Origin of the sequence: Pseudomonas sp. NY15356 (assembly GCF_048068175.1) — a bacterium.
Lineage (GTDB): Bacteria > Pseudomonadota > Gammaproteobacteria > Pseudomonadales > Pseudomonadaceae > Aquipseudomonas > Aquipseudomonas putida_K.
The window spans coordinates 1-56,636 of record NZ_JBLUPW010000026.1 but is presented as its reverse complement, the minus strand read 5'-3'; the positions used below and the strand labels follow the sequence as shown (position 1 = coordinate 56,636).

Below are 56,636 nucleotides of genomic sequence, written 5' to 3'. Positions count from 1 at the left end.
GCCACAAACCCAAAAAGCCGAAAGCCGCGTAGTACGCGGCTTCAAGGTTGGTGGGCCCACACGGACTCGAACCGTGGACCAAAGGATTATGAGTCCTCTGCTCTAACCAACTGAGCTATAGGCCCCAGAGGTGGCGGGGATTATAACGAGGGTTTGAGGTGGGTGCCATCTGAAAGATCTGATAGTGCTATACGAAGAAAGGTTGCTGCGAACTCCTCCGGGGGCAGGGGCGGGCTGACGATGTAGCCCTGGATCTGCTCACAGCCTTCGATGGCCAGGAAGTGCTGCTGATCCTGGTTCTCCACACCTTCGGCAATGATGGTCAGCTGCATGCTGCGGCCCAGGGCGATGATTGCGCGGGTAATGGCAGCGTCGTGGGGGTCGTCCGGCAGGCCGCGGATGAAGGACTGGTCGATTTTGAGGATGTCCAGTGGCAGGCGCTTGAGGTAGCTCAGCGATGAATAGCCTGTACCGAAGTCGTCGATGGCCAGTTGCACGCCCAGGTCCTTGAGCTGGTGAAGGATGGCCAGGGCTTCTTCGGCCTGGCTCATGATGAAGTTCTCGGTGATTTCCAGCTGCAGGTCGCCGGCCTTGAGCTGGTACACCTTGAGCAGGCGTTCGATGCGCCTGGCCAGGCTCGGTTGGCGCAGCTGGGCGCCGGCGAGGTTGATCGACAGGGGGCCGAACGGCTTGTAGAGGGCCTTCCAGGCGAACATCTGGCGGCAGGCCTGTTCCATCACCCAATCGCCCAGTTGGAGAATGGTGCCGTTCTCCTCGGCCAGGTGGATGAACTGTTCCGGCGGTACCTCGCCGAAGGTCGGGTGCCGCCAGCGAACCAGGGCTTCGGCGCCGACCAGGCTTTGGCTCTTGAGGCTGAACTTAGGCTGGAAGCACAGGCTCATTTCGTGACGCTCGATGGCGCGGCGCAGTTCGTGCTCCAGGGCAATGCGCTCGCTGGCCTGGGCGGTGAGGTCGCGGGTGTAGGCTTCGACGCGGTTGCGACCCTTGGCCTTGGAGCGATACATGGCGGCGTCGGCATTGCGGATGAGGCTGGCGACGTCGCTGCCGTCCTGGGGATAGAGGCTGATGCCGATGCTCGCGCTGGTGAAGAACTCATGTTCGCCGGCCTGGAAGGGCGCATGGAAGCAGGCCAGCAATTTGTTGGCGATGGCGTTGGCATCGCTGGGGCGATGCAGGCCGGGCAGGAGGATGATGAATTCGTCACCGCCCAGGCGGGCTACGGTGTCGAGGTCGCGTACTTGTTCCTTCAGGCGGTGGGCGATACTTTTTAGCAACAGGTCGCCCACGGGGTGGCCTAGGCTGTCATTGATGTGCTTGAAGCGGTCCAGGTCGAGGAACAGGACCGCGCCCTGGCGATTGGCCTCCTGGGCGCCGCTGAGGGCAGCCTGCAGGCGGTTTTCGAACAGGGCGCGGTTGGGCAGACCGGTGAGCGGGTCGTGGTGGGCCTGGTAGTCGAGCTTGGCCTGGGCAAGCTTGAGGCTGGAGATATCGGCGAACACAGCGACGAAGTGGGTGATCTCATGCTCGCGGTTGCGCACGGCGCTGATGGTCAGCCAGCCGGGGTAGAGCTCGCCATTCTTGCGCTTGTTGTAGATTTCTCCCTGCCAGTGGCCTTCGGCGGTGAGCTGGTGCCACATGGCGGCATAGAACGCGCTGTCGTGCTGGCCGGAGGCAAGCAGGCGCGGGGTCTGCCCGAGGGCTTCTATTTCGCTGTAGCCGGTGATTTCGCTGAAGGCGCGGTTCACCGCGCTGATGCGTTGCTCCGGGTCGGTGATCAAGACGCCTTCTGCGGTATTCTCGAATACGGTGGCCGCCAGCTGCAGTTTTTCCTGCATCAGGTTGCGCTCGGTGATGTCGCGCACGATGGTCAGCATGCAGTCGGTACCGGCGATCGGCAGCGGTCGGGCTGACAGCTCGCACAGGCGAATCTGCCCGTCGCTGCGGCGTATGTGGCAACTGAAGTCACGTACGAAGCCGTCACGCTGGAGCTGATCGACCAGGCGCTTGCGTTCGTTGAGGTCGACCCAGATGCCCAGGTCGAGGGAGGTCTGGTCGCTGGCAGGATTGATGTCGTAGCCGGTCAGGCGGCAGAAGCCTTCGTTCGCCTCCAGCAACAGGCCGTCACTCTGACGTGACAGCAGCAGGCCGTCGGGGGAGGCGTGGAAGGCCTTGGCGAACTTCTCCTCCGAGGTTTGCAGTTGTTGCTGGGTTTCCTTCAGCTGGCTGATGTCCCGCACGGCCACCACCAGCGCCCGGGTGCCATCGAGTTCGAACGTTTCAGCGGAGACCAAGCCGGTGAATATTTGGCCGTTGCTACGTCGGAACCGGGTCTCCAGATTACGGATGGCACCGCGCTGCAGGCGCTCCAACAGGACGGGCCCGGCACCTGCGACTGCCCAGAGGTCCAGCTCAGTGGCGGTGCGACCGATCACCTGGCTCGGGCTCAGGCCGATCTGCTCTTCGAAGGCTTCGTTGACCTCCAGCAGGCAGCCATCGCTGTGCCGGGCGATCACCAGGATGTCCGGGCATTGTTGGAACACCGAGGCGAACTTCTGCTCCGACAGGCGCAGGGCATCCTCGGTACGCTTGGTTTCGCTGATGTCGATCATCAGGCCGCGCAGCAACGGGCGGTGCCCATGTTCGATCATGCTGACGATATTGCGCACCCAGAGGGCCTGGCCATCGGCGCGGATCACCCGATAGTCGAGGCTGTGGTCGCGTCCGGCGGCGGTCTCGCTGTCGCAGAAGGCTTGGGCCCAGAGCGCATCCTCGGGGTGCAGGATGCTGCGCCAGAACCCTGGCTTGAGCCAGTCGCCCAGGGGGTAGCCGAGCAGATCCTCGGCATGGGGGGAGACGTAGCTGTAGGTGAAATCGTTGGCGTCGGCTTCCCACGCGATGGCCGACAGGCTTTCGACCAGGCTGCGGTAGTGGTACTCGCTGCTGCGCAGTTCCTGCTCGAGCGCGATACGCCGGGAGATTTCCGAGCTCAGGCGCCGGTTGATGCGGATCACCACGGCGAGGATGGCCATCAGCAGCAGGACTGCGGGCAGGCCATAGAGCAGCAGGTCGTTCCAGAACGAGCGTTGGTCGACGACATTGCCAACCCAGCGTTGCTGGATCTGGTTGACTTCGCCAGGACTCATGTCTGCTATGACCTTGTCCAGAATACCGATCAAGACCTTGTTGCCTCTGGGCGTGGCCATGGCCAACTGATAGCGGTAAGGCGTCTCGCCACTGACGTACAGGCCTTCGAGCTTGAGTTGTCGCAGGGCCCAGATACTCGAGGCGAGGTCACCGACCACAGCGTCCACTTCATCGGTGGCCAGGGCCTGGAGGGAGGAGCTGACGTTGGGCAGTGCGACGAGGTTCAAGTCCGGATGGTGCGTGCGCAGCAGCTCATGGGGCGCGTAGTTTTCCACCACGGCGACCTTGAGCCCGTACAGTTCCTTGAGTGTGCGGGGCTGTGGCCCGCCGTCATGGGCCAGGATGACGATGGGGAAGTCCAGGTAGGGGCGGGTGAAGGACAGGTAATTCTGGCGTTCCGGTGTCGACATGATGCCAGGGAGCAGGTCCAGGCGGTTTTCCTTGGCTTGCAGCAGGACGTCGGTCCAGCCTCTGGGCTCGACCGGTTTGAGCTGGATGCCCAGGCGTTCCTCGATCAGGGCAACGTAGTCGGCGGCCAATCCCTGGTAGCGGCCCTCCTGGTCGCGGAACTCGAAAGGTGGCCAGGAGGCATCGATACCCAGACGTAGCTGGGGGTGGGCGCCGAGCCAGGCTTTCTCTTCATCCGTCAGGGTCAAGGCGCCGGCCGTTGTGGTCCAGAGAAGCAGGATCGACAACAGAAGGGCCGGCACAAAGGACATAGCGGCCTCTCGTTCAAGGGGTATGAATCGAGTGTAGACGGGCAAAGCGTGCCGGGTAATTCAGTTCGCGGGTCAACCATCGCGATGCAACGCCATGCCTGCAGCCCAGAGGGGGCGCTGGCTGAAAAGAAAAACCCCGGCCTGGGCCGGGGTTCGTCATCACTCGTCGAGGAAGGAGCGCAGGTGCTCGCTTCGCGTCGGGTGGCGCAGCTTGCGCAACGCCTTGGCTTCGATCTGACGGATCCGCTCGCGGGTCACGTCGAACTGCTTGCCGACCTCTTCGAGGGTGTGATCGGTGTTCATGTCGATGCCGAAACGCATGCGCAGCACCTTGGCTTCGCGTGCGGTCAGGCCCGAGAGCACGTCACGGGTGGCTTCCTTGAGGCTTTCGACCGTGGCCACGTCGATCGGGGACTGCATGGTCGAGTCCTCGATGAAGTCGCCCAGGTGCGAATCTTCGTCGTCACCGATCGGGGTTTCCATGGAGATCGGTTCCTTGGCGATCTTCAATACCTTGCGGATCTTGTCCTCAGGCATTTCCATGCGCTCGCCCAGCTCTTCCGGAGTCGGTTCGCGACCCATTTCCTGCAGCATCTGGCGGGAAATGCGGTTGAGCTTGTTGATCGTCTCGATCATGTGCACCGGAATACGGATGGTGCGCGCCTGGTCGGCGATCGAGCGGGTGATCGCCTGGCGGATCCACCAGGTGGCGTAGGTCGAGAACTTGTAGCCGCGACGGTATTCGAACTTGTCCACCGCCTTCATCAAGCCGATGTTGCCCTCCTGGATCAGGTCCAGGAACTGCAGGCCACGGTTGGTGTACTTCTTGGCGATGGAAATCACCAGACGCAGGTTGGCCTCGACCATTTCCTTCTTGGCGCGGCGGGCCTTGGCCTCGCCGATCGACATGCGACGGTTGATTTCCTTGATTTCGGCAACGGTCAGGCCGGTCTCGGTCTCGAGGTCGATCAGTTTCTGCTGGCAGGCGACGATCGCGGCGTCCTTCTCACCCAGGGCGGCAGCCCACTTGGTGTTGCGCTTGGCCAGGTCGCCGGACCAGGTTTGGTCGGTTTCATTGCTTGGGAACAGGCGCAGGAAGTCGGCGCGTGGCATGCGGGCATCACGCACGCACAGCTGCATGATGGCGCGTTCCTGGGCGCGCAGGCGCTCCAGGGCGCTGCGCACGCGCTCGACCAGCGCGTCGAACTGCTTGGGCACCAGCTTGATCGGCATGAACAGGTCTGCCAGGGCCTGGAGGGCTTCGATGCTCTCCTTGCCGCTGCGGCCGTGCTTTTTCAGGATCTTGCTGGTGGCCTGGAGCTGGTCGGCGACGGCGCCGAAACGCTGACGGGCAACTTCCGGGTCCGGGCCGCTTTCGCCCTCGTCCTCGCTGTCGTCACCGCTTTCTTCGCTGTCTTCCTCTTCGTCTTCTTCTTCCTTGGCAGCCGCGGCCTTGGCGCCAGGGATCGGCACTTCTTCGGTCGGGGCGGCGATGTTGTCGTCAGGGTCGATGTAACCGCTGAGGACATCGGACAGACGGCCACCTTCGGTGGTGACGCGGTCGTATTCGCTGAGGATATAGTCGACAGTACCCGGGAAGTGGGCGATGGCGCCCATGACTTCGCGAATGCCTTCCTCGATGCGCTTGGCGATTTCGATCTCGCCTTCGCGGGTCAGCAGCTCGACGGTACCCATTTCGCGCATGTACATGCGCACCGGGTCGGTCGTGCGGCCGATATCGGTTTCAACTGCCGCCAACGCTGCGGCGGCTTCTTCGGCTGCGGCTTCGTCGGTGTCGGCTTCCGCCAACAGCAGGGCATCCGCATCCGGAGCACTCTCGAATACGTTGATCCCCATGTCGTTGATCATGCGGATGATGTCTTCCACCTGTTCCGGATCTGAAATATCCTCAGGCAGGTGGTCGTTGACCTCCGCGTAAGTCAGGTAGCCCTGCTCACGGCCGCGGGTGATCAACTCTTTGATACGAGATTGCTGTTGCGCTTTTCCGGACATAACACCCTATCCACTGAAGGTCTTGGCGGGCAAAAAACAAGCCGAGGATTATACCCGAGCATGGACCTCACGCGCCAGATGAGGTCGGGGTTTGTGCGGGAACATTCCGGCTCAGCAGGGCAAGGAGCTGCGATTTTTCCTCGCTGCTCAATTCGCTTTGACGTGCTTTCCTGAGCAGATGTTCCAGGCTGCGCTCGCGTTGGCGGGCGGACAAGCTAGTTATAGTGTCGAAAAACTGTTGTTCAAGGTTGTCGGCATCGATCAGCCATTCCTTTTCCGCCAGGGCCCGCAGCAGCCGGCCTTGTTCGGTGCCGTGCCAGCGTGCGATCAGTTGCATTGAGCTTAGCTTAGGATTCTTCTGCGCGGCTTCGATCAAGGCCACCAGCAGCTGGCTGTAGAGGTGCTCTTCGTCGGCGAAATGGCTGGCATCTTCCACCTTGCCGGCCAGCAGCGGGTAGTGCAGCAAGGTGCGCAGCGCCGACAGCGTCGGCGGCTCCACCGGTGCGGGCACCCTTGGCGGCGCTTCGCCGCGATGGCCATCACGTTGCCAGGGCTTGCCGCCTTTCTTGTCCCAGGGCTTGCCATCCCATTGTTTCTTGCCGCCTTTGCTGGGCGTCCATGGGCGCTGTTCTTGCTGGGCGGGCGCATGGTCGTACGGGTGCGCCTCGCTGTAGTCGGGGGTGTAGCTGGCCATGGCGTCGTAGTCATAGCCGGGGTCGTAATCCGGGGTGCTGGGGGCTGGTGCGTGCTGGGCCAGCTGTTCGACCTGTTGTGGATCCAGCCCGGTGATTTCCTTCAGGCGGTTGCGCATCAGCTGGCGCAGGTTGGCACCGGGAATCTTTTCGATCAACGGTGCGGCCAGGGTCGCCATGTGCGCCTTGCCTTCCAGCGAACGCGGGTCGGCCTCGTTGCCCAATTGCTCGAAGAAGTAGTCCGCCAGTGGCTGGGCGTGCTGGTTGATGCGGGCCATGAAGGCATCGGTGCCTTCTGCGCGCACCAGGCTGTCCGGGTCTTCGCCTTCGGGCAGGAACAGGAAGCGGGCACGGCGGCCGTCCTGCAGACTGGCCAGGGTTGACTCCAGGGCGCGCCAGGCAGCCTTGCGGCCGGCCTGGTCGCCATCGAAGCAGAACAGCACGCTCGGCACCACGCGGAACAAGCGCTTGAGGTGCTCTTCGCTGGTGGCCGTGCCCAGTGTCGCCACCGCATTGCGCAGGCCTTGCTGGGCCAGGGCGATGACGTCCATGTAGCCCTCGACCACGATGATCTCGTCGAGGTTGCGGTTGTGCTTGCGCGCCTCGTACAGGCCGTACAGCTCTTGCCCCTTGTGGAACACCGGGGTTTCCGGAGAGTTCAGGTACTTGGGCTTGTCGTCCCCGAGGACCCGGCCGCCGAACGCGATGACCCTGCCACGGCTGTCGCGGATAGGGAACATCACGCGGTCGCGGAAACGATCGTAGCGCTTGCCGCTTTCGGCATTCTCGATCAGCAGGCCTGCATCGATCATCACCTTTTGCTGCAGGCTGTCCGCGCCCAGGTGCTTGAGCAGATTGTCCCAGCCCGGTGGAGCGAAGCCCAGGCCGAAGTCACGGGCGATTTCGCCGGACAGGCCTCGGCCCTTGAGGTAGTCCACCGCCGCCTTGCGGGTCGGGTGGCTGCGCAGCGCCTGGCGATAGAACTCGGCGGCGGCTTCCAGCAGCGGGTAGAGGGGCGAGTCGGTGGGCTGGCGGGGCTTCTGCCCGCGACGGCCTTCCTCCCGAGGGACCTCCATGCCGGCGGCCCGGGCCAGCTCTTCGACCGCCTGGGGAAAGTCCAGGTTGTCGTGGTCCATGACGAAGCCGAGCGCGTTGCCGCCAGCACCACAACCGAAGCAGTAGTAGAACTGCTTGTCGGGGCTGACGGTGAAGGAGGGGGTTTTCTCCTTGTGGAACGGGCAGCAGGCGGAAAGGTTCTTGCCGGTCTTCTTGAGCTGGATACGCGAGCTCACCACATCGACGATGTCGGTGCGGTTGAGAAGGTCGTCAATGAAGCTTTGGGGAATCAGCCCGGCCATGGCAGTCTCGTCATCTGGCAGCTGGCAAGTCTAATCGCTACGCGCCGGTTGAGGGCGAGCAGTTGATGCGGGAGATGTGAGGAAAAGTGTGCTCGTCAGCCACGAATGGCTCGTCAGTCAGGACGTGCACGACTGGTCGGGGACCAGTTCTGACGTGTTCAGGCAGGTTGCCCATGCGCTGTTGCGAAGGGCGCCTCTGGCCGAGGCCGGAGGTTTGAAGCAACTGCTGCCATCAGCCCGGCACGAGGCCGGGCGGGCAGAAGCTTTGCGTTGAACGCCTGTATCAGTACAGACGAACGGCGCGGCGCTGTTCGCGCTGAACCTTCTTGGCGTGACGCTTTACAGCGGCAGCGGCTTTGCGCTTGCGCTCGGCAGTCGGCTTCTCGTAAAACTCGCGGCTACGAACTTCAGCCAGTACACCGGCTTTTTCGCAGGAGCGCTTGAAACGACGCAGAGCTACGTCGAAGGGTTCGTTCTCTTTAACTTTGACGGCTGGCATCCAGGGCTACCTTAATTCATTACCGGGGTAGACGTGCTCCTGGCAAAACAAAAGGTGTGCTGGAGAACGTCGGTTTTCAAGGGTTGCGGATGTTAACCCTTAGCTGGCCGGAATGCAAAGCCTCTGATCGAAAACCGCTGGTCGGCATGTGGTACGGAGACTATCATGCGCGCCTTCGAATTCAGCCTCCACAAGGCACGGACCCATGCTAGTACTGGGATTGGAAACATCCTGCGACGAAACTGGCGTCGCATTATACGACAGCGAGCGCGGCCTGTTGGCCGACGCGCTGTTCAGCCAGATCGACCTCCACCGCGTCTATGGCGGCGTCGTGCCGGAGCTGGCCTCGCGTGATCACGTCAAGCGCATGCTGCCCCTGATCCGCCAGGTGCTGGCCGAGGCTGGCTGCGTCGCCACCGAGATCGATGCCATTGCCTACACCGCCGGCCCCGGTTTGGTCGGCGCCCTGCTGGTCGGCGCTTCGTGCGCCCAGGCGTTGGCGTTCGCCTGGGATATCCCGGCGATCGGTGTGCACCACATGGAAGGCCATCTGCTGGCCCCCATGCTGGAGGAGACGCCTCCGGCGTTTCCGTTCGTCGCCTTGTTGGTGTCCGGCGGCCACACCCAGCTGGTGCGGGTCGATGGCATCGGCCAATACGAACTGTTGGGCGAGAGCCTGGACGATGCGGCGGGCGAGGCATTCGACAAGACAGCCAAGCTGATCGGCCTGAACTACCCGGGAGGGCCCGAGATCGCTCGCCTGGCCGAGCAGGGGGTGCCCGGGCGCTTCGTGTTCCCGCGGCCGATGACCGATCGTCCGGGCCTGGAATTCAGCTTCAGCGGCCTCAAGACCTTCGCCCTGAATACCTGGCAGCAATGCCGCGATGCCGGCGACGACAGTGAGCAAACCCGTTGCGACCTGTCCCTGGCATTCCAGCAGGCGGTGGTGGAGACTCTGACCATCAAGTGCAAGCGCGCCCTCAAGCAGACCGGCCTCAAGCGCCTGGTCATCGCCGGCGGCGTGAGCGCCAACAAGGCCCTGCGGGCCTCGCTGGAAACCATGCTGGCCAGCCTCAACGGCAATGTGTACTACGCGCGCCCCAAGTTCTGCACCGACAACGGCGCCATGATCGCCTACGCCGGGTGCCAGCGCCTGTTGGCCGGGCAGCGTCAGGACCTGGCCATTGCCGTACAGGCGCGTTGGCCGATGGAGCAGTTGCCGGCGGTGTGAGGCGGTGTGTGCAAGGTCAAAAATGCCGTTCGCGCCCGGCGAACAGGTCGCGTAGATTGCTGCGATGGCGCCAGACGATGAGTACCGTGAGCACGGTGATCGGCAACAACGCCTCGGGCTCGCGCCAGGCCAGCAATGGCAGGGTCAGCGGGGTGGCGATCAGCGCGGCCAGGGAGCTGGTGCGGGTGAGGTAGAAGGTCAGCAGCCAGGCGGCGATGGCCAGCAGCGCGGCGGGGAAGTACAGGCCCATGAGCATGCCGGCTGCGGTGGCCACGCCCTTGCCGCCCTTGAAGCAGAAGTACAGTGGGAACAGGTGGCCGATCACCGCGCAGAGCCCGACCCAGGCTTGCTCCTGCAGGCCCAGGCCGGCCAGCTGGGCCAGCAGCACGGGCAACAGGCCCTTGCACAGGTCGCCCAGCAGGGTCAGGATCGCCAGCTTGCGGCCTGCCAGGCGTAGCATGTTGGTCGCGCCGGCGTTGCCCGAACCACTGGAGCGCGGGTCCGGGCTGCCGCTGAGGCGGCTCAGGACAATGGCGAAGGACAGAGAGCCGAGCAGGTAGGCAAGCAGCGCCAATAACCAAAACATGCTAACTATTCCGGGCGAGGACGCCCTGATTCTAACGGCGCCAGTCGCCCTTGTCGTGCTGTGGAGAGAAGTGCTTGGACAGAGTGTTCATCGAAGGCCTGGAAGTCGATACCGTCATCGGTGCCTATGACTGGGAGCGGGATATTCGCCAGTGCCTGCGCCTGGACCTGAGTTTCGCCTGGGACAATCGCCCGGCGGCTGCCGGTGACGACCTGGCCCTGGCCCTGGACTACGCCAGTGTCTCGGCGCGTGTCCAGGCATTCGCCGAGCAGGCCCGTTTCGAACTGGTGGAAACATTCGCCGAGCGCCTGGTCGCGGTATTGATGGAAGAATTCAACATTCCTTGGGTGCGCCTGAAGCTGACCAAGCCAGGTGCCGTACCGGCGGCCCGTGGTGGCGTTGGCGTGGAGATCGAGCGCGGATGTCTCTGAGTACGGTTTACCTGGGCTTGGGCAGCAACATCGACCGCCAGACGCACCTGTGCGCCGGGCTCGATGCCCTGGCGGGCTTTCTGCAGGGCATGCGCTGCTCACCGGTGTTCGAAAGCCAGGCGGTGGGCATCAAGAGCGGGCCGTTCTACAACCTGGTGGTCACCGGGCAGACCGACCTGCCGCTGCTGGAGCTGGATCGTCGGCTCAAGTTCATCGAGGCGGACAACGGCCGTTATGCGCCTGAGCGCAAGGGCTTGCCGCTGGATATCGATGTGCTGATGTATGACGACCTGCTGGGAACTTTCGACGGCCTGGTGCTGCCCAGGGCCGAGATCCTCAAGAATGCGTTCGTGCTCTGGCCGTTGTCGTTGATCGCGCCGCAACTGGTGCACCCGGGCGTCGGCAAGACGATGGGGCAGCTGTGGCAGGAAGCGGATATCGACCAGGCGTTGGCACCGGTGCCCTTCGAGTGGCGTGGGTTGCAACTGACCCGGATGTGAAGGCCCAATCGCCGGCAAGCCAGCTAGCTCCCCCACAGGTACGGCGGTGTTTCTGACAACAGCGCAGGACAGGTGAGAGCCGGCTTGCCGGCGATTGCGGTTGTATAAACGCGAAAAAAAACCCGAAGGTTACCGGCGCTTATAGGCTTCGAGTGCTTCCAGGCGTTGCGCCTTGATTGCTTCCCCCAGCGCTTGCCCGGCCAAGCCTTTCTCCACCAGTGGTTTCACATCCACTGCTTTGGCAGCGGCCGCCGCGTCGCGCAGGTAATCGGCCTGCGGGTAAGCCTGGTCGTTCCTCTGACCACGCGCCTCCATCTCGCACGCAGCAATGAAATCCTCGAAGCGCTGCGGGCGACGGTACACGTCGAACTTCTGCAGCAAGTCCAGCAGGCTGGCAGCGCTCAGTGCCTTGGCGTTGTGGCAAAGGGGCTGGCACTCATTGACCAGGGACGCGAGCTCCTGGCATTCCCTGGGGGCCTTGAAGCGCTGGTTGACTGCCTTGACCTGGCTCGGCTCGCCCAGCCCCTGCAGCAGGCAGGCCCAGCGTACATTCAGTGGCTGTTGCGCGCGAGCCGCTTCTCGTAGTGCTGCCAGCGGGTCTGGTCGCTGCGCGTCGAACAGTGCATTGATCTCCGGCATCAGTTCCTTGAGCGCATCGCAATCGCGCAGCACCTGGATGAACACCTGGGGCTGGTCTTCCATCAGGGCTCGCTCGATTTCCTTCCAGCTGCGCTCGGCCGTCAGTGCTTGAAGCTCGCCCGATGCGCTGATCTGGCGCATCAGCTCGAGCGTCTCGCCGGCGACATGGAAGCCCAGCGGGGCATAGCGGGCCGCGAAGCGGGCTACACGCAGGACACGCAGGGGATCTTCGGCGAATGCTGGAGAAACATGGCGCAAAATGCGTCGATCGAGATCTTCCTTGCCGTTATACGGGTCGCACAGATTGCCATGCGCGTCCTCTGCCATGGCATTGATGGTCAGGTCCCGGCGGACCAGGTCTTCTTCGAGGGTGACCTCGGGGCTGGCATGGAAGGTGAAACCGCCATAGCCGCGCCCGCTCTTGCGCTCGGTGCGCGCCAGGGCGTACTCCTCGCCGGTGCGAGGGTGGATGAATACCGGAAAATCAGCCCCGACCGGGCGATAGCCCAGGGCTTGCATCTGTTCGACCGTGGCGCCGACCACCAGCCAGTCGATATCGCTGACCGGGCGCCCGAGCAAGCGGTCGCGCACGGCGCCACCGACCTTGTAGATCTGCATGTAGAACCTCCATTACTGCCCACAGCATACCCTGTCGGCAGTAAGGGAGGGCTGTTTGCTCAGAGATGATGCACCACGGCAAGATCCATACGGCCGTACTCACCCGCTTCGTTCTGCTCGCCTCGCGGCGGCATGTGGTGGGTTTTCATGACCTGGTCGCCTTGGACGGTTTCCAGGTGGATATCGAAGCCCCACAGTCGATGCAGGTGCCGAAGCACTTCCTCGGTGGAGTCGCCCAGCGGCTTGCGGTTGTGCTGCTGGTGGCGCAGGGTCAGGGAGCGGTCGCCGCGACGGTCGATGCTCCAGATCTGCACGTTGGGTTCACGGTTGCCCAGGTTGTACTGGGCAGCCAGTTGCTCACGGATGATGCGGTAGCCGGCTTCGTCATGGATCGCCGGTACCAGCAGGTCGTCGCGCTGGTCATCGTCCAGGATGCTGAACAGCTTCAGGTCGCGGATCACTTTGGGTGAGAGGTACTGCAGGATGAAGCTTTCGTCCTTGAAGCTGCTCATGGCGAACTTGATGGTGGAAAGCCAGTCGCTGCCGGCGATATCAGGGAACCAGCGCCGGTCTTCTTCGGTAGGGTGCTCGCACATGCGACGAATGTCGGTATACATGGCGAAGCCCAGGGCATAGGGGTTGATGCCACTGTAGTACGGGCTGTCGAAGCCCGGCTGGAACACCACACTGGTGTGGGACTGCAGGAACTCCATGATGAAGCCGTCGGTCACCAGGCCTTCGTCGTACAGGTCGTTCATCAGGGTGTAGTGCCAGAACGTGGCCCAGCCTTCGTTCATCACCTGGGTCTGGCGTTGGGGGTAGAAATACTGGGCGATCTTGCGCACGATGCGTACCACTTCCCGTTGCCAGGGTTCGAGCAACGGGGCGTGTTTTTCGATGAAATACAGGATGTTTTCCTGGGGTTCGGCGGGGAAGCGCACATCATCGCGCTCGTTGCCTTTCTCCGAGCCCTTGGGAATGGTGCGCCACAGGTCGTTGATCTGGCGCTGCAGATGCTCCTCGCGCTCTTTCTGCCGCCGGCGTTCTTCCTCGGCGGAGATGGGGTAGGGGCGTTTGTAGCGGTCCACGCCGTAGTTCATCAGGGCATGACAGGAGTCGATCAGGTCTTCGACGGCATCGATGCCGTGGCGCTCCTCGCATTGAGCGATGTACTGCTTGGCGAATACCAGGTAGTCGATGATCGAGCTGGCGTCCGTCCAGGTGCGGAACAGGTAGTTGCCCTTGAAGAAACTGTTGTGGCCGTAGCAGGCATGGGCGATCACCAGTGCTTGCATGCACATGGTGTTCTCTTCCATCAGGTAGGCGATGCACGGGTCGGAGTTGATCACGATTTCGTAGGCCAGGCCCATCTGGCCACGGCTGTAGGATTTTTCCGTGCTGAGGAACTGCTTGCCGTAGGACCAGTGGTGGTAGCCCAGCGGCATGCCGACGGACGCATAGGCATCCATCATCTGCTCGGCGGTGATCACCTCGATCTGGTTGGGATAGGTATCCAGGGCGTAACGCTCGGCCAGGCGGCTGATTTCGCGGTCATAGGCCTGGATAAGCTCGAACGTCCACTCGGACCCGGTGGAAATGGGCTGGCGTCTCTGCTCTCTGGCGGTCATGTGGCTAACCTGCGCTGGAAGAGTTCACGGAAGACCGGATAGATATCACCGGCCGATACCAACTGCTGCTGGGCGAAGGTGTCGGGGAAGGCTTCGCCGATGCGCTCGTATTCGTACCACAGCGCCTGATGCTCGCGGGGGGTGATTTCCACGTAAGTGTAGTACTGCACGTGGGGCATGATCTGCTTGGACAGGATCTCACGGCAGATCGGCGAATCGTCGTTCCAGTTGTCGCCGTCGGAGGCCTGGGCGGCGTAGATGTTCCAGTCGCTGGCCGGGTAGCGATCGGCCATGATCTCCTGCATCAGCTTGAGCGCGCTGGACACGATGGTGCCGCCCGTCTCGCGGGAATAGAAGAATTCTTCCTCGTCCACTTCCCGGGCGCTGGTGTGGTGGCGGATGAACACCACCTCGATGCGGTCATAGTTCCGCTTGAGGAACAGGTACAACAGGATGAAGAAGCGCTTGGCGATGTCCTTGGTGGCCTGGGTCATTGAGCCCGAGACGTCCATCAGGCAGAACATCACGGCCTTGGAACTCGGGTTGGGTTGCTTGACCAGCAGGTTGTACTTCAGGTCGAAGGTGTCGAGGAAGGGCAGGCGATTGATGCGCGCTTTCAGGCGTTCGATCTCGGCCTCGGTCGCCTGGATATCGGTGAAGTTGTCCGGCTCCTCGACCTTCAAGCGCGCAAGCTCGGCCTGGGCTTCGCGCAACAGCGCACGGCTGCTGCCGGTCAGGGCGATGCGCCGGGCATGGGCCGAGCGCAGGGTGCGGACAATGTTGATGCGCGACGGGTTGCCTTCGTTGGCGATACCGGCACGCACGGTCTTGAAGGTGTCGGCCCCGGTGAGGTGACGTTTCACCAGGTTGGGCAGCTCCAGGTCCTCGAACATGAACTCCAGGAATTCCTCCTGGGTGATCTGGAACACGAAGTCATCCATGCCTTCGCCGGAGTTGCCGGCCTTGCCACGGCCGCCACCACCCCCACCGCCTTGGGGCCGGGGAATGTGCTCGCCGGCGGTGAATTCCTTGTTGCCTGGGTGAATGATGGTCTGCTTGCCGCCACGACCATGGTGCAGCACCGGCTCGTCGATGTCCCGCGACGGGATGCTGATCTGCTCGCCGTGCTCCATGTCCATGATGGAACGGCGGCTCACGGCCTCTTCGACGGCTTTCTTGATGTGCTCACGGTACCGCCGCAAGAAGCGCTGGCGGTTGACCGTGCTCTTGTTCTTGCCGTTCAGGCGTCGGTCGATTACGTAGCTCATGGGCCCTCCAGTAGCTGGGTACAGCTGCAAGCTTCAAGCTACGAGCTGCAAGTAAAAGCAGTCGCCGCCGCCGTGAGCCGTGCGATGCGCACGGCGCACCGCGTCCGGCTCAGGGCTTGCGGCTCGCAGCTTGCCGCTTTTACTGCGATTTCCTGACCCGCAGATACCATTCCGACAGCAGGCGAACCTGTTTGTCGGTGTAGCCACGTTCGACCATCCGGGTGACGAAGTCGTTGTGTTTCTGTTGGTCCTCCTTGCTGGCCTTGGCGTTGAAGCTGATGACCGGCAGCAGGTCTTCGGTGTTGGAGAACATTTTCTTCTCGATCACCACCCGCAGCTTTTCATAGCTCAGCCAGCTCGGGTTCTTGCCGTTGTTGTTGGCGCGGGCACGCAGCACGAAGTTGACGATCTCGTTGCGGAAGTCTTTCGGGTTGCTGATGCCGGCCGGTTTCTCGATCTTCTCCAGCTCCTCGTTGAGGGCGATGCGGTTGAGGATCTCGCCGGTTTCCGGGTCGCGGTACTCCTGGTCCTGGATCCAGAAGTCGGCGTACAGCACGTAGCGGTCGAAGATGTTCTGGCCGTATTCGCTGTAGGACTCCAGGTAGGCGGTCTGGATTTCCTTGCCGATGAACTCGATGTAGCGCGGTGCCAGGTATTCCTTGAGATAGCGCAGGTAACGCTCGCGTACCTCGGCAGGGAACTGCTCCTGTTCGATCTGCTGCTCCAGCACGTACAGCAGGTGCACCGGGTTGGCCGCGATCTCGTGTGGATCGAAGTTGAAGACCTTGGACAGGATCTTGAAGGCGAAGCGGGTCGACAGGCCATTCATGCCCTCGTCGACCCCGGCGGCATCGCGATACTCCTGGATCGACTTGGCCTTCGGATCGGTGTCCTTGAGGTTCTCGCCGTCATACACGCGCATCTTCGAATAGATGTTGGAGTTCTCAGGCTCCTTCAGGCGCGACAGCACGGTGAACTGCGCGAGCATCTTGAGGGTGTCTGGCGCGCAATGGGCCTTGGACAGCGAGCTGTTGACCAGCAGCTTGTCGTAGATCTTCACTTCGTCACTGACGCGCAGGCAGTACGGCACCTTGACGATGTAGATCCGGTCGATGAACGCTTCGTTGTTCTTGTTGTTGCGGAAGGTATGCCATTCCGATTCGTTGGAGTGGGCCAGTAGGATGCCGGAGTAGGGGATCGCCCCCAGGCCTTCGGTGCTGTTGTAGTTGCCTTCCTGGGTGGCGGTGAGCAACGGGTGCAGGACCTTGATCGGTGCCTTGAACATCTCGACGAATTCCATCAGGCCCTGGTTGGCCCGGCACAGCGCGCCCGAATAGCTGTAGGCGTCGGCGTCGTTCTGCGGGAATTCCTCGAGTTTGCGGATATCCACCTTGCCCACAAGCGCCGAGATGTCCTGGTTGTTCTCGTCGCCAGGTTCTGTCTTGGCGATGGCGACCTGGTTGAGGATGGATGGGTAGAGCTTGACCACCCGGAACTTGGAGATGTCGCCGCCGAACTCCTGCAGGCGCTTGGTGGCCCAGGGCGACATGATGGTGTTCAGGTAGCGCCGCGGGATGCCGAACTCTTCTTCCAGGATCGCGCCGTCCTCGGCGGCATTGAACAGCCCCAGGGGCGACTCGAACACCGGTGAACCCTTGATAGCGTAGAAGGGCACCTTCTCCATCAACTGCTTGAGCTTTTCGGCCAGGGACGATTTACCGCCGCCCACCGGGCCCAGCAGGTACAGGATCTGTTTCTTCTCCTCCAGGCCTTGGGCGGCATGGCGGAAGTAGGACACGATCTGGTCGATGCACTCTTCCATGCCATGGAAGTCGGCAAAGACCGGATAGCGACGGATCACCTTGTTGGAAAAGATCCGCGACAGCCTGGAGTTCGTTGAGGTGTCGACCAGCTCCGGTTCGCCGATGGCCAGCAACAGGCGTTCGGCCGCCGAAGCGTAGGCGCTGCGATCCTCTTTGCACAGCTCGAGGTACTCCTGCAGCGAGAGTTCTTCCTGGCGGGTTGACTCGAAACGTTGTTGGAAGTGGCTAAAAATGCTCATGACGTCACCTCGCTCGATACGTGGAGCCGACGCCGGATCAGTCAGCATGATGCTGGCATGCAACCGGGCTGGCCGATTGCTGTATACCCCCCAGAACACCCGTAGAAACGCTACCGATGACCCGCACGCCGGTGTACCGGCTCTCCCCTTTTTTGGATGGCCTGGGCTTAAGGATAGTTGGTTATACGAGAGGTCAAGGGCGCGGGGTCGAGAAGATACTCACGACCGTTCGTCAGGTAAGGCCCGAGCCCGCTCGTGGCGCGGGCTGCGGGAAAATGAAAATTTTTATTCGGCGCCGCCTTGGGCGGTTTCGGCCGGGTAGGTGCTGCGCCACAGCTCGAAGCCGCCATCGAGGCTGTACACCTCGGAAAAGCCCTGGCCCACCAGATAGGCCGCAGCGCTCTGGCTGGAGTTGCCGTGGTAGCAGACCACCAGGGTCGGTGCGTCGAGGTCGGCATTGCGAATGAACTCGGCCACCGAATGGTTATCAAGATGAGTGGCGCCGCTGATATGGCCTGCGGCAAACGCTTGAGGGTCACGAATGTCGACGACCACCGCACCTTGCTCACGCAGGGCCTGGGCCTGCTCGGGAGGGATGCGCTTGAATTCGCTCATGGGGGTGGTTTCCTTCGGGGCTGATCGTTGAGTCTAGTCGGTTATGCCGGTTGGCGCAGGGTGCCGTCGTCGGCGCAATCGCAGCGGTGGAACTCGCCGCTGTCGACGTTGTACAGGGTCATGGCGCCACCCCAGACACAGCCGGTGTCCAGGCCGATCACATCGGGCACATCGATGCGCCCCTCGAGGGCGGCCCAATGGCCGAAGATGATCTTCACGTGGCGCGAACGGCGGTCCTTGTGGGCGAACCAGGGCTTGTAGCCCTTGGGTGCGCTGTCCAGGCCTTCCTTGCTCTTGAACTCGAGCTTGCCCTCGGCGGTGCAGAAGCGCATGCGGGTGAAGTAGTTGGTGATGACCCGCAGGCGTTCGATACCGGCCAGGTTCTTGCTCCACTTTTTTGGCTCGTTGCCGTACATGCCGTCCAGGTAGAGCTTCAGGCGGGTGTCGTCGCGCAGCACTTCCTCCACTTCGGCGGCCAGCTCCAGCGCCTTGCCCAGCGTCCATTGCGGAGGGATGCCGGCATGCACCAGCGCCACGCCGCGTGCTTCGTCGTAGTGCAGCAGCTTCTGCTGGCGCAGCCAATCGAAGAGCTGGTCGGCATCTGGCGCTTCGATGATCTCGCGCAGGGTGTCGCCCTTCTTCAGGCGCTCGACGTTGTGCCAGGCTGCCAGCAGGTGCAGGTCATGGTTGCCCAGCACGCATACCAGCGAGTTGCGCATGGAATAAAGGAAGCGCAGGGTTTCCAGCGACTCCGGGCCACGATTGACCAGGTCGCCCACCAGCCACAGGCGATCCACTGCCGGGTCGAAGTGCACGCGATCGAGCAGGCACTTGAGCGGCTGCAGGCAGCCCTGCAGATCGCCGACGGCGTACACCGCCATCAGTGCAGCGCCCCGGGCACGGCCAGGCGGAATGGCGCGATGGTGGCGTCGAAATGCTGACCGTCTCCGGCCAACATCTGGTAGCTGCCCTGCATGGTGCCGACGCGAGTGGTGAGCACCGCGCCGCTGCTGTAGGTATGGCTGTCGCCTGGCTCGATGAGCGGCTGCTGGCCGACAACGCCGGCACCGCGCACCTCTTCCACTTCACCGTCACCGTTGGTGATCAGCCAGTGGCGCGAGACCAGCCGGGCTTTCAGCGTGCCATTGTTCTGCACCGTGATGGTGTAGGCGAAGGCGAAGCGGCTGTTGTCGGGGTCGGATTGTTCTTTCAGGTAGCGGGTCACGACGCTGACGTCGATCTGATAGCGGGGGTCGGACATGCAAAGGCCTTGGAGGAGCGGACGCAAATACTGCAATGGTTGCAGTCTAGGCCATAGGTGGGGGGGAGGGCCAGTGTGGGGCGCTATGTAACCCACGCGGGCCCTATCGCCGGCAAGCCGACTCCTACCTGTCCTGCGCTGTTTTCAGAGACACCGCGATACTGTGGGAGCCGGCTTGCCGGCGATGGGGGGTAGCCACTATCAGGCTTGTTGCTCGGCCAACTGGTCGGCCAGGCGCACGAAGGCGGCCAGGTCGAGCTGTTCGGGGCGCAGGCTGCCGTCGACGCCGGCGGCTTCGATGGCCTGGTTGTCGAGCAGGCCCTTGAGGGTGTTGCGCAGGGTCTTGCGGCGCTGGTTGAAGGCTTCCCGAACGATGCGCTCGAGTAGGCGTGGGTCCTTGGCCGGGTGCGGCAGGGTCTCGTGGGGCACCAGGCGTACGATGGCCGAGTCCACCTTGGGCGGTGGGTTGAAGGCGCCTGGGCCTACGTTGAACAGGTGCTCGACCCGGCAGTGGTACTGCACCATGATCGACAGGCGGCCCCAATCGCCACCGCCCGGGCCTGCGGCCAGGCGCTCGACCACTTCCTTCTGCAGCATGAAGTGCATGTCGCGGATCAGGTCGGCGTGGTTCAGCAGGTGGAAGATCAGCGGGGTGGAGATGTTGTAGGGCAGGTTGCCCACCACCTTGAGGCTGCGCGCCGGGACGCCCAGTTGGTTGAAATCGAACTTCAGGGCGTCGCCCTGGTGCAGGCGGAAGTTGTCGCGGCCGGCGAACTTGTGCTGGAGGATCGGCACCAGGTCCTTGTCCAGCTCGACGACGTCCAGCTGTGCGCCGCTGCCCAGCAGGCCCTCGGTGAGGGCGCCCTGGCCCGGGCCGATTTCCAGCAGGTGCTCGCCGGGCTTGGCATTGATCGCCCGCAGGATGCGGTCGATGATACCGGCGTCGTGCAGGAAGTTCTGGCCGAAGCGCTTGCGCGCCCGGTGTTGGTATTGCTCGTTCATGGTCGGTTCTCGGCCATCTGGTAGGCGGTTTGCAGGGCCACGCGCAGGCTGCCGGTGTCGACCTTGCCGGTGCCGGCCAGGTCCAGGGCGGTGCCGTGGTCGACCGACGTGCGGATGATCGGCAGACCCAGGGTCACGTTGACGGCGGCGCCGAAGCCTTTGTACTTGAGTACGGGCAGGCCCTGGTCGTGGTACATCGCCAGCACCGCGTCGCAGTGCTCCAGATACTTGGGGGTAAACAGGGTATCGGCCGGCAGTGGGCCACGCAGGTCCATGCCTTGGGCACGCAGGCGTTGCAGTGCTGGCTCGATGATGTCGATTTCTTCGCGGCCCAGGTGGCCGCCTTCACCGGCATGCGGGTTGAGGCCGCAGACCAGGATGCGGGGCTGGGCGATGCCGAACTTGCTCTGCAGATCGGCGTGCAGGATGCGCGTGACCCGCTCCAGGCGCTCGGCGGTGATGGCGTCTGCGATGTCCCGCAGGGGCAGGTGAGTGGTCACCAAGGCCACGCGCAGGCCATGGGTGGCCAGCATCATCACCACCTGGGTGGTATGGGTCAGGTCGGCCAGAAATTCGGTATGGCCGGAGAAGGCGATGCCGCTTTCATTGATCACGCCCTTGTGCACCGGGGCGGTGATCATGCCGGCGAAATGCCCGTCCAGGCAGCCTTGTCCGGCGCGGGTCAGGGTTTCCAGAACAAAGGCGGCGTTGGCCTTGTCCAGTTGCCCTGGCACCACTGGCGTCGCCAGTGGCGTATCCCACACGTACAGGCTGCCGGCGGGGGCCGGCTGGTCGGGCCAGGCATCGGCGCTGACCGGCAGCAGGCTGACAGCCAGCCCCAGCTGCGCGGCTCGCTCGGCGAGCAGGTCACGGCTGGTGATGGCGATCAGGGGGTAGGGCTGGGCCTCGGCGGCCAGCAGCAGGCACAGGTCAGGGCCTATGCCGGCCGGCTCGCCGGGCGTGACGGCGAAGCGCAGGGGCTTCACTGCGCGGCCTGGTCGGCGCCAGGCAGCTTGATTTCAACGTAGGCTTCGTCGCGGATCTGGCGCAGCCAGGTCTGCAGCTCTTCGTCGTACTTGCGGTTGCGCAGCACGGTCAGCGCTTGCTGTTCGCGCGCCTTCTCGGTGCTGTCGGTGGCGCGGCGGCCCAGCACTTCCAGCACGTGCCAGCCGTATTGGGTCTTGAACGGCTTGGTCACCACGCCCTGCTGGGCATTGGCCATCTGCTCGCGGAACTCCGGCACCAGGCTGTTCGGGTCGACCCAGTTGAGGTCGCCGCCGTTGAGCGCGGAACCTGGGTCTTCCGAGAAGCTCTTGGCCAGCTCGGCGAAGTCTTCGCCATTCTGGATACGGTCGTACAGGCGCTCGGCCAATTGCTCGGTCGCCGCTTCGCTGCGGATCTCGCTTGGCTTGATCAGGATGTGGCGTACGTGGACTTCGTCACGCAGCACGTTCTCGCCACCACCGCGTTTCTCCTCGAGCTTGAGGATGATGAAGCCGTTGGGGATGCGGATCGGCTGGGTGATGTCGCCCACCGACATGCTGCTGAGCATCTTGGCGAAGTCAGGTGGCAGCTGGCCGGCCTTGCGCCAGCCCATCTCGCCGCCTTCCAGGGCGTTTTCGCTGCCGGAGCGGGCGATGGCCATCTGGCCGAAATCGGCGCCCTGGCGAAGCTGCTGGTAGATATCGCCGACCTGGCGTGCGGCGGCCTGGATGGCGTCGGAGCTAGCGCCTTCCGGGGTCGGGATGAGGATGTTGGCCAGGCGGTACTCTTCCGACATCTGCATCTTGCCGAGGTCGGAGTTGAGGAAGTTCTTCACTTCCTGCTCGGACACCTGGATGCGCTCGGCCACGCGGCGCTGGCGCACGCGGCTGATGATCATCTCGCGCTTGACCTGCTCGCGGGCATCGTCGAACGACAGGCCGTCATGGGCCAGGGCGGCGCGGAACTGCTCCAGGGACATACCGTTGCGCTGGGCAATGGTACCGATGGCCTGGTTGAGTTCCTCGTCGGTGATGCGAATGCCGGAGCGTTCGCCGATCTGCAGTTGCAGGTTCTCGACGATCAGGCGTTCCAACACCTGCTGCTCCAGGGCGCCGGCCGGAGGCACGCCGCCGCCGCGTTTGGCGATGGTCTGCTGCACTTCGCGCACGCGCTGGTCCAGCTGGCTCTGCATGACCACGTCGTTGTCGACGATGGCCACGATGTGATCCAGGGGAACAGCGGCATGCACCGCGCTGCTCAGCAATACGGCGCCCAGCATCAGCGGGCGCAGGCGATCAATAAGCTTGGTCTTCACGTGTACGGTAACCTTGAATGCCTTCGTCGAGGAACGACTCGACCTTGTTGCCCACAACGCCGCCGAGGCCTTTGAGCACGATTTGCAGGAAGACGCCGTGGTCGCCTTTCTCGTTTTGTGGCAGTGCCTGGCTGAAATCGTCGTAGTCGATCCAGTAGCGGTTGATCAGGCGTAGCTTCCAGCAGCAGTTGTCGTACTCGAAACCGCCCATGGCTTCCAGGGTGCGGTTGCGGTTGTAGTCATGCTGCCAGCGGGCGATCACGCTCCATTGCGGTACGACCGGCCAGATGACCGAGAAGTCGTGCTGCTGGATCTTGTAGTAGTCCTTGACGTAGTTCGGGTCGCCAGGGGTGCCGTAGTCGCCACCGCCTACCTGCCAGCGGCCGGTCAGCGAGTCGTAGCGAACCAGGTCGTTGCGATAGCGGTAGCCCAGGTTGACGATCTTGTTCGGATTGTCTTCCGGCTGGTAGTGGAACATGGCACTGCCGGAGCGTGGCTTGCGGCTGTCCGGGTCCCAGTTGTAGTCGGAGTTGAAGCGCCAGTCGCGGTTGAACGCATACTGGTACTCAAGCGCGTAGGGCGACACATCCGACTGCGCGTCGTCGCGGGTACGCCAGTCGATGCCTGGCATTTGGACCTTGCGATCCTTGAAGTAGAAGGCCTGGCCAATGCTGAAGCGCTGACGCTCGAAACCGTTTTCCTCGATCCAACGGTTGGTCACACCCAACGAGAGCTTGTTCTCGTCACCGATGCGGTCGGAGCCACTGAAGCGGTTGTCACGGAACAGCGAGGCGTAATTGAAGTAGGACTCGCTGGTGTCGAACACCGGAATGTCCTTCTGATCCTCATACGGAACGTAGAGGTAGAACAGGCGCGGTTCGAGGGTTTGGCGGTAGTTCTTGCCGAACCACTGGGTGTTGCGGTCGAAATAGAGGCCGCTGTCGATACTGAACACCGGAACGCTACGGTTCTGGCTGCTGGAGAAGTCGCCGCGCAACTCGCGGGTCGCGTCGCTCGCTGCTGCCAGGTCTGCCTTGCCCTTGCTGTCCAGATCCAAGTCGTAATGGGTGTACACGTATTTCAGCGTCGGCTTGAGGAACCCGTAACTGGCCTCCATCGGCAAGCTAATGGCAGGGGCGATGTTCAGGCGAGTGCCATTGGCGCGCGCTAAACCGAAGATATTTTCATCTAGGCGCTTGCCACCAATGATGTTGCCGGATGCATCCTTAACTGAGCCTGCAGACAGGTCTGGATTTCCGTCCTCATCAAACACCAGATCGTCTTTCAGATCACGATCGAAGCGGACGGCTTCGGTCTTGTAGCTGAAGTCGAAGCCACCTGGATGATACGGCAGCATGCCGTCGAACGTGATCTGCGGCAGCTTGTCGTATGGAGTGATGCGCGAAATGGTCGCCATTTCATACGCATGCGCATTCAACCGTGCCCGATAGCTGTCACCCCGATAGGTAATAGCACCCTGCTGATCCACTACGTCGCGGCTCTCGACCCCAATCTGCCCCGTCTCCAGATCCTGGAAATAGAACGGATCACTGATATCGGTGTAGTCCACCTCAGTCATCAAGCGCGAATCCAGCCCGCCCTTGTGCTGCCAGTTATACATCCAGCGCTTTTCTTTGTAGTCGGTCTGCTCTTTACGATCGTCGTTCTTGTCGTTCAGGTACGCAGCACCGAACTGGCCTTCGCTGGACTTGGTCAGGTAGCGGAACTCGCCTTCCATCAACAAGCCACGCTTGGCCATGTAGCGCGGATACAAGGTGGCGTCGTAGTTCGGCGCCAGGTTGAAGTAGTACGGCGTGACCAGCATGAAGCCGGTGTCGCTGCTGGTGCTGAACGACGGCGGCAGGAAGCCGGACTGGCGACGGTCGTCGATCGGGAAGTAGATGTACGGTGTATAGAACACCGGGAAATCCTTGACCCGCAGGGTGACGTTGGTCGCGGTGCCGAAGCCGGTGGCCGGGTTCAGGGTGATGTTGTTGCCCTTGAGCTGCCACGCATTGCTGCCCGGCTCACAGGTGGTGTAGGTACCGTCCTTGAGGCGGATGATGGCGTTTTCACCACGCTTGGCGTACAGCGCGTTGCCGCGAATGCGCGATTGGTGCATCACGTATTCGGCGTTGTCGACCTTGGCCTCGCCGGTGTCCAGCTGGATCTCGGCCTGGTCGCCGACGACCAGCGAACCCTTGTCGCGCAGCTTGACGTTGCCCTTGAGCTCGCCGCGGTTCTCGGCCTGATACAGGTTGGCCTCGTCGGCCTCGACCTGCATGCTGCCCTGGCGCATGACCACGTCACCGGCGAGGGTGGCGATCTGCTGCTCCTGCTGGTAGCGGGAAACCTTGGCGTTCAGGTAGGTCGGTGACTCATCCTGGGGCGTGGTGTCGTCCATGCCCGGGCGTGTCGGCTCGATATACGCGCCACCGCAGTACGGGCCGGTCTCGGCCAGCTGGGCCGCGGTGAGCTTGTCGCGCGGCACCCAGTCCAGGTGGCTGTAGTCTTCGCTGCGCGACTTCAGGCCACGGCCCTTGCTTTCGGTGACCAGCACCGGCTTGGGTTCGCCGTCGGCATCGGTCTCGGCCACCTGGGCGTCACCGCCGGAGCTCAACGCAGCACCTTCATGCACCGGGCGCGGTGGCAGGTTGCTGGCAGTGGTTTTGGGCTTGCAGTCCCAGCCACCAGAGGCGGACACTTGGCAGTCGAACTGCTCGGCTGCCACCACGTATGACGTGGCCAGAGGTTGCAGGGCCAGCAGGCCGCCAGTCACCAGCAACGGAAACTTTCTACGAAACGCGGGGGATTTCAATGCCATCTTATTAGTCCGGGCTTCCTGCGTGCCATCTGCCCGCGTGTGGGGCCGCACGCCTCTCGATGGTCTGAAAAAGATGCTGGATAATAAAGCATGACCCGCTTGACGGCTAGGGCCGTCGGAGACCCTTGTAATGCCCGATCACGATGTACGCCTGCAACAACTGACCGCCTGGCTCGATGAACAGCTTGCCCACCTTTTCCATGACAACGCCTGGGGCGAAGTGCCCGCAGGCCGCCTGACCGCGGCCAGCAGCGACGCGAGCTTCCGCCGCTACTTCCGCTGGGAGGCCGCTGGCCACAGCTTCGTGATCATGGATGCACCGCCGCCCCAGGAGAACTGCCGCCCGTTCGTCGAGATCGATCATCTGCTGGCCAGCGCCGGCGTGCATGTCCCTTCCATCCACGCCCAGGACCTGGAACGTGGCTTCCTGCTGCTGAGTGACTTGGGGCACAAGACCTACCTGGAAATCATCGATGCCGACAACGCCGATCCGTTGTTCGCCGATGCCATCGAAGCCTTGCTCGCGTTCCAGCGCTTGCCGATGAGCGCGCCACTGCCCAGCTACGATAACGCCTTGCTGCGCCGCGAAGTGGAGCTGTTCCCGGAGTGGTACGTAGGGCGGGAGCTGGGCTTGGCCTTCACCGAGGCGCAGCAGGCGAGCTGGCAACGTGTCAGCCAGCTGCTGATCGACAGCGCCCTGGCCCAGCCCAAGGTGCTGGTGCACCGCGACTACATGCCACGCAACCTGATGCAGAGCGAGCCGAACCCTGGCGTACTGGACTTCCAGGATGCCGTGTACGGCCCGGTGACCTACGACATCACCTGCCTGTTCAAGGACGCCTTCGTCAGTTGGCCCCAGGCGCGTGTCGAAGGCTGGCTGCGCGAGTACTGGCAAAAAGCACGCACGGCCGGTATCCCTGTCCAGTCCGATTTCGAGGACTTCCACCGCGCCAGCGATCTCATGGGCGTGCAGCGCCACCTCAAGGTGATCGGGATCTTCGCCCGCATCTGCCACCGTGACGGCAAGCCCCGCTATCTGTCCGACGTGCCACGCTTCTTCGCCTACATCGACGAGGTCATCAGCCGGCGCCCCGAGTTGGCGGAGCTGGGCCAGCTGATCGCCGAACTCCAAGCCGGAGCTCGCCCATGAAGGCGATGATCCTGGCGGCAGGCAAGGGCGAACGCATGCGCCCTCTGACCCTGCACACGCCCAAGCCGTTGGTACCGGTGGCTGGCCAGCCGTTGATCGAGTACCACCTGCAGGCCTTGGCCCGAGCAGGCTTCACCGATGTGGTGATCAACCATGCCTGGCTCGGCCAGCAGATCGAAGACCATCTGGGCGATGGCGCCCGCTTTGGCCTGAGCATCCGCTATTCGCCAGAAGGCGAGCCGCTGGAAACCGGTGGCGGTATCTTCAAGGCCCTGCCGTTGCTGGGGGATACACCGTTCCTGCTGGTCAATGGCGATATTTGGACCGACTACGACTTCGCCCGGTTGCGCGCCCCGTTGGCCGGCCTTGCCCACCTCGTGCTGGTGGACAACCCAGGCCATCACGGGCGGGGCGATTTCCGCCTGGCCGGCGAGCAGGTCGTGGACGGCGACGATGCGCCCGGGACCCTGACCTTCAGCGGCATCTCGGTACTCGATCCCGCCCTGTTCGACGGTTGCCAGCCCGGCGCCTTCAAGCTGGCGCCCCTGCTGCGCCAGGCCATGAGCCAGGGGCAGGTCACTGGCGAGCACTATGCGGGCCATTGGGTCGATGTCGGCACCCTCGAGCGCCTGGCCGAGGTCGAGCGCCTGATCGCCGGGCGCGCCTGAGATGTGGTGGCCGAGCACAGTGATCGGGGCCGGCGCCGGTTTCGCCATCGCCAGCATTCCCGGCGCACTGCTTGGCGCCTTGCTTGGCCAGGCCATGGACCGGCGTCTGCGCCTGCAGAGCTGGGACGATGTGCGCGAACGCCTGGGCGGGCGCCCGGCGTTGCGGGACGAGGAGCTGTTGTTCGTGTTGCTCGGGCGCCTGGCGAAAAGCGATGGCCGGGTCGTCGAGGGGCATATCCAGCAGGCCCGCCAGGAAATGACCCGGTTGGCCATGACCGAACCCGCGAGGCTGCGGGCGATCGCCGCGTTCAACCGCGGCAAGTCGGGCAAGGATCGGTTGGGGCGTTACCTGCAACGGATCAGGCTGCAACCCCATGCGGCCGAAGGCACCTTGCGCGCCTGCTGCCGGATGGCCTGGGCGGACGGCAAGGCCGGTACCCGTGAGCGCGAGCTGCTGTTGGAATGGGGCCGCGAGCTGGGGCTGACCCGGACCCAGGTCCTTGGCCTGGCGCTGGAATACGAGCCGCGAAAAACGCTTCCGGAACGCGGGGTGATGACGTATTCGGCGGCCTTGCGCCTGCTTGGCATCGAGGCGGACACCGACATCGACCAGGTGAAGCAGGCGTATCGGCGTTTGGTCAGCAAGCACCACCCGGACAAGCTGGCCGGCAGCGGTGCCAGCGAGGCGCGGGTGCGTGAAGCGACCGAGCGCACGCGCGAGCTGCACCAGGCGTACGCCATGGTTCGCAAACGGCGGGGGCTCTAGGCGTAATTTATTCCTGCGGCATCAACCACCCGCGTACCCGTCGGAACAGCTGTTCCTGTGTGGCCGCTGCATTGCCCGGCGTGGCGATCAGCGACAACTGCCGGTAGGGGGCGTCCTTCTGCCGCTTGCTCGCCTGCAGACGCAGCTCGGCGGCGCGTCGGTCGCGCGGCAGGGTGCTGTAGTAGATATCGGCAGTGGGCACCTTGAGCGTCGGCGTCAGGCTTTCGAGGTCATGCTCGACCCTTGCCGGCGTTTGCGCCGCGACCATTACCAGTTTCTGCACTTGCGGCGGTTGCCGCTCGCTCAGGTAGCGTGCCGCCCAATAGGCGCCGCTGCCATGGCCGATCAGCACGATGCTGCGCGCCTCGTGCTGCTGGGCATAGGCCACGGCGGCATCGAGGCGGGCGAAGATGCGTTCGGCATCGGCCTGGTCGTTCTGTTCGCTGGCGTCCTTGGCGTCGGTACTTTCGGCCGTGTCGGCATCGGGCGCGGTGGCCTGGGCGACGTTGGCGTTGGCATCATCCGGGGTGTCCTTGGCCGGAGCCGCCTCGCCCTTGCCTTTGTCAGGCTGGGCCTGTGGCGTATTGTCGAGCCGTGGCTGCGGGCTGTCGGAGACCAGGTCCGGAAGACTCACGCTCAGGCTGTGCCAGCCGACATCGGGAAACTTGCGGCGCAGCGGGCCGACCGCATTGGGCCAGTCGGCATTCTCGCCGGCCCCCGGAACGATGATCACGGCCCCCTTGGGGTCGCTGTCGTTGGCCGGTTTCCACAGGGCCAGGAAGTTGTCGGCGCCGACCTGCAAGTTTTGCTGTTCAGCCTTGGGCACCGTGCGTTCGAGCGCCTGGGCGTCTTCCTGGCTGCGTTCTGCCAGGGGCGGGCGGGGTGCAGGGGGGGTGGCCGATGCCTCGGCAGGTTGGGTTGCTGGCGCATCGGCGGCCTGTGTGCCGAGCGGCAAGAGCGAAGCCAGGCAGAACACTGCCAGCGTCGTGCGATAAAGTGTGAACATGGATCTTACCCAAGGCCAGAGTGATACCGGCAGCCTAATAGTATTTGTCCGTGACGGCCATGCATGATGGCCGCCCTTGCCAAGACGAGCGTATAGATGAAGCGAGTGCGTCGCCTGTTGGTTATCGGCTGGATGTTGCTGCCCTTGATCGCTTTGGCCCGGCCCGAGCCTGCGCCTTCGGTGGTGCTCGACCCGGCCCAGCAGCAATGGCTGGACAGCCATCGCAGCCTGCGGGTCGGCCTGGTGCTGCAAGCGCCCTACGCCCAGTTCGATCGGCGCCTGCAGCAGCTCTATGGCGCCAACGTGGAACTGGTGACCCAGCTTGCGCGTGCCCTGGAGCTGGACCTTACCTGGCGCAACTTCCCCGACCAGGCCGCTCTGGAGCAGGCCCTGCGCGCCGGCGAAGTCGATTTCGCCCCGGGCCTTACGCAAACCCCGGGCAGCCTGCGTCTGTGGTCGTTCAGCGACCCCTATATGCGCGTGCCCCAGTTGGTGGTCGGGCTGCGCACCGGGGCGCTGGCGGTCGAGCTGGAAAAGCTCGGCGTCAACGACCGGGTCGCGGTGCGCATGCCCAGTGCCTTGGCCGACTACCTGCGAGCCAACTACAGCAACCTGAATCTGCAGGGTGTGCCCAGCGAGCGTCAGGCCCTGCAACTGGTGCTGGGCGGCCAGGCCAGCTATGCGGTGCTGGACGAGGCAAGGCTCAGTGGCTTGTCCCGGGAGAGCGAGTTCGGCGACCTGGCCGTGGTTGGCGATATCGGCTTGCCGCAATTGCTGCGCATCGGCTCGCGGCGCGACTGGCCGATGCTGGCCGACATCCTGGAGCAAGGCCTGCAGGCCATTCCCGCCAAGGCGCTGGAGCAACTGCACCAGCGCTGGTTGCAGCCGAAGTACCCACGCCTGGGCGATACCGTGGGCTTCTGGCGCAACCTTGCGCTGCTGTTCGGCCTGTTGCTGATCTGCGCCCTGGCCACGCTGCTGTGGCAGCGCCGGCAGCAGCACCAGCTGGAGCGTCACCTGCTGACCGCACGGGAGAATCTGGTCGAACGCCAGGCCCGGGAGGAAGCGCTGCGCCTTAGCCAGTTCTCGATCGACCAGAGCACCGTCGGCATCCTCTGGGTCAACTGGGACAGCCATGTGCGCTACGCCAACCATGCGGCCGAACGCATGCTCGGCCGTGGCGAGGGTGAATTGCTCGACCGCCCGCTGATCGATTTCGAACCGAACCTGCACATGGACCGCTGGCTGGAGCTGTGGAAGCGGGTCCGCAGCGGTGATGGCAGTGCCGAGCAGTTCGAGACCCAGTGCCTGCACAGCGACGGCAGCTTGCTGCCGGTGGAGCTGTCGCTGAGCTTCCTGCGTTTTCGCGACGCCGAATACCTGGTGGTGTTCCTCACCGATGTCACCGAGCGCCGCCGTGCCCTGGCGGCCTTGCGCGAAAGCGACGCGCGGCTCAAGGGGATTGCTGGCAACGTGCCGGGGCTGGTATTTCGCCTGGAGCGTGACCCGGCCGAGGGTGACTTGGAGTTCCCGTACATCAGTGAAGGCAGCGAGGCACTGGTGGGTTACACGCCCGCGCAGATCCAGCAGCCCGACATGGGCTTGCGCAACCTGGTGCATCCGCAGGATCGCGCCGACTATCACCGGGTCCAGGACCTGGCCCTGGCCACTGACCAGGATTGGTCCTGGCAGGGCCGGATCCTCACGCGCCAGGGCGAGCAGCGCTGGGCCGACATCAAGGCCAGTACGCGGCGGCTGGCCGACGGCCGCGTGGTCTGGGACGGCATTGTCTGGGACATCACCCAGAGCAAGCGGGTCGAGCTCGAACTGGCGCGTTCCCAGGAGCAGTTGCGCGAACTCTCGGCGCACCTTGAGAGCGTGCGCGAGGAGGAAAAGGCCCGCATTGCTCGGGAGGTGCACGATGAGTTGGGGCAGATGCTCACCGTGCTCAAGCTCGAAGTCTCGATGTGCGAACTGGCCTATGCCGAGCTGGACCCGGGCCTGAACGAGCGCCTGGCCAGCATGAAGCGCCTGATCGCCCAGCTGTTCCAGTTGGTGCGTGATGTCGCCACCGCCTTGCGCCCACCGATCCTTGACGCGGGCATCGCTTCGGCCATCGAATGGCAAGCGCGACGCTTCGAGGCGCGTACCCAGATTCCTTGCCTGGTGCAGGTGCCGGATCACCTGCCGGCGTTGAGCGACGCCAAGGCCACCGGGTTGTTCCGCATTCTTCAGGAGGCGTTGACCAACGTGATGCGCCACGCCCAGGCGCATACCGTGCAGATCGAGCTGGCCTGCGAGGCGGACCACCTGCGCATGACCGTCATCGACGATGGTGTGGGATTTGCGCGCGACCAGGCTAGGCCGACCTCGTTCGGTCTGGTGGGGGTGCGTGAGCGTGTGCTGATGCTCGGTGGCAGCATGGAGCTGGACAGCGAGCCGGGTGAAGGTTGTAGCCTGAGTGTGACCATTGCGTTGGGGTAGGGGAGAGCGATCGTGATACGTGTGTTAGTGGCCGAAGACCACACCATTGTCCGCGAGGGCGTCAAGCAGTTGATCGGCCTGGCCAAGGACATGCAGGTAGTGGGTGAGGCCGGCAATGGCGAACAGCTGCTCGAGGCCTTGCGCCAGGCGCCGTGTGAGGTGGTGTTGCTGGACATCTCCATGCCAGGGGTGAACGGCCTGGAGGCGATCCCGCGGATCCGCGCCCTGCACAACCCGCCGGCAATCCTGATGCTGTCGATGCACGATGAGGCGCAGATGGCCGCCCGGGCCCTCAAGGCCGGTGCCGCGGGCTACGCCACCAAGGACAGCGACCCGGCCCTGTTGCTGACCGCCATCCGCCGAGTGGCCAGCGGTGGGCGCTATATCGACCCCGCCCTGGCCGATCGCATGGTCTTCGAGGTTGGCCTGACCGAGACCCGGCCGCTGCACACGCTGTTGTCGGAGCGCGAGTTCTCGGTGTTCGAGCGCCTGGCCCAGGGCGCCAACGTCAATGACATCGCCCAGCAGCTGGCGCTGTCGAGCAAGACCATCAGCACCCACAAGGCGCGGCTGATGCAGAAGCTCAAGGTCAATTCGCTGGCGGAGTTGGTGAAGTACGCGATGGAGCATAAGCTGGTGTGATTACGACATCCGTGCCCAGACGCGCGGTTTCCTATGGGAGATCACCCTGCCCTGCGCAGAGACCAGCCCCATGTGGGAGCGGGCTTGTCCCGCGATTGGGCCTGGCCCGATATCACCATCGCCGGGCAAGGGCTTCGCCCTTGATCGCGGGGCAGGTCCGCTCCTACAAAGAGTCCGCAAAATCCAACGGTTATGAGTTGTTCTATGAGCGCGGGCCGTTCGGGGCCTACGTGTCTATATCCGAATGCGTCACGCGTGTAGGGCGTTCCCTACAGCAAATCTTCCATCTGGATGATGGCATTCTCTCAGTACCCCCGATTTCCGGGGGCCTTGTAGCTGCTCTACGCTTTGCCTACGCAGTCATTCCAACAAGAAGGTGCAGGCATGAGCGAGGCGAATTCGAACGCTGGCGAGACACTGGTCAGCTTCCGCGGTGTACAGAAGAGCTACGATGGCGAATCGCTGATCGTCAAGGACCTCAACCTGGACATCCGCAAGGGCGAGTTCCTCACCTTGCTCGGCCCGTCCGGCTCGGGCAAAACCACCAGCCTGATGATGCTCGCCGGTTTCGAGACCCCCACTGCCGGTGAGATCCAGCTGGCCGGGCGTTCGATCAACAACGTGCCGCCGCACAAGCGCGACATCGGCATGGTGTTCCAGAACTACGCGCTGTTCCCGCACATGACCGTGGCGGAGAACCTGGCTTTCCCCCTGAGCGTGCGCAACCTCAGCAAGACCGATATCAGCGAGCGGGTCAAGCGGGTGTTGGCCATGGTCCAGCTCGATGCCTTCGCCAAGCGCTACCCAGGCCAGCTTTCCGGTGGCCAGCAGCAGCGTGTGGCCCTGGCCCGCGCCCTGGTGTTCGAACCCCAACTGGTGTTGATGGACGAGCCGCTTGGCGCCCTCGACAAGCAACTGCGCGAACACATGCAGATGGAGATCAAGCACATCCACCAGCGCCTGGGCGTGACCGTGGTGTACGTGACCCACGACCAGGGCGAGGCGCTGACCATGTCCGACCGGGTGGCGGTATTCCACCAGGGCGAGATCCAGCAGATCGCCGACCCGCGCACCCTCTACGAAGAACCACGCAACACCTTCGTCGCCAACTTCATCGGCGAGAACAACCGTTTGAACGGCACCTTGCTGATGCGCGACGGTGATCGCTGCCAGGTCCAGCTGCCCCGTGGGGAGCGGGTCGAGGCCCTGGCGGTGAATGTCGGCCAGGCCGGTGAGCCGGTGACCTTGTCGATCCGCCCCGAGCGCGTGCGCCTCAATGGCCACAGCGAACGCTGCGTCAATCGCTTCTCCGGGCGAGTCGCCGAGTTCATCTACCTGGGCGACCACGTGCGGGTACGCCTGGAGGTGTGCGGCAAGGGCGACTTCTTCGTGAAGCAGCCGATCGCCGAACTCGACCCGGCCCTGGCCGTGGGCGACGTGGTACCGCTTGGCTGGGAGGTGGAGCACGCCCGCGCGCTCGATCCGATTGCCGAAGCCCATTGAAGGTTTGCTTCACCAACCCTGAACTGTGGAGAGAACAATAATGCACAAGCAGTTGAAACTGACCGCCCTGGCCCTCGGCCTGTCCGTCGCCGGCCAAGCCCTGGCCGCGGACCTGACCGTAGTGTCCTTCGGCGGTGCCAACAAGGCCGCCCAGGTCAAGGCGTTCTACGAGCCATGGGAGAAGGCGGGCAAGGGCAAGATCGTCGCCGGCGAGTACAACGGAGAAATGGCCAAGGTCAAGGCCATGGTCGACACCAACAGCGTGTCCTGGAACCTGGTGGAAGTGGAGTCGCCGGAACTGGCCCGTGGTTGCGACGAGGGCATGTTCGAAGAACTCGACCCGGCGCTGTTCGGCAACGAGGCCGATTACGTGCCGGGCGCCATCCAGCCCTGCGGTGTGGGCTTCTTTGTCTGGTCCACTGTGCTGGCCTACAACGCCGACAAGCTCAAGACCGCCCCGACCAGCTGGGCCGATTTCTGGGACACCAAGCAGTTCCCGGGCAAGCGCGGCCTGCGCAAGGGCGCCAAGTACACCCTCGAATTCGCCCTGATGGCCGACGGTGTGGCACCGAAGGACGTGTACAAGGTACTGGCCACCAAAGAGGGCCAGGACCGCGCCTTCAAGAAACTCGACCAGATCAAGCCGAGCATCCAGTGGTGGGAAGCCGGTGCCCAGCCGCCCCAATACCTGGCCTCGGGTGACGTGGTCATGAGTTCGGCCTACAACGGCCGGATCGCGGCGGTGCAGAAGGAAAGCAACCTCAAGGTGGTGTGGAACGGCGGTATCTACGACTTCGACGCCTGGGCCATCCCGAAAGGCGCGAAGGATGTCGAAGAGGCGAAGAAATTCATCGCCTTCAGCGTGCAGCCCGAACAGCAGAAGACCTACTCCGAGAACATTGCCTACGGCCCGGCCAACGCCAAGGCGGTCAGCCTGCTGTCGGACGCGGTGAAGAAGGATATGCCGACCACGCCTGAGAACATCGCCAACCAGGTGCAGATCGACGTGGCCTTCTGGGCCGACAACAGCGAGCAATTGGAACAACGCTTCAACGCCTGGGCGGCGAAGAAGTAAGCCGCGCTGACGGAGCGCCGGCCATCGCGCCGGCGCTCATCGTTCCCCAGATTTTCGGAGTTCGCCATGGCCATTGCAGTGCCCCTGAACGAAGGCGCAGGTAAAAGCCTCAAGCAGCGCCTCAAGCACGCCGAGCGGGTCAACCGTTGGAAGGCGCAGGCGTTGATCGCGCCGCTGGCGCTGTTCCTGCTGCTGGTGTTCCTGGTGCCGATCGCGGCACTGTTGTACAAGAGCGTCGGCAACCCTGAGGTGGTGACCGGCCTGCCGCGCACCGTCCAGGCCATCACCCAGTGGGATGGCAAGGGCCTGCCGGGCGAGGACGTGTACAAGGTGCTCAGCGAGGACCTGGCCGAATCGCGCAAGAAACAGACCCTGGGCGATCTCTCCAAGCGCCTGAACATGGAACTGGCCGGCTACCGCAGCCTGTTGGCCAAGACTGCCCGGGCGTTGCCGTTCAAGGCCGAGCCCGCTTCCTACAAGGATGCCCTGCAGGCGCTCGACGAGCGCTGGGGCGACCCGGCCTACTGGCAGGCGATCCGCCGCAACACCAGCACGGTCACGCCCTTCTACCTGCTGGCGGCCCTGGATCACCGCATCGATGACCTGGGCGAGGTGGCCAAGGCGACCCCTGACCAGTCCATCTACCTGGACATCTTCACCCGTACCCTGTGGATGGGCGTGGTGATCACAGCGATCTGCCTGGTACTGGCCTACCCGTTGGCCTACCTGCTGGCCAACCTGCCGACTCGGCAGAGCAACCTGCTGATGATCCTGGTGCTGTTGCCGTTCTGGACGTCGATCCTGGTGCGCGTGGCGGCGTGGATCGTGCTGCTGCAGTCGGGCGGCCTGATCAACAGCGCACTGATGGCCATGGGCATCATCGACGAGCCACTGGAGCTGGTGTTCAACCGGACCGGCGTATACATCTCGATGGTCCATATCCTGCTGCCCTTCATGATCCTGCCGCTGTACAGCGTGATGAAGGGGATTTCGCCCAGCTACATGCGTGCAGCGATTTCCCTGGGTTGTCACCCGTTCGCCAGCTTCTGGCGGGTGTACTTCCCGCAGACCTACGCCGGTGTCGGTGCCGGCTGCCTGCTGGTGTTCATCCTGGCCATCGGCTACTACATCACCCCGGCATTGCTGGGCAGCCCGAACGACCAGATGGTCAGCTACTTCGTCGCCTTCTATACCAACACCAGCATCAACTGGGGCATGGCCACCGCGCTGGGTGGGCTGTTGCTGCTGGCGACCGTGCTGCTGTACCTGATCTATAGCTGGCTGGTCGGTGCCAGCCGCCTGCGCCTGAGCTGAGGAGCCCTTGTCATGCTGAGCCCTTACATGTCGCCCGTGGAGCGGGTCTGGTTCTACAGCCTGCGCATCCTCTGTGGCCTGATCCTGTTGTTCCTGGTACTCCCGGTGCTGGTGATCGTGCCGCTGTCCTTCAACAGCGGCAGCTTCCTGGTGTACCCGTTGCAGGGCTTTTCGCTGCAGTGGTACCAGGACTTCTTCGCCTCGGCCGAATGGATGCGGGCGTTGAAGAACAGCATCATCGTCGCGCCGGCAGCCACCTTGCTGGCCATGGTCTTCGGTACCCTGGCCGCCATCGGCTTGACCCGAGGTGACTTCCCCGGCAAGTCGCTGGTGATGGCCCTGGTGATTTCGCCCATGGTGGTGCCGGTGGTGATCATCGGCGTGGCCAGCTACCTGTTCTTTGCCCCGCTGGGCATGGGCAACAGCTTCATTTCGTTGATCCTGGTACATGCGGTGCTGGGCGTGCCGTTCGTCATCATCACCGTGTCGGCGACCTTGCAGGGCTTCAATTACAACCTGGTGCGGGCGGCAGCCAGCCTGGGCGCTTCGCCGCTGCTGACCTTCCGTCGGGTGACCTTGCCGCTGATCGCCCCGGGGGTGATCTCGGGGGCGCTGTTCGCCTTCGCCACTTCGTTCGACGAAGTGGTAGTGACGCTGTTCCTCGCCGGCCCCGAGCAGGCGACCCTGCCACGGCAGATGTTCAGCGGCATTCGCGAGAACCTGAGCCCGACCATCGCCGCGGCGGCGACCTTGCTGATCGCGTTTTCGGTGATCCTGCTGCTGACCCTGGAATGGTTGCGCGGGCGTAGCGAGAAGCTGCGGACCCAGCAGCCGGCCTGATCGTGGGTATCGACACCGAACTTGTAGGAGCGGGCTTGCCCCTCGATTGCGGCAGTGAAGCCAACATCGCAATCGCGGGACAAGCCCGCTCCTACAGGTTCGGTGCTGGCGAGCGATCGAATTGATACCAATCAGCCCTCATCCGCCTCCCTGAGTTACAATGCGCGCCACCGTGATTTCTGCCAACAGGTGCGCCATGCAGCCCTACGCTATTGCTCCCTCCATCCTCTCCGCCGATTTCGCCCGCCTGGGCGAGGACGTCGACAAGGTACTGGCCGCCGGGGCCGACATCGTCCACTTCGATGTGATGGACAACCACTACGTACCCAACCTGACCATCGGCCCGATGGTCTGCAGCGCCCTGCGCAAGTACGGCGTGACCGCACCGATCGACGTGCACCTGATGGTCAGCCCGGTCGATCGCATCATCGGTGACTTCATCGAGGCTGGCGCCACCTACATCACCTTCCACCCGGAAGCCTCCCAGCACATCGACCGCTCCTTGCAACTGATCCGCGACGGTGGCTGCAAGGCCGGCCTGGTGTTCAACCCGGCTACCAGCCTGGATGCGCTTAAATACGTGATGGACAAGGTCGACATGGTCCTGCTGATGAGCGTCAACCCAGGGTTCGGCGGGCAGAAGTTCATCCCCGGCACCCTCGACAAGCTGCGCGAAGCCCGTGCCTTGATCGACGCCAGCGGCCGCGATATCCGCCTGGAGATCGATGGCGGCGTCAACGTCAACAACATTCGTGAGATCGCTGCCGCCGGTGCCGATACCTTCGTGGCCGGTTCGGCGATCTTCAATGCGCCGGACTACCAGGAAGTCATCGCCAAGATGCGCGCCGAGCTGGCCCAGGCTCGCCCATGAGCGGCTTCGAGCAGCTGTTCCCGGGAGCGCTGCCCAGGCTGGTGATGTTCGATCTGGATGGCACCCTGATCGATTCGGTCCCTGACTTGGCTGCTGCCGTGGATCGTATGCTGCTCCAGTTGGGGCGCCCGCCCGCGGGCCTGGAGGCCGTGCGCCACTGGGTCGGCAACGGTGCCCAGGTCCTGGTCCGGCGTGCCCTGGCCGGTGGGCTGGACCACGATGCGGTCGACGACGAGCTGGCCGAACAGGGCCTGGCGCTGTTCATGGAAGCCTATGGCGAAAGCCACGACCTGACGGTGGTCTACCCTGGGGTGCGCGATACCTTGCGCTGGTTGCGCAAGCAGGGTGTGGAAATGGCGCTGATCACCAACAAGCCCGAGCGCTTCGTCGGTCCGTTGCTGGACCAGATGAAGATCGGCCGCTATTTCCGCTGGATCATCGGCGGCGACACCCTGCCACAGAAAAAGCCCGACCCGGCTGCGCTGCTGTTCGTCATGAAGATGGCCGGCGTGCGCCCCGAGCAGTCGCTGTTCGTGGGGGACTCGCGCAGCGATGTACTGGCGGCCAAGGCGGCCGGGGTCAAGTGCGTGGGGCTGACCTACGGCTACAACCATGGGCGTCCGATCCATGAAGAATCGCCCAGCCTGGTCATCGACGACCTGCGCGCCCTGTTGCCAGGTTGCTTACTCCCGGCCACTGGGATAACGTTGGCGGACCTTCAGGCCTCACAAGACAGAGAGTCCACCGTGGCGGTTACCGGCAAATTCTGGATGAAAGTCATCAAGGCCCTGGCCCGTTGGCGCTGGCGCGCCTGACTCCTGCCCGCCGGCGCCTGCCGGCCCGTCCGCTTGCCCGACCCTATTGCTGCTTGCCACGAGGCTACTCATGACCCGCGAAGAATTCCTGCGCCTGGCCGCTGCCGGCTATAACCGCATTCCCCTGGCCTGTGAAACCCTGGCCGACTTCGATACACCGCTGTCGATCTACCTGAAGCTGGCCGACCAGCCCAATTCCTACCTGCTCGAGTCTGTGCAGGGCGGCGAGAAGTGGGGCCGTTATTCGATGATCGGCCTGCCGTCGCGCACCGTGCTGCGGGTGCATGGCTACCAGGCGAGCATCCTGCAGGATGGCGAGCAGGTGGAAAACCACGAGGTGGAAGACCCCCTGGCCTTCGTCGAAGCCTTCAAGGACCGCTACAAGGTAGCCGACATTCCAGGCCTGCCGCGTTTCAACGGCGGCCTGGTCGGTTACTTCGGCTATGACTGTGTGCGCTATGTGGAAAAGCGCCTGGGGGCGTGCCCGAACCCGGACCCGCTGGGTGTGCCGGATATCCTGCTGATGGTCTCCGACGCCGTGGTGGTGTTCGACAACCTGGCCGGCAAGATGCACGCCATCGTGCTGGTCGACCCGGCCCAGGAGCAGGCCTACGAACAGGGCCAGGCCCGCTTGCAGGGCCTGCTGGCCAAGCTGCGCGAGCCGATCACTCCGCGCCGTGGCCTGGACCTGAGCGGCCCGCTCGCCGCGGAGCCGGCATTTCGCTCCAGCTATACCCGCGAGGACTATGAGAACGCGGTGGGGCGCATCAAGGAATACATCCTGGCCGGCGACTGCATGCAGGTGGTGCCGTCCCAGCGTATGTCCATCGACTTCAAGGCCGCGCCGATCGACCTGTACCGTGCCTTGCGTTGCTTCAACCCGACGCCGTACATGTACTTCTTCAACTTCGGCGATTTCCATGTGGTCGGCAGCTCCCCAGAGGTGCTGGTGCGGGTCGAGGACAACCTGGTCACCGTGCGGCCGATCGCCGGTACCCGCCCGCGTGGCGCGACCGAGGAAGCCGACCGGGCGCTGGAAGACGACCTGCTGTCGGACGACAAGGAAATCGCCGAGCACCTGATGCTCATCGACCTGGGGCGCAACGATGTGGGCCGGGTGTCGTCCACCGGCAGCGTGCGCTTGACCGAGAAGATGGTCATCGAGCGCTACTCCAACGTCATGCACATCGTCTCCAACGTCACCGGCCAACTGCGCGAAGGGCTGACCGCGATGGACGCGCTGCGCGCGATCCTGCCAGCTGGCACCCTGTCGGGAGCGCCGAAGATCCGTGCCATGGAGATCATCGACGAGCTGGAGCCGGTCAAGCGTGGCGTCTACGGGGGAGCGGTGGGCTACTTTGCCTGGAACGGCAACATGGATACCGCCATCGCCATCCGTACTGCGGTGATCAAGGACGGCGAGCTGCATGTGCAGGCCGGTGGCGGTATCGTGGCCGATTCGGTGCCGGCGTTGGAATGGGAAGAAACCATCAACAAGCGTCGGGCAATGTTCCGCGCGGTGGCTCTGGCGGAGCAGACACCGGCCAAATAAGCCTTTGATCCACGACTGCCGAGCAGCCCATCGCCGGCAAGCCGGCTCCCACAGGTTCGAGAACTGCGAAAACCTGTGTGAGCTGGCTTGCCAGCGATTGGGCCGGCCCGGGTTGGCCTAGAAATCCAGGCTCAACGCCAGGCTCACGCCTTGCTGGGTCACGTCATCACTCTTGCGCCAGTTGTAGTTCCCACGCACATGCACCCCTGCCACCAGCTCATGGGTCAGCCCCAGGCTGGCCCGCGTCAGGTTGCTGTCTGGCGTATAGCCTGTGAGCGTGAAGTCGTGGGCCGGCAGGCTGGTCAAGTGCATGGTCAGGTCCTGGCGATCATCTTCGAACTCGTGCTCGCGAGCGACTTCGGCGAACAGCCGGGTGCCGACCGTGAACTGATACCCGCCTTGCAAGCCAAGCCCCAGGCGCCGCGAAGTCCGTTCCTGGTCATCGAAGGCCAGGGCCGTGGAGCGCCCGCTTTTCTCTTCGTAACCATCGACCTTGACCCGTGCATAATCGGCGCTGACGAAAGGTGACAGCTGCCAGGCGCTGTGCTCGGTCGCCAGGTTGTAGCCCAGCCGGCCGGTGAGCGCCCAGGCTTCGCCATCGGTGTCGCCTTTCTCGCTGCGCTCGCCGGCGCCGAGCGCGAAGGTGCGCTTGAGGTCGTGATAGTCCAGGTGCCCGGCGGTCAAGGCCGCATCTCCCCACCAGCGGCCCTGGCGATACTGGGCGAATACCGTGGCGAGGTAGCTGTCGAGCTTGTAGTCCGAGTCGTGCGCGCCGGCTTCGAGTTTTTGCCGGTTCACGCCTGCGGCCAGGCCGATGCGCCAGGCGTCGTCGAACCGGTAGCTGCCGCCCAGGGTCAGGTTGTAGCCACGGCCATCACCGCTGGCGCCGCTGCGCTGGCCGTCGAAGTCCAAATCCTGGGCTCCCGTGGCGACGAACGGTTGCCATTGGCCAACCGCCTGCCAAGGGGCCTGCCATTGGTTGCGCAGTTCGTCCTGGTGGGCGCGCAGGTTGCCGTGGGCCATTTCCGGCAGCAGCGTCAGTTCCCAGGGTGCGGCCAGGATCGAGTAGCCATAGTCGGCGATCAGTTGCTGGCCGGCGATGGTTGGGTGGACCGAGTCGTTGAACAGCAGCTTGGTCGGGTCCGGCGCGGTGCCGTTGGCGCCATACACCGGGTTGCCCACGCAGCCTTCGCCGCTGTAGCAGGTGCCGACCAGGTTCTGGTCGGTCGCCAGGCCGAACTCGGCGGGGCTCGCCAGAGCTTCCCGGAGCAGCATCGGGATGTTCAGCGGGATGATCTGGGCGTCGATCTGTCCGAGTTGGCTCAACAACGACTGGTTGAATACACCGGACAATTGCGACAGCGGGCCCTCCAGTGGCGTGCCGCTGTAGTTGGGTGTCTGGCCCAGGTCCGGCAACAGCCAGACCATGATGTAGCGTGCTCCACCCTGTTGCAGTGCCTGGGCGCTTGCCGCCAGGCGCCCACCTGCGGCTGCAGCGTCAGCCGGCGTGTTGACCAGGCCCTGGAGGAAATCGTTGCCGCCGCCGGTCAGGTAGTACAAGGCGTTGGGGTCGGCGAACTTGCCATTGGCCAGGTAGCCGTCGCGTTCGCGCAATACCAGGCCCGCCCCCGGGCGGCCTGGTGGGATGACGGTGCGTGAGGTGTCGGTGATCGAGTCGAGTATCTGCTGCGTGGTGTAGCCGCCGACGGCCCAGTTGTTGCCGTCGGGCCGGGTACCGATGGACGTGGAGGGGTTCAGCTCCTCGGGCGCGACTCCCAGGCGGCTGCCGAGGATCATCGGCGTGACCGGCGCATAGCTGCCATCGGCGTTGCGGTTGGTGAAGCGCAGGCCGAACTGCCCGGCATCGCTGAGGCTATCGCCGAACACGATCATCGAGGAGTAGGGCGAAGGTGCCGCCATGGCGTGGCTGCAGGAAAGGGCCAGCAAGCCCAGCAAGGAGCGAAGAAAGGGTGGTTTTTGCATGGAGGAAGATCCTTTTCATTGTTTTTATCAGGACAAACCGATTGACCTTAGCAAACCTGTGGTCATTCTTCCCGAGTGGATTCGTTTCGCCGTGTTTACGGGCATATTGCACCCGCCGTCCCGGTAGGCTACTGTGCCGTGACGTATGAGCGAGACCTAATCCTGTGTTGATCGTCAGCAAACTCTTGATGCGCGTTATCAAGGCCCACGCCCGTTGGCGTTGGCGCGCCTGACTTTATCTCCTGCCGGCCAGCCCGGCCCGTCCCCGTTTGCCTCCCAGCTGTTTCACCGAGCGCACCCCGCGCGATAGCCCGTCTTTGCGTCCGGCGCTGGAAGGTTCGAATTCAAAGTCAGTAGATTCAAGAGGTTCAACCCGATGTTACTGATGATCGACAATTACGACTCCTTCACCTACAACGTCGTTCAATACCTGGGCGAGCTGGGTGCCGAGGTCAAGGTCATTCGCAACGATGAAATGACCATCGCCCAGATCGAAGCCCTCAACCCCGAGCGCATCGTGGTTTCTCCTGGGCCTTGCACACCGAGCGAGGCGGGCGTCTCCATCGAGGCCATCCTGCATTTTGCCGGCAAGCTGCCGATCCTCGGCGTGTGCCTTGGGCACCAGTCCATCGGCCAGGCTTTTGGCGGTGACGTGGTACGTGCCCGCCAGGTGATGCACGGCAAGACCAGCCCGGTCCACCATCGCGACCTGGGTGTGTTCGCCGGGCTCAACAACCCACTCACCGTGACCCGCTACCATTCCCTGGTGGTCAAGCGCGACACCCTGCCCGACTGCCTGGAAGTCACGGCCTGGACCGCCCATGACGACGGCTCGGTCGACGAGATCATGGGCTTGCGCCACAAGACGCTGAACATCGAGGGGGTGCAGTTCCACCCCGAGTCGATCCTCACCGAGCAGGGGCACGAACTGTTCGCCAACTTCCTCAAGCAGACCGGCGGCCGCCGCTAAGGATCGAACATGGATATCAAGAGCGCGCTGGGCCGTATCGTCGGCCACCTGGACCTCACCACCGAGGAAATGCGCGACGTCATGCGCCAGATCATGACCGGCCAGTGCAGCGAGGCACAGATCGGTGCCTTCCTGATGGGCATGCGCATGAAGAGCGAGAGCATCGACGAGATCGTCGGCGCTGTGTCGGTGATGCGTGAGCTGGCCGACAAGGTCGAGCTCAAGACCCTGGACGGTGTCGTCGACATCGTCGGTACCGGCGGCGACGGTGCCAATATCTTCAACGTTTCCACCGCGTCGTCCTTCGTCCTGGCGGCAGCGGGTTGCACCGTGGCCAAGCACGGCAATCGCGCGGTATCCGGCAAGAGCGGCAGTGCCGATCTGCTGGAGGCTGCCGGTATCTACCTGAACCTGACTCCGGTCCAGGTCGCCCGCTGCATCGACAGCCTGGGGATCGGCTTCATGTTCGCCCAGACCCACCACAGCGCCATGAAGCACGCTGCTGGCCCACGCCGTGACCTGGGGTTGCGCACCCTGTTCAACATGCTTGGCCCGCTTACGAATCCGGCCGGTGTGAAGCACCAGGTGGTCGGGGTGTTCACCCAAGCCTTGTGCCGTCCCTTGGCCGAAGTGTTGCAGCGCCTGGGCAGCAAGCATGTGCTGGTGGTGCATTCCAAGGACGGCCTGGACGAGTTCAGCCTCGCCGCGCCGACCTTCGTGGCCGAACTGAAGAATGACCAGATCACCGAATACTGGGTCGAGCCCGAAGACCTTGGCATGAAGAGCCAGAGCCTGCATGGCCTGGCGGTCGAGGGGCCGCAGGCTTCGCTGGAGTTGATCCGCGATGCGCTTGGCCGGCGCAAGACCGAGAACGGCCAGAAGGCTGCCGAAATGATCGTGCTCAATGCCGGTGCGGCCCTGTATGCCGCCGATCATGCGATGACCCTCAAGGGGGGCGTCGAGCTGGCCCATGACGTGCTGCACACTGGCCTTGCCTGGGAGAAGCTGCAGGAGCTGGGTGCCTTTACCGCCGTATTCAAGCAGGAGAACGAAGCATGAGCGTGCCGACGGTGCTGGAGAAGATCCTTGCCCGCAAGGTCGAGGAAGTGGCCGAGCGCAGTGCCCGGGTCAGCCTGGCCGAGGTCGAGCGCCTGGCCAAGGCAGCCGATGCGCCGCGTGGCTTTGCCCAGGCGTTGATCGAACAGGCCAAGCGCAAGCAGCCGGCGGTGATCGCCGAGATCAAGAAGGCTTCGCCCAGCAAGGGGGTGATCCGCGAGCATTTCGTGCCTGCCGACATCGCGGTCAGCTACGAGAAAGGTGGGGCGACCTGCCTGTCGGTGCTGACCGATGTGGACTACTTCCAGGGTGGCGATGCCTACCTGCAACAGGCCCGCGCCGCCTGCGCGCTACCGGTGATTCGCAAGGATTTCCTGATCGACCCATACCAAGTCGTGGAAGCCCGCGCCCTGGGGGCCGACTGTGTGTTGCTCATCGTCGCCGCGCTGGATGACGTGCGCATGGCTGAGCTTGCGGCCACCGCCAAGGACGTCGGCCTCGACGTGCTGGTGGAAGTGCATGACGGTGACGAGCTGGAGCGCGCCCTGAACACCCTCGATACACCGCTGGTGGGGGTGAACAACCGCAACCTGCATACCTTCGAGGTCAGCCTGGAAACCACCCTCGACCTGTTGCCCCGTATCCCGCGTGACCGGCTGGCCATCACCGAGAGCGGCATCCTCAATCGTGCCGACGTAGAGCTGATGGAGATCAACGAGGTGTACTCGTTCCTGGTGGGTGAGGCGTTCATGCGCGCCGAGCAGCCGGGGCTGGAGTTGCAGCGTTTGTTTTTCCCCGAACGGGCGGTGAAGACCGTAGGTCAGGCATTGGACTGATCGAATCGAAAGCCGGCGTAATGCCGAATGCCTGTCAGTTAAGGCCCCATCGCCGGCAAGCCGGCTCCCACCTGTCCTGCGCTGCTGTTGTAGACACCGCGGAACCTGTGGGAGCCGGCTTGCCGGCGATGGGCTGCGAAGCAGACCCAAATGCAGCCGATAAGGCTTAACTGACTGGCGTTAGCGTAATGCCGGCTTTTTTGAAGCGGGTTTACCCGCGAAAGGCTCAGTGACAACAACAGTAGGTGGATCAATGAGCGACCAACCCCTGGCCCTCACCGTTGAACAGGGCCTGCACGCCGAGCAGGACCTGCTGGCCGCCGTCTGCCGCGGCGAACGCGATTCCGGCGTATTGTTCTGGCGCCCCACCGACCGTGCTCTGGTGATGCCACGACGCATGAGCCGCCTGGACAACTTCGAAGCCGCCTGTGCAGAGCTGGCGATTGCAGGGTGGCCGGTGCTGCTGCGTGAAACCGGCGGTGAGCCGGTGCCGCAGTCCCACACCACGGTGAATGTGGCGCTGGTCTATGTGGCGCCGCGCAGCGAGGGCGATCATGGTCGCATCGAAAACGCCTATGAGCGTTTGTGCCTGCCATTGTGCGACGTGCTGCGCGAGTGGGGCGGCGTGGCGTCGGTCGGGGAGATCGATGGTGCGTTCTGTGATGGGCGGTACAACGTCAACCTCAATGGCCGCAAGCTGGTTGGCACTGCCCAGCGCTGGCGCCAGGGCCTGGGCGGCAAGCGGGCAGTGGTGTTGGTGCACGGTGCGCTGTTGCTGGACAACGAACGTGAGTCGATGGTCGCGGCGGTCAATCGCTTCAATGAATGTTGCGGGCTGGAGCAACGCTGCCGCGCCGACAGCCATATCGCCTTGCACGAGGTGGTGCCGCAGGCGCCCTGGTTCGAGCGCCTCAGCCAGGCCTATGCCGAGGTGATCGCGTCGATCCCGCGCGACTAGCGGGTGCCGTGAACCACCATGGTCTTGCCCTTGACCTGTACCAGGCTGCGTTCTTCGAGGTCCTTGAGGACGCGGCCGACCATCTCCCGTGAGCAACCGACGATACGTCCGATCTCCTGACGGGTGATCTTGATCTGCATGCCGTCCGGGTGGGTCATGGCGTCGGGTTGCTTGCACAGGTCCAGCAGGCAACGGGCGACACGCCCGGTGACATCGAAAAAGGCCAGGTCGCCGACCTTGCGTGTGGTGTTGCGCAGGCGCTGGGCCATCTGGCTGCCGAGGGCGTAGAGGATGTCCGGGTCGTGGCGGGCCAGTTCGCGGAACTTATCGTAGCTGATCTCGGCCACTTCACATTCGGTCTTGGCGCGAACCCAGGCGCTGCGTTGTTGCGCCTGGCCTGTAGACTCGAACAGGCCCAGCTCGCCGAAGAAGTCGCCACTGTTGAGGTAGGCGATGATCATTTCATGGCCATCGTCATCTTCGATCAGGATGGTCACCGAGCCCTTGATGATGAATGACAGTGTCTCTGCCCGGTCGCCTGCGCAGATGATGTTGCTCTTGGCGTTGTAGCGGCGTCGCTGGCAGTGAGCCAGCAGTTTGTCGATGTTCTTGATCTTGGCGGGCAGGGCTGGAGCAACCATCACGAAATCCTGTTCGATGCGACGCATGGGCTTTTTATAGGATGCTGGCCTCACGCGCCAGTCATTTGGCGTCAGCTTATCAGACGTTGCCGTTTGTATCGGCATGAAAGCGACGCGTCTTGAGCTTTTCCGACAGCGTCACAAGGACTAAGCTGACGGCCTTTTCTGAAATTTAGGGAGTCCAGATACATGAAGGCACGCATCCAGTGGGCCGGTGAAGCGATGTTCCTCGGCGAGTCGGGGAGCGGCCATGTCGTGGTCATGGACGGGCCTCCCGAGGCGGGCGGGCGCAACCTGGGCGTACGCCCGATGGAAATGCTGCTGCTCGGCCTGGGTGGCTGCAGCAGCTTCGACGTGGTCAGCATCCTGAAGAAGTCCCGCCAGGCCGTTGAAAGCTGTGAAGCCTTCCTGGAAGCCGAGCGCGCAAGCGAAGACCCCAAGGTGTTCACCAAGATCCACCTGAACTTCGTGGTCAAGGGGCGTGGGCTCAAGGAAGCCCAGGTCAAGCGTGCGGTGGAACTGTCGGCGGAGAAGTACTGCTCGGCGTCGATCATGCTCGATCGGGCCGGGGTGGAAATCACCCATGGCTATGAAATCATCGAGCTGGGTTGAGTCGCCCTGCTAGCGCCGCACCTACAGGTGCGGCGCAAACCTTGGCAGGCCAGGGGTTCAGTCACGCAGCGCCGGCAGTGCCTGGCGCAACCACCCGGGCAGCCACGCGCGCAGCGCCTGGCTCAGCTGCTCCCGACGCTTCTGGTAAGCCAGCCCCAGGCCGATCATGGCCAGGCCGATCAGCGTCAGCAGCACCGGGAACAGCAGCGAATCGGCGAAGACCTCATAGGAGAGGTAGCCCAGGTAGGCCGCTACGCCCATGGTACCAAAGACCATGAACACAGCCCGACGCAGCAGCACCGCCAGGCCCATCAGGCCAAGGTTGATCAGGCAGTAGAGCGCCTTGCCCAGCTCGCTGCCGCTGTCCAGCAGTGTCAGCCCGCCCCAGAATGCGGCCAACCCGGCCAGGTAGCCCCAGCCGGCATAGTCTCGCCGCGTACGGCCATCCACCACGATGAAGACCAGCAGCAACACCAGGCCGAACCACAGCGAGACGGTACGCCGCTGCTCCCAACTGAACGGCGAGCCATAGAACCATTCGCTCAGGTCCATCGACATGAACCACAAGGCCACGGCGATGGGCATGACGATGAAGGGGAAGGGCACCAGGCGCAGCATCACCAGGCCGGCGACCACCGTGGCGGCTTCCATCAGCACCCAGCCACCCTGCACATAGGTGTAGTACTGGTGATAGTCCGTCAGGTTGTCGTCAAGCGGCCACCAGCCTGCCAGGCGTTCGATGGCGAACACGGCCAGTGGCACGATGCTCACCGCGACCGCCGCCAACACACCGCCGGCGATGGGCTGCCCACGGCGCTGCAGGGCCAGCGCGAACGCGGTCAGCAGCGCGATATACGAAGTGGCGACGGCCAGCAGGGCCACATCGCCGACGCGCATCCAGGCTTCGGTGAGCAGCCAGCCCATGGCGGCCATGATCAGCAAGGCGCCGAAATAGAATGCCACGTGGGCCAGTTGGAAGGAGCCGCGGCTTTGCGGTTGCTTGCGCAGGAAGCCCAGCAGGGCCTGATCCTGGCCCGGCTGGAGGATGCCCGCTTCCACGGCGCGTGCCAGGTCCCTGGCGTCGAATCGTTCCGTCATCGATGGCGTCCTAGATACGATAGGTGCTCTTGGTCATCACCTTGGCCATCAGGCTCATGCCCAGGCGGATCGGAGCCGGGAAGCGATAACCGCCGGCCTCGAGGGCCGACTCGGCGTGCTGTTCTTCGTCGACACGCATCTGTTCGAGAATGGCACGGGACTTTTCGTCTTCCTGGGGAATCTGCTCCAGGTGCTCATCCAGGTGCTTGCACACCTGGTGTTCGGTGGCAGCCACGAAGCCCAGGCTGACCTTGTCGCTGACCAAGCCGGCGAGGGCGCCGATACCAAACGACATGCCATAGAACAGCGGGTTGAGCACGCTGGGGTGGCTGCCCAGCTGACGGATGCGCTGTTCGCACCAGGCCAGGTGGTCGACTTCTTCCTCGGCAGCATGCTCCATGGCCTTGCGCACTTGTGGCAGCTTGGCGGTCAGGGCCTGGCCCTGATAGAGCGCCTGGGCGCAGACTTCACCGGTATGGTTGATGCGCATCAGGCCGGCGACGTGGCGGGTCTGGCTTTCGTCCAGTTCCGCATCCGGCTGGATGATGGCCGGGGACGGGCGGGCGGGTTGGCCGCTGAAGGGCAGCAAGGTGCGCATGGCGGTATCGGCCTGCAGCAACAAGCGGTCGAGCGGCGAGTAGTGACGTTCGGTAGCCATCGGGCACCTCCGCTAGAGTGTGCCCGACAGTTTACCGCAATCGATGGGCAGGGGGATGCCCTGGATCAGCCCGGCGGCCAGTGCATCTGGCGCTGGCCGAGCACGTGCATGTGGATGTGGTAGACGGTCTGGCCGCCTTGCTCGTTGCAGTTCATGACCACACGGAAGCCTTCCTCGCAGCCGAGCTCCTTGGCCAGGCGCTGCGCGGTGAACAGGATATGGCCGGCCAGGCCTTTGTCTTCTTCGGTCAGGTCGTTGAGGGTGCGGATGGGCTTTTTCGGGATGACCAGAAAATGCACCGGCGCCTGCGGGGCGATATCGTGGAAGGCCAGAACCTGGTCGTCCTCGTAGATGATCTTCGCCGGGATCTCCCGGTTGATGATCTTGGTGAAGATAGTCTCCACAGCACTTGCTCCATGGTGAGGGTCGGGCCGAGTGTACCCAGCGCGACGACGCTCGCCCAGTGGCTATTGGAAGCCGACCGGGCAATAGCGGCGGTTGACCAGGCCGGCCAGCTTGCGCGCAAGCCAGCGTGGCATCACGCGTGGCAGCGCCGCCAGCCAGCGGTTGCGCCGGCCCGGCATGATCACGGCGCGATTCTTGTCCAGCGCGCGCACGGTGTAGAGCGCCACTTCTTCAGGGCTCAGGCAGCGCGTGCTGCCTTCGAGGCGGGGAATGTGGCGGCGCGACGAGCGCACCGGGCCGGGGCACAGCACGGATACCTTGATCCCGGTCCGCTTGAGTTCTTCGCGCAGCGCCTCGGAGAAACTCACCACATATGCCTTGCTGGCTGCATAGGCAGCCATCCAAGGGCCGGGCGCTGCGCTGGCCAGGGAAGCGACGTTGAGGATCTGCCCGCCACCCTGCACCGCCATCAGGTTGCCGATGGCATGACACAGGCGGCTCAGGGCAAGGATATTGACCTCGAGCAGGTTCTGTTCGTCTGCCCACTCATGGGCCAGGAAGGGGCCGTAGGCACGCTGGGCCGCGCAATTGACCAGAAGGTCGATGCGCCGCTCGCCTTCCTCCAGCTCGAGCACGAAGCCCGACAGGCGCAGGGGCTGGCTCAGGTCGCAGGCGCGGAACAGGACTTCGACACCGAAGCGCTGGGTCAACTCGATGGCCACGGGCTCCAGGGTTTCGCGGTGGCGAGCCACCAGGATCAGGTTGCGCCCGCGCCGTGCCAGTGCTTCCGCCAGGGCCAGGCCCAGGCCGCTGGAAGCTCCGGTGATCATGGCGTAACGGGTCATGCAAGGCTCCTGGGGGCTGAAGAGGGCGCCTAGTGTACAGCTTGGCCAGGGAAGGTGGTGCCTTTTGCTGGCACAGCTCGCCAGGCGCCAGGCCTGGTACGGTCGGCTTCAGAAGGGCTTGACCACCACCAGGATCACGATGCCCAGCAGAAACAGTACCGGCACTTCGTTGAACCAGCGGTAGTACACATGGCTGCGCGTATTGCTGCCCGCGGCGAAGCGTTTGCGCTGGGCGCCGCACATGTGGTGGTAGACGGTCAGCAATGCCACCAGGGTGAGCTTGGCGTGCAACCAGCCTTGGCTCAGCCAGCCGGGGTTGAGGTACAGCATCCAGCCACCGAAGACATAGGTCGCGATCATGGCCGGGTTCATGATGCCGCGGTACAGCTTGCGCTCCATGGTGACGAAGCGTTCCTGGCTAATGCTGTCCTGGCTCTGGGCATGGTAGACGAACAGCCGAGGCAGGTAGAACAGCCCGGCGAACCAGCAGACGACACTGATGATGTGCAGGGCCTTGATCCATAGATAGAGCATTGGGAAGTTCCTTCAGGTTTCACGGTCGTCAGATAGTAAAGGCCAAGCGCCCGGCGGGGCATCCGAAGAGTTGTTACAGAGCCCCCGGCCCCCTATTATCGTGCGTTTTCCAGTTGGCTCGTTGATAAGGGGCAAGCGTTATGATCAAGGTCGGTATCGTCGGCGGCACGGGTTACACCGGCGTCGAACTGTTGCGTCTGCTGGCACAGCACCCACAGGCCGAGGTCGCGGTCATCACTTCGCGCTCCGAGGCGGGTGTGGCGGTCGCCGACATGTATCCGAACCTACGCGGCCATTACGACGGGCTGGCTTTCAGTGTCCCGGACAGCAAGACCCTGGGCGCCTGTGACGTGGTGTTCTTCGCCACGCCCCATGGTGTTGCCCATGCCCTGGCGGGCGAGCTGCTGGCTGCTGGCACCAAGGTCATCGACCTGTCCGCTGACTTTCGTCTTCAGGATGCGGTGGAGTGGGGCAAGTGGTACGGCCAGCCCCATGGTGCGCCGGAGCTGCTCAAGGACGCGGTCTATGGCTTGCCCGAGGTCAACCGCGAGAAGATCCGCCAGGCGCGCCTGATCGCTGTGCCGGGTTGCTACCCGACCGCTACCCAGCTGGGCTTCCTGCCGCTGCTGGAAGCCGGTCTGGCCGACCCATCGCGGTTGATCGCCGACTGCAAGTCCGGTGTCAGCGGCGCAGGGCGTGGCGCAGCGGTGGGCTCGTTGTTCTGCGAGGCTGGCGAAAGCATGAAGGCCTATGCGGTCAAGGGGCACCGTCACCTGCCGGAAATCAGCCAGGGCTTGCGCCTGGCTGCAGGCAAGGATGTCGGCCTGACCTTCGTACCGCATCTGACCCCAATGATCCGCGGGATCCATGCCACCCTTTATGCAACCGTCGCCGATACCAGCGTCGACTTGCAGGCGCTGTTCGAGAAACGTTATGCCGATGAGCCGTTCGTCGATGTAATGCCGGCAGGCAGCCATCCGGAGACCCGCAGCGTGAGAGGCGCCAACGTCTGCCGTATTGCGGTGCACCGGCCCCAGGGTGGTGACCTGGTGGTCGTGCTGTCGGTGATCGACAACCTGGTCAAGGGCGCCTCCGGCCAGGCAGTGCAGAACCTGAACATCCTGTTCGGCCTGGACGAGCGCATGGGCCTGTCGCACGCGGGCCTGCTGCCCTGATCGACGGTCCGAGCCACACAGGATGGGGGCATAACGCCCCCATTTTTGCCGGGCACGACCAAAGCCGCACAATTCTTGACCGATTTTCTCGGAGAAGCGGATAATGCGCGTCATCGAGTTTTATGGCGGCATTGCGCCGGGAGAGTCAACATGAGCGTCGAAACCTTCACCCCCACGGCTTTGGAATTCACCCAAGGTGCTGCGCACAAGGTGAAGACCCTGGTCACCGAAGAGGGCAATGATCGCCTGAAGCTGCGTGTGTTCGTGACCGGCGGCGGCTGCTCGGGGTTCCAGTACGGCTTCACCTTCGATGAGGAAGTAGCCGAAGACGACACCGTGGTCGAGCGCGAGGGGGTTTCCCTGGTCGTGGACCCGATGAGCTTCCAGTACCTGGCGGGCGCCGAGGTGGACTATCAGGAAGGCCTGGAAGGGTCGCGCTTCGTGATCAAGAACCCTAACGCCACCACCACCTGCGGCTGTGGCTCGTCGTTCTCGATCTGAGCCTGGCCTGTAATGAAAACGCCGCGCTTATGCGCGGCGTTTTGCTTTCTGCATGGGCATCAAGCCGGGTAGATCGCGCCGAGTACGCGCAGCCCTTTGGCAGCCGTGACGCTCGGACGGTTGGTTGGAATGCCTTCGAGGCAGCAATGGGCCAACCAGGCGAAAGCCATGGCCTCGACCCAGTCCGGATCGACACCGTAGGCTGCGGTGCTGGCGACCCGTGCAGACGGCAGCAAGGCCGCCAACCGCCGCATCAGTGCGCCGTTGCGTGCGCCGCCACCGCATACCAGCAGGGTTTCAGTGTGGGGCAGGGCGCTGCGTAGCGAATCGACGATGCTGCAGGCGGTCAGCTCCAGCAAGGTCGCCTGGATGTCTTCGTCCCGGTAGTTCGGCAGCGCCGCCAGATGAGCATCCAGCCAGGGGAGGTTGAACACCTCGCGGCCTGTGCTCTTGGGGCCGGTTCCGGCGAAGAACGGGTCGGCGAGCAGGCGAGCGAGCAGGTCATTGGATACGCTGCCGCTGGCCGCCCAGTTGCCGTCGGCATCGTAGGCCTGGCCGCGCTTGCGTTCGATCCAGGCATCGAGCAGTACATTGCCCGGGCCACAGTCGAAACCATGCACTGGCTTGCCCTGTTCGATCAGGCTGAGGTTGCTGAACCCGCCGATGTTGAGGATGGCGACCCCTTGGCCCAGGTGGCCGAACAGTGCCTCGTGGAAGGCGGGTACCAGTGGCGCGCCCTGGCCACCTGCTGCGACATCGCGGCGCCGGAAGTCCGCCACCACGCACACGCCGGTGAGCTCTGCCAACAGGGCCGGGTTGCCGATCTGCACGGTGAAGCCGCGCGCAGGCTCGTGGCGGATGGTCTGGCCGTGGCTGCCGATCGCGCGAATGGCACCGGCATCCAGGCCCTGGCTTGCCAGGAGTTGGTCGATGCCATCTGCGGCGAGGGTGGCCCAGCGGTTTTCCGCGAGGCAGGCACGGGCGATTTCGTCAGGGCCGCTGGCGCAGAGGGCGAGCAGGTCCCGGCGAAGGTCGGCGGGCATGGGGATGTAGTGGGTGGCGAGCAGACGGGTCTGCTCGCCTTGGTCGATCAGTGCGATGTCCAGGCCGTCGAGGCTGGTTCCGGACATAACACCCAGATAGAGCGCCATGGGTCAGCGCTTGTTGGCTGCGAGCATGGTGGCCTTTTCTTGGTCCATGCGGGCGATCAGGGGCTTGCTCTGTTGCAGGAAGCGTTGGCGCTCGGCGCGGGCGATCGGGTCGGCCATGGGCAGCTTGCGGCTCAAGGGGTCGACGTGCACGCCGTTGACCTGGAACTCATAGTGCAGGTGCGGCCCGGTGGACAGCCCGGTGGTACCGATATAGCCGATGATCTGGCCTTGCTTGACCGAGCTGCCGGTCTTGATGCCCTTGGCGAAGCCCTGCATGTGGCCGTAGAGCGTCTTGTAGGAGTTGCCGTGGGCGATGATCACGGTGTTGCCGTAGCCGCCGCGACGGCCTGCAAGCAAGACCTTGCCGTCGCCGGCAGCCTTGATCGGGGTGCCGCGAGGTGCTGCGTAGTCGACGCCTTTATGGGCCCGGATTTTGTTCAGGATCGGGTGCTTGCGGCCGGCGGAGAAGCGCGAGCTGATGCGGGCGAAGTCCACCGGCGTGCGGATGAACGCCTTGCGCAGGCTGTTGCCGTCGGCGGTGTAGTAGCTGGTGTTGCCCTGCTTGTTGGTGTAGCGCACAGCGGTGTAGGTCTTGCCGCGGTTGGTGAAGCGGGCGGAAAGGATATTGCCGGTGCCGACCACCTTGCCGTCCATGACCTTCTGCTCGTAGACCACGTCGAATTCGTCGCCTGGGCGGATGTCCTGGGCGAAGTCGATGTCGTAGCCCAGCACCCGCGCCATATCCATGGTCAGGCTGTGGGACAGGCCGGCGCGCTTGGCAGAGGCCGACAGCGAGCTCTTGATCACGCCATGGGCATAGGCGGTACGCACCACTGGCTTGCTGACTTCGCGATCGAAGCTGTAGCCCTTGGCGGTCTTGGTCAGGCGAATGGTCTCGAGGTTGCTGACCTTGCTGTGCAGGCTGGTCAGCTGGCCGTCCTTGTCGAGCTCGAACTGCAGCACCTGGCCATGCTTGAGCCGGCTGAACTGCTTGGCTTGCTTGCCGCTGGCCAGGACGTCATGGACCACATTGCTCGGCAACCCGACCTTGGCAAACAGGGTGGACAGCGTATCGCCGCGGGCAACGGTGACTTCGCGATGGCCGGGAAGCTTGGCGTCGGCGCTTTCCTCCGCCTTCTCCTCGGCAGCAGGCGCTTGCTTGGCGGTTTGCGTGGTCGCAGGCTCCGTGCTCTCGATCTGGGCGAAGGGCGAGCCTTTGTCGCCTTCGGTTTGGACCAGGGGGGCGGCCTTGGACTCGTCCTTCAGCTGTTCTGCCGGGGTCTCCAGCTCGAGGCTGAGGGTGGTCTTCTTGGCCTCGACTTCGCTGGAGGGAAATACCAGCAAAGCCAGGCTGAGCAAGGCGGCGATGCCGCTGGCGGCCAACAAATGGCTTTTCGGATAAAGCGGGGGCGCTTTAGGCGTCTCGTTGGTCATAGGTGAGGTGACTTTGAAAAAAGTGAAATGGAAAAGATGAATGACATGATGAAGATGAAATAACTGTATAAAATATAACCAAATCCATTTTCGCGCAAGGGCGCGTAGACGCCGCGATACACCTTTCGGGTCACATTCCTTTGCGAAACTTGTATTTGACGGCCGATCTTGTATGGTTGGCTCCCCTTGAATCTGAGCCTTGCGGGTCTGTCTATGAAGTCGGTTGAAGAGCAGCTGGCGCTTATCAAGCGCGGTGCGGAAGAGGTATTGGTCGAGTCGGAACTGGTGGAGAAGCTCAAGCGCGGCCAGCCCCTGCGTATCAAGGCGGGCTTCGACCCGACCGCGCCGGACCTGCACCTTGGGCACACGGTGCTGATCAACAAGCTGCGCCAGTTCCAGGACCTGGGGCATCAGGTCATCTTCCTGATCGGCGACTTCACCGGCATGATCGGCGACCCGAGCGGCAAGAGCGCCACGCGTCCTCCATTGACTCGCGAGCAGGTCCTGGACAACGCCGAGACCTATAAGCAGCAGGTGTTCAAGATCCTCGACCCAGCCAAGACCGAGGTCGCGTTCAACTCCACCTGGATGGATAAGCTGACCCCGGCTGACTTCATTCGCCTGGCTTCCCAGTACACCGTGGCGCGCATGCTCGAGCGCGATGACTTCGACAAGCGCTACAGCAGCAATCAGCCGATCGCGATCCATGAGTTCCTGTACCCATTGGTGCAGGGCTACGACTCGGTGGCGCTCAAGGCTGATGTCGAGCTGGGCGGTACCGACCAGAAGTTCAACCTGTTGATGGGGCGCGAGCTGCAGCGCGCTTATGGTCAGGAAGCGCAGAACATCGTGACCATGCCGCTGCTCGAAGGGCTCGATGGTGTGAAGAAAATGTCCAAGTCCCTGGGTAACTACGTGGGTATCCAGGAAGCGCCTGGGGTGATGTACAGCAAGCTGGTGTCCATTCCCGATACGTTGATGTGGCGTTACTTCGAGCTGTTGAGCTTCCGTTCGATGGACGAGATCAACCAGTTCCGTGCTGATGTCGAGGCGGGCGCAAACCCGCGTGATATCAAGATCAAGCTGGCTGAGGAGATCGTGGCGCGCTTCCATGGCGACGAAGCCGCGGCCAATGCCCACCGTGCTGCGGGTAACCGCATGAAGGATGGCGAGCTGCCGGAAGATCTGCCGGAGGTTGAAGTGGTCGCTTCGGAAGATATGCCGATTGCTGCCGTGCTGAACAAGGCAGGCCTGGTGAAGAACTCGGCGGCTGCGCGCGATCTGCTCAATGCTGGCGGGGTCAAGGTGGATGGCGCCGTAGTCGATCGTGGCTTTGTCTTTGCGGTCGGCGCTACCCATGTGTGCCAGGCGGGCAAGAAGGCGTTTGCGCGCATTACCTTGAAAGCTGAGTGAAGATGGCTTCTATATAGAGAAGCGATGGAAGCGGGGAGGTCGGTAGGCCTCCCCGTTTTGTTTTTCGGCGATATTGAGGTTTTTTGAAAATAACGGTTGACGTGCCGTTTCAGGGGCCTATAATGCGCCCCACTTCCGACGCAGTCGAAACGCAAAACCCCTTGAGATTCAATGAGTTGAACGCTTCAGGTAGTATCGGAAGGCTTCGGTCTCACAGATCGGCAGCGGTGAAAAAGGCAGTTGACAGCAGGTTTTAACGCTGTATGATTC

General features: G+C 63.5%; 49 protein-coding genes and 1 tRNA gene. 23 read left to right on the top strand and 27 right to left on the bottom strand.

What is annotated here, in order from left to right:
• Nucleotides 1-48: 48 nt before the first annotated feature.
• The 5 genes from ACNFCI_RS18935 to rpsU form a co-directional block, all read right to left on the bottom strand.
• Nucleotides 49-125: transfer RNA gene (locus ACNFCI_RS18935), tRNA-Ile, on the bottom strand.
• Between the two features lie 15 nt (nt 126-140).
• On the bottom strand, nt 141-3,884 hold the full coding sequence (locus ACNFCI_RS18930; protein WP_416768106.1) for a bifunctional diguanylate cyclase/phosphodiesterase: 3,744 nt from the start codon (nt 3,882-3,884) through the stop codon (nt 141-143).
• Between the two features lie 159 nt (nt 3,885-4,043).
• Nucleotides 4,044-5,897, bottom strand: coding sequence for an RNA polymerase sigma factor RpoD (rpoD, locus tag ACNFCI_RS18925; protein WP_084856205.1), 1,854 nt, complete (start codon nt 5,895-5,897; stop codon nt 4,044-4,046).
• Between the two features lie 67 nt (nt 5,898-5,964).
• A complete protein-coding gene (gene dnaG / locus ACNFCI_RS18920; RefSeq protein ID WP_084856203.1) occupies nt 5,965-7,947 on the bottom strand; it encodes a DNA primase in 1,983 nt (660 codons plus the stop codon).
• 283 nt (nt 7,948-8,230) lie between these two features.
• Entirely contained in the window at nt 8,231-8,446 is a 216-nt protein-coding gene (gene rpsU, locus ACNFCI_RS18915; RefSeq protein WP_003255575.1) for a 30S ribosomal protein S21, read from the bottom strand.
• Nucleotides 8,447-8,651: 205 nt separating this feature from the next.
• Here rpsU and tsaD point away from each other — a divergent pair, with 205 nt between their 5' ends.
• Nucleotides 8,652-9,677: a tRNA (adenosine(37)-N6)-threonylcarbamoyltransferase complex transferase subunit TsaD gene (tsaD, locus tag ACNFCI_RS18910; RefSeq protein ID WP_084856201.1), complete on the top strand. Its 1,026-nt coding sequence runs from the start codon at nt 8,652-8,654 to the stop codon at nt 9,675-9,677.
• 16 nt (nt 9,678-9,693) lie between these two features.
• Here tsaD and plsY read toward each other — a convergent pair whose 3' ends face one another.
• Nucleotides 9,694-10,263, bottom strand: a complete 570-nt coding sequence (plsY, locus tag ACNFCI_RS18905) for a glycerol-3-phosphate 1-O-acyltransferase PlsY (RefSeq protein WP_084856199.1) — start codon at nt 10,261-10,263, stop codon at nt 9,694-9,696.
• Nucleotides 10,264-10,337: 74 nt separating this feature from the next.
• On the opposite strand from plsY, the gene folB reads away from it, so the two are divergent.
• Nucleotides 10,338-10,694, top strand: coding sequence for a dihydroneopterin aldolase (gene folB, locus ACNFCI_RS18900; RefSeq protein ID WP_084856197.1), 357 nt, complete (start codon nt 10,338-10,340; stop codon nt 10,692-10,694).
• The gene (folK, locus tag ACNFCI_RS18895) at nt 10,685-11,194 is read left to right on the top strand and encodes a 2-amino-4-hydroxy-6-hydroxymethyldihydropteridine diphosphokinase (RefSeq protein ID WP_084856194.1); all 510 of its coding nucleotides are present in this window, start codon (nt 10,685-10,687) and stop codon (nt 11,192-11,194) included. Before folB ends, folK begins: the two co-directional genes overlap by 10 nt.
• Before the next feature lie 129 nt (nt 11,195-11,323).
• On the opposite strand, the gene ACNFCI_RS18890 is transcribed toward folK, so the two are convergent.
• The 11 genes from ACNFCI_RS18890 to ACNFCI_RS18840 all read right to left on the bottom strand — a co-directional run bounded on the left by ACNFCI_RS18890 (nt 11,324) and on the right by ACNFCI_RS18840 (nt 25,410).
• Entirely contained in the window at nt 11,324-12,451 is a 1,128-nt protein-coding gene (locus ACNFCI_RS18890; RefSeq protein WP_416768105.1) for a multifunctional CCA tRNA nucleotidyl transferase/2'3'-cyclic phosphodiesterase/2'nucleotidase/phosphatase, read from the bottom strand.
• Nucleotides 12,452-12,510: 59 nt separating this feature from the next.
• Nucleotides 12,511-14,079 carry a SpoVR family protein gene (locus ACNFCI_RS18885; RefSeq protein ID WP_084856190.1) on the bottom strand — a complete coding sequence of 523 codons (1,569 nt, stop codon included), beginning with the start codon at nt 14,077-14,079 and terminating at the stop codon, nt 12,511-12,513.
• Nucleotides 14,076-15,347 carry a YeaH/YhbH family protein gene (locus ACNFCI_RS18880; RefSeq protein WP_084856188.1) on the bottom strand — a complete coding sequence of 424 codons (1,272 nt, stop codon included), beginning with the start codon at nt 15,345-15,347 and terminating at the stop codon, nt 14,076-14,078. Before ACNFCI_RS18880 ends, ACNFCI_RS18885 begins: the two co-directional genes overlap by 4 nt.
• A 139-nt stretch (nt 15,348-15,486) precedes the next feature.
• Complete coding sequence (locus tag ACNFCI_RS18875) at nt 15,487-17,409, bottom strand: PrkA family serine protein kinase (RefSeq protein WP_416768104.1); 1,923 nt, start codon at nt 17,407-17,409, stop codon at nt 15,487-15,489.
• 285 nt (nt 17,410-17,694) lie between these two features.
• Nucleotides 17,695-18,024 (bottom strand): thiosulfate sulfurtransferase GlpE, encoded by a 330-nt coding sequence (glpE, locus tag ACNFCI_RS18870; RefSeq protein WP_084856184.1) that lies wholly within the window; start codon nt 18,022-18,024, stop codon nt 17,695-17,697.
• 41 nt (nt 18,025-18,065) lie between these two features.
• Nucleotides 18,066-18,905: a symmetrical bis(5'-nucleosyl)-tetraphosphatase gene (locus tag ACNFCI_RS18865; protein ID WP_084856182.1), complete on the bottom strand. Its 840-nt coding sequence runs from the start codon at nt 18,903-18,905 to the stop codon at nt 18,066-18,068.
• Nucleotides 18,905-19,285 carry a Co2+/Mg2+ efflux protein ApaG gene (gene apaG / locus ACNFCI_RS18860; protein WP_084856180.1) on the bottom strand — a complete coding sequence of 127 codons (381 nt, stop codon included), beginning with the start codon at nt 19,283-19,285 and terminating at the stop codon, nt 18,905-18,907. Before apaG ends, ACNFCI_RS18865 begins: the two co-directional genes overlap by 1 nt.
• A 201-nt stretch (nt 19,286-19,486) precedes the next feature.
• Nucleotides 19,487-20,287 carry a 16S rRNA (adenine(1518)-N(6)/adenine(1519)-N(6))-dimethyltransferase RsmA gene (gene rsmA, locus ACNFCI_RS18855; protein ID WP_084856177.1) on the bottom strand — a complete coding sequence of 267 codons (801 nt, stop codon included), beginning with the start codon at nt 20,285-20,287 and terminating at the stop codon, nt 19,487-19,489.
• The gene (pdxA, locus tag ACNFCI_RS18850; protein ID WP_416768103.1) at nt 20,284-21,273 is read right to left on the bottom strand and encodes a 4-hydroxythreonine-4-phosphate dehydrogenase PdxA; all 990 of its coding nucleotides are present in this window, start codon (nt 21,271-21,273) and stop codon (nt 20,284-20,286) included. The genes rsmA and pdxA overlap by 4 nt, the downstream gene beginning before the upstream one ends.
• On the bottom strand, nt 21,270-22,586 hold the full coding sequence (locus ACNFCI_RS18845) for a peptidylprolyl isomerase (protein WP_084856174.1): 1,317 nt from the start codon (nt 22,584-22,586) through the stop codon (nt 21,270-21,272). Before ACNFCI_RS18845 ends, pdxA begins: the two co-directional genes overlap by 4 nt.
• Nucleotides 22,567-25,410: an LPS-assembly protein LptD gene (locus ACNFCI_RS18840; protein ID WP_416768102.1), complete on the bottom strand. Its 2,844-nt coding sequence runs from the start codon at nt 25,408-25,410 to the stop codon at nt 22,567-22,569. The genes ACNFCI_RS18845 and ACNFCI_RS18840 overlap by 20 nt, the downstream gene beginning before the upstream one ends.
• A gap of 130 nt (nt 25,411-25,540) precedes the next feature.
• Here ACNFCI_RS18840 and ACNFCI_RS18835 point away from each other — a divergent pair, with 130 nt between their 5' ends.
• From ACNFCI_RS18835 to ACNFCI_RS18825, 3 genes are read left to right on the top strand one after another with little or no spacing between them, the layout of a single operon-like run.
• Nucleotides 25,541-26,560 (top strand): aminoglycoside phosphotransferase family protein, encoded by a 1,020-nt coding sequence (locus ACNFCI_RS18835; protein WP_416768101.1) that lies wholly within the window; start codon nt 25,541-25,543, stop codon nt 26,558-26,560.
• Nucleotides 26,557-27,228 (top strand): N-acetylmuramate alpha-1-phosphate uridylyltransferase MurU, encoded by a 672-nt coding sequence (gene murU, locus ACNFCI_RS18830; protein ID WP_416768100.1) that lies wholly within the window; start codon nt 26,557-26,559, stop codon nt 27,226-27,228. The genes ACNFCI_RS18835 and murU overlap by 4 nt, the downstream gene beginning before the upstream one ends.
• 1 nt (nt 27,229) lies before the next feature.
• Nucleotides 27,230-27,994, top strand: a complete 765-nt coding sequence (locus tag ACNFCI_RS18825) for a DnaJ domain-containing protein (protein ID WP_084856167.1) — start codon at nt 27,230-27,232, stop codon at nt 27,992-27,994.
• Nucleotides 27,995-28,001: 7 nt separating this feature from the next.
• Here the strand turns inward: ACNFCI_RS18825 and ACNFCI_RS18820 are convergent, their stop codons facing one another.
• Nucleotides 28,002-29,000: an alpha/beta hydrolase family protein gene (locus tag ACNFCI_RS18820; RefSeq protein ID WP_416768099.1), complete on the bottom strand. Its 999-nt coding sequence runs from the start codon at nt 28,998-29,000 to the stop codon at nt 28,002-28,004.
• Nucleotides 29,001-29,096: 96 nt separating this feature from the next.
• On the opposite strand from ACNFCI_RS18820, the gene ACNFCI_RS18815 reads away from it, so the two are divergent.
• The 9 genes from ACNFCI_RS18815 (at nt 29,097) to trpE (ending at nt 40,096) form a co-directional block, all read left to right on the top strand.
• Nucleotides 29,097-31,484, top strand: a complete 2,388-nt coding sequence (locus ACNFCI_RS18815; protein WP_324815049.1) for a PAS domain-containing sensor histidine kinase — start codon at nt 29,097-29,099, stop codon at nt 31,482-31,484.
• Nucleotides 31,485-31,493: 9 nt separating this feature from the next.
• Nucleotides 31,494-32,126, top strand: a complete 633-nt coding sequence (locus tag ACNFCI_RS18810) for a response regulator transcription factor (protein WP_172403012.1) — start codon at nt 31,494-31,496, stop codon at nt 32,124-32,126.
• A gap of 384 nt (nt 32,127-32,510) precedes the next feature.
• Nucleotides 32,511-33,629: an ABC transporter ATP-binding protein gene (locus ACNFCI_RS18805; RefSeq protein WP_084856160.1), complete on the top strand. Its 1,119-nt coding sequence runs from the start codon at nt 32,511-32,513 to the stop codon at nt 33,627-33,629.
• A 40-nt stretch (nt 33,630-33,669) separates the two neighbouring features.
• A complete protein-coding gene (locus ACNFCI_RS18800) occupies nt 33,670-34,704 on the top strand; it encodes an ABC transporter substrate-binding protein (protein ID WP_368830273.1) in 1,035 nt (344 codons plus the stop codon).
• A gap of 66 nt (nt 34,705-34,770) precedes the next feature.
• A complete protein-coding gene (locus ACNFCI_RS18795; protein WP_368830272.1) occupies nt 34,771-36,018 on the top strand; it encodes an ABC transporter permease in 1,248 nt (415 codons plus the stop codon).
• A gap of 12 nt (nt 36,019-36,030) precedes the next feature.
• A complete protein-coding gene (locus tag ACNFCI_RS18790; protein WP_324815055.1) occupies nt 36,031-36,858 on the top strand; it encodes an ABC transporter permease in 828 nt (275 codons plus the stop codon).
• A 196-nt stretch (nt 36,859-37,054) separates the two neighbouring features.
• A complete protein-coding gene (rpe, locus tag ACNFCI_RS18785) occupies nt 37,055-37,729 on the top strand; it encodes a ribulose-phosphate 3-epimerase (protein ID WP_133327269.1) in 675 nt (224 codons plus the stop codon).
• The gene (locus tag ACNFCI_RS18780) at nt 37,726-38,544 is read left to right on the top strand and encodes a phosphoglycolate phosphatase (protein WP_084856153.1); all 819 of its coding nucleotides are present in this window, start codon (nt 37,726-37,728) and stop codon (nt 38,542-38,544) included. The genes rpe and ACNFCI_RS18780 overlap by 4 nt, the downstream gene beginning before the upstream one ends.
• A 70-nt stretch (nt 38,545-38,614) precedes the next feature.
• On the top strand, nt 38,615-40,096 hold the full coding sequence (trpE, locus tag ACNFCI_RS18775; protein ID WP_084856150.1) for an anthranilate synthase component I: 1,482 nt from the start codon (nt 38,615-38,617) through the stop codon (nt 40,094-40,096).
• 117 nt (nt 40,097-40,213) lie between these two features.
• On the opposite strand, the gene estP is transcribed toward trpE, so the two are convergent.
• Complete coding sequence (gene estP / locus ACNFCI_RS18770; RefSeq protein WP_368830271.1) at nt 40,214-42,079, bottom strand: esterase EstP; 1,866 nt, start codon at nt 42,077-42,079, stop codon at nt 40,214-40,216.
• A 376-nt stretch (nt 42,080-42,455) separates the two neighbouring features.
• On the opposite strand from estP, the gene ACNFCI_RS18765 reads away from it, so the two are divergent.
• The 4 genes from ACNFCI_RS18765 (at nt 42,456) to ACNFCI_RS18750 (ending at nt 45,899) form a co-directional block, all read left to right on the top strand.
• A complete protein-coding gene (locus tag ACNFCI_RS18765; protein ID WP_084856147.1) occupies nt 42,456-43,049 on the top strand; it encodes an aminodeoxychorismate/anthranilate synthase component II in 594 nt (197 codons plus the stop codon).
• A gap of 9 nt (nt 43,050-43,058) precedes the next feature.
• A complete protein-coding gene (trpD, locus tag ACNFCI_RS18760; RefSeq protein ID WP_084856145.1) occupies nt 43,059-44,108 on the top strand; it encodes an anthranilate phosphoribosyltransferase in 1,050 nt (349 codons plus the stop codon).
• On the top strand, nt 44,105-44,941 hold the full coding sequence (trpC, locus tag ACNFCI_RS18755) for an indole-3-glycerol phosphate synthase TrpC (protein WP_084856144.1): 837 nt from the start codon (nt 44,105-44,107) through the stop codon (nt 44,939-44,941). Before trpD ends, trpC begins: the two co-directional genes overlap by 4 nt.
• A gap of 253 nt (nt 44,942-45,194) precedes the next feature.
• Nucleotides 45,195-45,899, top strand: a complete 705-nt coding sequence (locus tag ACNFCI_RS18750) for a lipoate--protein ligase family protein (RefSeq protein ID WP_084856143.1) — start codon at nt 45,195-45,197, stop codon at nt 45,897-45,899.
• On the opposite strand, the gene crp is transcribed toward ACNFCI_RS18750, so the two are convergent.
• Complete coding sequence (crp, locus tag ACNFCI_RS18745; RefSeq protein ID WP_084856611.1) at nt 45,896-46,540, bottom strand: cAMP-activated global transcriptional regulator CRP; 645 nt, start codon at nt 46,538-46,540, stop codon at nt 45,896-45,898. The two genes, ACNFCI_RS18750 and crp, sit on opposite strands and share 4 nt — an antisense overlap.
• Before the next feature lie 189 nt (nt 46,541-46,729).
• On the opposite strand from crp, the gene ACNFCI_RS18740 reads away from it, so the two are divergent.
• Nucleotides 46,730-47,152, top strand: a complete 423-nt coding sequence (locus ACNFCI_RS18740) for an OsmC family protein (protein ID WP_368830270.1) — start codon at nt 46,730-46,732, stop codon at nt 47,150-47,152.
• 57 nt (nt 47,153-47,209) lie between these two features.
• On the opposite strand, the gene ACNFCI_RS18735 is transcribed toward ACNFCI_RS18740, so the two are convergent.
• From ACNFCI_RS18735 to hemJ, 5 genes are all read right to left on the bottom strand, one after another.
• Nucleotides 47,210-48,250: a DUF2157 domain-containing protein gene (locus ACNFCI_RS18735; RefSeq protein ID WP_368830269.1), complete on the bottom strand. Its 1,041-nt coding sequence runs from the start codon at nt 48,248-48,250 to the stop codon at nt 47,210-47,212.
• 10 nt (nt 48,251-48,260) lie between these two features.
• The gene (gene coq7, locus ACNFCI_RS18730; protein ID WP_084856139.1) at nt 48,261-48,908 is read right to left on the bottom strand and encodes a 2-polyprenyl-3-methyl-6-methoxy-1,4-benzoquinone monooxygenase; all 648 of its coding nucleotides are present in this window, start codon (nt 48,906-48,908) and stop codon (nt 48,261-48,263) included.
• Nucleotides 48,909-48,973: 65 nt separating this feature from the next.
• On the bottom strand, nt 48,974-49,312 hold the full coding sequence (locus tag ACNFCI_RS18725) for a histidine triad nucleotide-binding protein (protein ID WP_084856137.1): 339 nt from the start codon (nt 49,310-49,312) through the stop codon (nt 48,974-48,976).
• Between the two features lie 63 nt (nt 49,313-49,375).
• A complete protein-coding gene (locus ACNFCI_RS18720; protein ID WP_368830268.1) occupies nt 49,376-50,158 on the bottom strand; it encodes an SDR family NAD(P)-dependent oxidoreductase in 783 nt (260 codons plus the stop codon).
• A 108-nt stretch (nt 50,159-50,266) separates the two neighbouring features.
• Entirely contained in the window at nt 50,267-50,692 is a 426-nt protein-coding gene (gene hemJ, locus ACNFCI_RS18715; RefSeq protein WP_084856133.1) for a protoporphyrinogen oxidase HemJ, read from the bottom strand.
• A gap of 140 nt (nt 50,693-50,832) precedes the next feature.
• Here hemJ and argC point away from each other — a divergent pair, with 140 nt between their 5' ends.
• Entirely contained in the window at nt 50,833-51,867 is a 1,035-nt protein-coding gene (gene argC, locus ACNFCI_RS18710; protein WP_368830267.1) for an N-acetyl-gamma-glutamyl-phosphate reductase, read from the top strand.
• A 150-nt stretch (nt 51,868-52,017) separates the two neighbouring features.
• Nucleotides 52,018-52,368, top strand: coding sequence for an iron-sulfur cluster insertion protein ErpA (gene erpA, locus ACNFCI_RS18705; RefSeq protein ID WP_084856129.1), 351 nt, complete (start codon nt 52,018-52,020; stop codon nt 52,366-52,368).
• A 59-nt stretch (nt 52,369-52,427) separates the two neighbouring features.
• Here the strand turns inward: erpA and ACNFCI_RS18700 are convergent, their stop codons facing one another.
• Nucleotides 52,428-53,519 (bottom strand): anhydro-N-acetylmuramic acid kinase, encoded by a 1,092-nt coding sequence (locus tag ACNFCI_RS18700; RefSeq protein ID WP_368830266.1) that lies wholly within the window; start codon nt 53,517-53,519, stop codon nt 52,428-52,430.
• A gap of 3 nt (nt 53,520-53,522) precedes the next feature.
• Nucleotides 53,523-54,953: a peptidoglycan DD-metalloendopeptidase family protein gene (locus ACNFCI_RS18695; protein ID WP_368830265.1), complete on the bottom strand. Its 1,431-nt coding sequence runs from the start codon at nt 54,951-54,953 to the stop codon at nt 53,523-53,525.
• Between the two features lie 213 nt (nt 54,954-55,166).
• Here ACNFCI_RS18695 and tyrS point away from each other — a divergent pair, with 213 nt between their 5' ends.
• Nucleotides 55,167-56,366, top strand: a complete 1,200-nt coding sequence (tyrS, locus tag ACNFCI_RS18690) for a tyrosine--tRNA ligase (RefSeq protein ID WP_084856124.1) — start codon at nt 55,167-55,169, stop codon at nt 56,364-56,366.
• Nucleotides 56,367-56,636: the final 270 nt, after the last annotated feature.

Bases quoted from the DNA above. Each gene is read 5' to 3' on its own strand.
- ACNFCI_RS18800 (WP_368830273.1), top strand. From the start codon at position 33,670: ATGCACAAGCAGTTGAAACTGACCGCCCTGGCCCTCGGCCTGTCCGTC.
- glpE (WP_084856184.1), bottom strand. From the start codon at position 18,024: ATGAGCGAATTCAAGCGCATCCCTCCCGAGCAGGCCCAGGCCCTGCGT.
- ACNFCI_RS18890 (WP_416768105.1), bottom strand. From the start codon at position 12,451: ATGCAGATCTACAAGGTCGGTGGCGCCGTGCGCGACCGCTTGCTCGGG.
- ACNFCI_RS18790 (WP_324815055.1), top strand. From the start codon at position 36,031: ATGCTGAGCCCTTACATGTCGCCCGTGGAGCGGGTCTGGTTCTACAGC.
- folK (WP_084856194.1), top strand. From the start codon at position 10,685: ATGTCTCTGAGTACGGTTTACCTGGGCTTGGGCAGCAACATCGACCGC.
- rpoD (WP_084856205.1), bottom strand. From the start codon at position 5,897: ATGTCCGGAAAAGCGCAACAGCAATCTCGTATCAAAGAGTTGATCACC.
- estP (WP_368830271.1), bottom strand. From the start codon at position 42,079: ATGCAAAAACCACCCTTTCTTCGCTCCTTGCTGGGCTTGCTGGCCCTT.
- plsY (WP_084856199.1), bottom strand. From the start codon at position 10,263: ATGTTTTGGTTATTGGCGCTGCTTGCCTACCTGCTCGGCTCTCTGTCC.
- trpD (WP_084856145.1), top strand. From the start codon at position 43,059: ATGGATATCAAGAGCGCGCTGGGCCGTATCGTCGGCCACCTGGACCTC.
- ACNFCI_RS18765 (WP_084856147.1), top strand. From the start codon at position 42,456: ATGTTACTGATGATCGACAATTACGACTCCTTCACCTACAACGTCGTT.
- ACNFCI_RS18795 (WP_368830272.1), top strand. From the start codon at position 34,771: ATGGCCATTGCAGTGCCCCTGAACGAAGGCGCAGGTAAAAGCCTCAAG.
- ACNFCI_RS18735 (WP_368830269.1), bottom strand. From the start codon at position 48,250: ATGACGGAACGATTCGACGCCAGGGACCTGGCACGCGCCGTGGAAGCG.
- apaG (WP_084856180.1), bottom strand. From the start codon at position 19,285: ATGTCCGACCCCCGCTATCAGATCGACGTCAGCGTCGTGACCCGCTAC.
- ACNFCI_RS18780 (WP_084856153.1), top strand. From the start codon at position 37,726: ATGAGCGGCTTCGAGCAGCTGTTCCCGGGAGCGCTGCCCAGGCTGGTG.
- dnaG (WP_084856203.1), bottom strand. From the start codon at position 7,947: ATGGCCGGGCTGATTCCCCAAAGCTTCATTGACGACCTTCTCAACCGC.
- coq7 (WP_084856139.1), bottom strand. From the start codon at position 48,908: ATGGCTACCGAACGTCACTACTCGCCGCTCGACCGCTTGTTGCTGCAG.
- ACNFCI_RS18930 (WP_416768106.1), bottom strand. From the start codon at position 3,884: ATGTCCTTTGTGCCGGCCCTTCTGTTGTCGATCCTGCTTCTCTGGACC.
- rpsU (WP_003255575.1), bottom strand. From the start codon at position 8,446: ATGCCAGCCGTCAAAGTTAAAGAGAACGAACCCTTCGACGTAGCTCTG.
- ACNFCI_RS18815 (WP_324815049.1), top strand. From the start codon at position 29,097: ATGAAGCGAGTGCGTCGCCTGTTGGTTATCGGCTGGATGTTGCTGCCC.
- trpC (WP_084856144.1), top strand. From the start codon at position 44,105: ATGAGCGTGCCGACGGTGCTGGAGAAGATCCTTGCCCGCAAGGTCGAG.
- ACNFCI_RS18875 (WP_416768104.1), bottom strand. From the start codon at position 17,409: ATGAGCATTTTTAGCCACTTCCAACAACGTTTCGAGTCAACCCGCCAG.
- ACNFCI_RS18835 (WP_416768101.1), top strand. From the start codon at position 25,541: ATGCCCGATCACGATGTACGCCTGCAACAACTGACCGCCTGGCTCGAT.
- ACNFCI_RS18880 (WP_084856188.1), bottom strand. From the start codon at position 15,347: ATGAGCTACGTAATCGACCGACGCCTGAACGGCAAGAACAAGAGCACG.
- ACNFCI_RS18740 (WP_368830270.1), top strand. From the start codon at position 46,730: ATGAAGGCACGCATCCAGTGGGCCGGTGAAGCGATGTTCCTCGGCGAG.
- ACNFCI_RS18865 (WP_084856182.1), bottom strand. From the start codon at position 18,905: ATGGCGGTGTACGCCGTCGGCGATCTGCAGGGCTGCCTGCAGCCGCTC.
- hemJ (WP_084856133.1), bottom strand. From the start codon at position 50,692: ATGCTCTATCTATGGATCAAGGCCCTGCACATCATCAGTGTCGTCTGC.
- rpe (WP_133327269.1), top strand. From the start codon at position 37,055: ATGCAGCCCTACGCTATTGCTCCCTCCATCCTCTCCGCCGATTTCGCC.
- rsmA (WP_084856177.1), bottom strand. From the start codon at position 20,287: ATGAACGAGCAATACCAACACCGGGCGCGCAAGCGCTTCGGCCAGAAC.
- ACNFCI_RS18840 (WP_416768102.1), bottom strand. From the start codon at position 25,410: ATGGCATTGAAATCCCCCGCGTTTCGTAGAAAGTTTCCGTTGCTGGTG.
- ACNFCI_RS18750 (WP_084856143.1), top strand. From the start codon at position 45,195: ATGAGCGACCAACCCCTGGCCCTCACCGTTGAACAGGGCCTGCACGCC.
- ACNFCI_RS18885 (WP_084856190.1), bottom strand. From the start codon at position 14,079: ATGACCGCCAGAGAGCAGAGACGCCAGCCCATTTCCACCGGGTCCGAG.
- tsaD (WP_084856201.1), top strand. From the start codon at position 8,652: ATGCTAGTACTGGGATTGGAAACATCCTGCGACGAAACTGGCGTCGCA.
- trpE (WP_084856150.1), top strand. From the start codon at position 38,615: ATGACCCGCGAAGAATTCCTGCGCCTGGCCGCTGCCGGCTATAACCGC.
- murU (WP_416768100.1), top strand. From the start codon at position 26,557: ATGAAGGCGATGATCCTGGCGGCAGGCAAGGGCGAACGCATGCGCCCT.
- crp (WP_084856611.1), bottom strand. From the start codon at position 46,540: ATGGTTGCTCCAGCCCTGCCCGCCAAGATCAAGAACATCGACAAACTG.
- ACNFCI_RS18805 (WP_084856160.1), top strand. From the start codon at position 32,511: ATGAGCGAGGCGAATTCGAACGCTGGCGAGACACTGGTCAGCTTCCGC.
- argC (WP_368830267.1), top strand. From the start codon at position 50,833: ATGATCAAGGTCGGTATCGTCGGCGGCACGGGTTACACCGGCGTCGAA.
- ACNFCI_RS18820 (WP_416768099.1), bottom strand. From the start codon at position 29,000: ATGTTCACACTTTATCGCACGACGCTGGCAGTGTTCTGCCTGGCTTCG.
- ACNFCI_RS18695 (WP_368830265.1), bottom strand. From the start codon at position 54,953: ATGACCAACGAGACGCCTAAAGCGCCCCCGCTTTATCCGAAAAGCCAT.
- erpA (WP_084856129.1), top strand. From the start codon at position 52,018: ATGAGCGTCGAAACCTTCACCCCCACGGCTTTGGAATTCACCCAAGGT.
- ACNFCI_RS18825 (WP_084856167.1), top strand. From the start codon at position 27,230: ATGTGGTGGCCGAGCACAGTGATCGGGGCCGGCGCCGGTTTCGCCATC.
- tyrS (WP_084856124.1), top strand. From the start codon at position 55,167: ATGAAGTCGGTTGAAGAGCAGCTGGCGCTTATCAAGCGCGGTGCGGAA.
- ACNFCI_RS18720 (WP_368830268.1), bottom strand. From the start codon at position 50,158: ATGACCCGTTACGCCATGATCACCGGAGCTTCCAGCGGCCTGGGCCTG.
- ACNFCI_RS18700 (WP_368830266.1), bottom strand. From the start codon at position 53,519: ATGGCGCTCTATCTGGGTGTTATGTCCGGAACCAGCCTCGACGGCCTG.